The organism is Aquirufa regiilacus, assembly GCF_032470275.1.
Classification (GTDB): Bacteria; Bacteroidota; Bacteroidia; order Cytophagales; family Spirosomataceae; genus Aquirufa; species Aquirufa regiilacus.
The window spans coordinates 173,014-229,296 of record NZ_JAVNWW010000002.1 but is presented as its reverse complement, the minus strand read 5'-3'; the positions used below and the strand labels follow the sequence as shown (position 1 = coordinate 229,296).

At 43.4% G+C, this 56,283-nt stretch carries 62 protein-coding genes and 1 tRNA gene (2 of these 63 cut by a window edge); 21 read left to right on the top strand and 42 right to left on the bottom strand.

Going from position 1 to position 56,283, the window contains the following annotated elements; all coding sequences use genetic code 11:
* The 18 genes from rpsE to rplC form a co-directional block, all read right to left on the bottom strand.
* Positions 1-142: the beginning of a 30S ribosomal protein S5 gene (gene rpsE / locus PQG45_RS06940; protein WP_315574856.1), read on the bottom strand. 377 nt of this gene lie to the left of the window's left edge; 142 of the gene's 519 nt are visible here — the first part of the coding sequence; its start codon is at positions 140-142; its stop codon lies beyond the left edge, outside the window.
* Positions 143-148: 6 nt separating this feature from the next.
* Positions 149-496, bottom strand: coding sequence for a 50S ribosomal protein L18 (gene rplR, locus PQG45_RS06935; protein ID WP_315574854.1), 348 nt, complete (start codon positions 494-496; stop codon positions 149-151).
* Between the two features lie 42 nt (positions 497-538).
* Positions 539-1,096, bottom strand: a complete 558-nt coding sequence (rplF, locus tag PQG45_RS06930; RefSeq protein ID WP_315574852.1) for a 50S ribosomal protein L6 — start codon at positions 1,094-1,096, stop codon at positions 539-541.
* A 51-nt stretch (positions 1,097-1,147) separates the two neighbouring features.
* Positions 1,148-1,543 carry a 30S ribosomal protein S8 gene (gene rpsH, locus PQG45_RS06925; protein WP_130895432.1) on the bottom strand — a complete coding sequence of 132 codons (396 nt, stop codon included), beginning with the start codon at positions 1,541-1,543 and terminating at the stop codon, positions 1,148-1,150.
* Positions 1,544-1,619: 76 nt separating this feature from the next.
* Complete coding sequence (rpsN, locus tag PQG45_RS06920) at positions 1,620-1,889, bottom strand: 30S ribosomal protein S14 (RefSeq protein ID WP_315574848.1); 270 nt, start codon at positions 1,887-1,889, stop codon at positions 1,620-1,622.
* Positions 1,890-1,929: 40 nt separating this feature from the next.
* Complete coding sequence (gene rplE, locus PQG45_RS06915; RefSeq protein WP_315574846.1) at positions 1,930-2,484, bottom strand: 50S ribosomal protein L5; 555 nt, start codon at positions 2,482-2,484, stop codon at positions 1,930-1,932.
* 44 nt (positions 2,485-2,528) lie between these two features.
* Positions 2,529-2,864, bottom strand: coding sequence for a 50S ribosomal protein L24 (gene rplX / locus PQG45_RS06910; RefSeq protein WP_315574844.1), 336 nt, complete (start codon positions 2,862-2,864; stop codon positions 2,529-2,531).
* A gap of 42 nt (positions 2,865-2,906) precedes the next feature.
* A complete protein-coding gene (gene rplN / locus PQG45_RS06905) occupies positions 2,907-3,275 on the bottom strand; it encodes a 50S ribosomal protein L14 (protein WP_315574843.1) in 369 nt (122 codons plus the stop codon).
* Positions 3,276-3,318: 43 nt separating this feature from the next.
* Positions 3,319-3,576 (bottom strand): 30S ribosomal protein S17, encoded by a 258-nt coding sequence (gene rpsQ / locus PQG45_RS06900; protein WP_315574841.1) that lies wholly within the window; start codon positions 3,574-3,576, stop codon positions 3,319-3,321.
* A gap of 74 nt (positions 3,577-3,650) precedes the next feature.
* Positions 3,651-3,842 carry a 50S ribosomal protein L29 gene (rpmC, locus tag PQG45_RS06895; RefSeq protein ID WP_315574839.1) on the bottom strand — a complete coding sequence of 64 codons (192 nt, stop codon included), beginning with the start codon at positions 3,840-3,842 and terminating at the stop codon, positions 3,651-3,653.
* Positions 3,843-3,882: 40 nt separating this feature from the next.
* Positions 3,883-4,302: a 50S ribosomal protein L16 gene (gene rplP, locus PQG45_RS06890; protein ID WP_315574838.1), complete on the bottom strand. Its 420-nt coding sequence runs from the start codon at positions 4,300-4,302 to the stop codon at positions 3,883-3,885.
* 44 nt (positions 4,303-4,346) lie between these two features.
* On the bottom strand, positions 4,347-5,162 hold the full coding sequence (rpsC, locus tag PQG45_RS06885) for a 30S ribosomal protein S3 (RefSeq protein ID WP_315574836.1): 816 nt from the start codon (positions 5,160-5,162) through the stop codon (positions 4,347-4,349).
* A gap of 23 nt (positions 5,163-5,185) precedes the next feature.
* Entirely contained in the window at positions 5,186-5,560 is a 375-nt protein-coding gene (gene rplV / locus PQG45_RS06880) for a 50S ribosomal protein L22 (RefSeq protein ID WP_315574834.1), read from the bottom strand.
* Between the two features lie 39 nt (positions 5,561-5,599).
* Complete coding sequence (gene rpsS, locus PQG45_RS06875; RefSeq protein WP_315574833.1) at positions 5,600-5,878, bottom strand: 30S ribosomal protein S19; 279 nt, start codon at positions 5,876-5,878, stop codon at positions 5,600-5,602.
* Positions 5,879-5,881: 3 nt separating this feature from the next.
* On the bottom strand, positions 5,882-6,709 hold the full coding sequence (rplB, locus tag PQG45_RS06870) for a 50S ribosomal protein L2 (RefSeq protein WP_315574831.1): 828 nt from the start codon (positions 6,707-6,709) through the stop codon (positions 5,882-5,884).
* 45 nt (positions 6,710-6,754) lie between these two features.
* Positions 6,755-7,042: a 50S ribosomal protein L23 gene (rplW, locus tag PQG45_RS06865; protein WP_315574829.1), complete on the bottom strand. Its 288-nt coding sequence runs from the start codon at positions 7,040-7,042 to the stop codon at positions 6,755-6,757.
* Positions 7,043-7,079: 37 nt separating this feature from the next.
* Positions 7,080-7,709, bottom strand: coding sequence for a 50S ribosomal protein L4 (gene rplD / locus PQG45_RS06860; protein WP_316070553.1), 630 nt, complete (start codon positions 7,707-7,709; stop codon positions 7,080-7,082).
* Between the two features lie 32 nt (positions 7,710-7,741).
* On the bottom strand, positions 7,742-8,359 hold the full coding sequence (gene rplC, locus PQG45_RS06855) for a 50S ribosomal protein L3 (RefSeq protein WP_315574826.1): 618 nt from the start codon (positions 8,357-8,359) through the stop codon (positions 7,742-7,744).
* Positions 8,360-9,702: 1,343 nt separating this feature from the next.
* On the opposite strand from rplC, the gene fbaA reads away from it, so the two are divergent.
* On the top strand, positions 9,703-10,785 hold the full coding sequence (fbaA, locus tag PQG45_RS06850; RefSeq protein WP_315574824.1) for a class II fructose-bisphosphate aldolase: 1,083 nt from the start codon (positions 9,703-9,705) through the stop codon (positions 10,783-10,785).
* A 121-nt stretch (positions 10,786-10,906) separates the two neighbouring features.
* Here the strand turns inward: fbaA and PQG45_RS06845 are convergent, their stop codons facing one another.
* The 7 genes from PQG45_RS06845 to PQG45_RS06815 all read right to left on the bottom strand — a co-directional run bounded on the left by PQG45_RS06845 (position 10,907) and on the right by PQG45_RS06815 (position 16,480).
* Positions 10,907-11,515 (bottom strand): hypothetical protein, encoded by a 609-nt coding sequence (locus PQG45_RS06845; protein WP_316070552.1) that lies wholly within the window; start codon positions 11,513-11,515, stop codon positions 10,907-10,909.
* A 173-nt stretch (positions 11,516-11,688) separates the two neighbouring features.
* Positions 11,689-12,264 (bottom strand): precorrin-2 dehydrogenase/sirohydrochlorin ferrochelatase family protein, encoded by a 576-nt coding sequence (locus tag PQG45_RS06840; protein ID WP_316070551.1) that lies wholly within the window; start codon positions 12,262-12,264, stop codon positions 11,689-11,691.
* Positions 12,265-12,267: 3 nt separating this feature from the next.
* Positions 12,268-13,308: a 23S rRNA (adenine(2503)-C(2))-methyltransferase RlmN gene (gene rlmN, locus PQG45_RS06835; protein ID WP_316070550.1), complete on the bottom strand. Its 1,041-nt coding sequence runs from the start codon at positions 13,306-13,308 to the stop codon at positions 12,268-12,270.
* Entirely contained in the window at positions 13,309-13,761 is a 453-nt protein-coding gene (locus PQG45_RS06830) for a GatB/YqeY domain-containing protein (protein WP_316070549.1), read from the bottom strand. It lies immediately after the preceding gene.
* 1 nt (position 13,762) lies between these two features.
* A complete protein-coding gene (locus PQG45_RS06825; protein WP_316070548.1) occupies positions 13,763-15,283 on the bottom strand; it encodes a GH3 auxin-responsive promoter family protein in 1,521 nt (506 codons plus the stop codon).
* A 2-nt stretch (positions 15,284-15,285) separates the two neighbouring features.
* Positions 15,286-16,149 (bottom strand): glycerophosphodiester phosphodiesterase family protein, encoded by an 864-nt coding sequence (locus tag PQG45_RS06820; RefSeq protein ID WP_316070547.1) that lies wholly within the window; start codon positions 16,147-16,149, stop codon positions 15,286-15,288.
* A 1-nt stretch (position 16,150) separates the two neighbouring features.
* Positions 16,151-16,480, bottom strand: a complete 330-nt coding sequence (locus tag PQG45_RS06815) for a DUF4296 domain-containing protein (protein ID WP_315574804.1) — start codon at positions 16,478-16,480, stop codon at positions 16,151-16,153.
* Positions 16,481-16,586: 106 nt separating this feature from the next.
* Here PQG45_RS06815 and PQG45_RS06810 point away from each other — a divergent pair, with 106 nt between their 5' ends.
* From PQG45_RS06810 to ispE, 4 genes are read left to right on the top strand one after another with little or no spacing between them, the layout of a single operon-like run.
* Positions 16,587-17,450: a DUF58 domain-containing protein gene (locus PQG45_RS06810; RefSeq protein ID WP_315574802.1), complete on the top strand. Its 864-nt coding sequence runs from the start codon at positions 16,587-16,589 to the stop codon at positions 17,448-17,450.
* Positions 17,447-18,316 carry a hypothetical protein gene (locus tag PQG45_RS06805; RefSeq protein WP_316070546.1) on the top strand — a complete coding sequence of 290 codons (870 nt, stop codon included), beginning with the start codon at positions 17,447-17,449 and terminating at the stop codon, positions 18,314-18,316. The genes PQG45_RS06810 and PQG45_RS06805 overlap by 4 nt, the downstream gene beginning before the upstream one ends.
* The gene (locus tag PQG45_RS06800) at positions 18,313-19,305 is read left to right on the top strand and encodes a VWA domain-containing protein (RefSeq protein WP_316070545.1); all 993 of its coding nucleotides are present in this window, start codon (positions 18,313-18,315) and stop codon (positions 19,303-19,305) included. Before PQG45_RS06805 ends, PQG45_RS06800 begins: the two co-directional genes overlap by 4 nt.
* Before the next feature lie 2 nt (positions 19,306-19,307).
* Positions 19,308-20,117, top strand: a complete 810-nt coding sequence (gene ispE / locus PQG45_RS06795) for a 4-(cytidine 5'-diphospho)-2-C-methyl-D-erythritol kinase (protein ID WP_316070544.1) — start codon at positions 19,308-19,310, stop codon at positions 20,115-20,117.
* Here the strand turns inward: ispE and PQG45_RS06790 are convergent.
* The 3 genes from PQG45_RS06790 to PQG45_RS06780 are packed head-to-tail and all read right to left on the bottom strand — an operon-like array spanning position 20,114 to position 25,951.
* Entirely contained in the window at positions 20,114-21,223 is a 1,110-nt protein-coding gene (locus tag PQG45_RS06790) for an efflux RND transporter periplasmic adaptor subunit (RefSeq protein ID WP_316070543.1), read from the bottom strand. The two genes, ispE and PQG45_RS06790, sit on opposite strands and share 4 nt — an antisense overlap.
* On the bottom strand, positions 21,216-25,529 hold the full coding sequence (locus PQG45_RS06785) for a CusA/CzcA family heavy metal efflux RND transporter (RefSeq protein ID WP_316070542.1): 4,314 nt from the start codon (positions 25,527-25,529) through the stop codon (positions 21,216-21,218). Before PQG45_RS06785 ends, PQG45_RS06790 begins: the two co-directional genes overlap by 8 nt.
* Before the next feature lie 38 nt (positions 25,530-25,567).
* Positions 25,568-25,951, bottom strand: coding sequence for a hypothetical protein (locus PQG45_RS06780; RefSeq protein WP_316070541.1), 384 nt, complete (start codon positions 25,949-25,951; stop codon positions 25,568-25,570).
* A 102-nt stretch (positions 25,952-26,053) separates the two neighbouring features.
* Between PQG45_RS06780 and PQG45_RS06775 the strand changes: the two genes are divergently transcribed.
* Together PQG45_RS06775 and PQG45_RS06770 are read left to right on the top strand one after the other, a co-directional pair.
* Positions 26,054-26,671, top strand: a complete 618-nt coding sequence (locus tag PQG45_RS06775; RefSeq protein WP_315574789.1) for a DedA family protein — start codon at positions 26,054-26,056, stop codon at positions 26,669-26,671.
* A complete protein-coding gene (locus PQG45_RS06770; protein WP_315574787.1) occupies positions 26,668-27,120 on the top strand; it encodes an NADH-quinone oxidoreductase subunit A in 453 nt (150 codons plus the stop codon). The genes PQG45_RS06775 and PQG45_RS06770 overlap by 4 nt, the downstream gene beginning before the upstream one ends.
* Here PQG45_RS06770 and PQG45_RS06765 read toward each other — a convergent pair.
* Positions 27,117-28,232, bottom strand: a complete 1,116-nt coding sequence (locus PQG45_RS06765) for a PorP/SprF family type IX secretion system membrane protein (RefSeq protein WP_316070540.1) — start codon at positions 28,230-28,232, stop codon at positions 27,117-27,119. The two genes, PQG45_RS06770 and PQG45_RS06765, sit on opposite strands and share 4 nt — an antisense overlap.
* A gap of 106 nt (positions 28,233-28,338) precedes the next feature.
* Between PQG45_RS06765 and bshC the strand changes: the two genes are divergently transcribed.
* The 4 genes from bshC to cysM are packed head-to-tail and all read left to right on the top strand — an operon-like array spanning position 28,339 to position 32,608.
* Positions 28,339-29,892 (top strand): bacillithiol biosynthesis cysteine-adding enzyme BshC, encoded by a 1,554-nt coding sequence (gene bshC / locus PQG45_RS06760; protein ID WP_316070539.1) that lies wholly within the window; start codon positions 28,339-28,341, stop codon positions 29,890-29,892.
* The gene (gene mnmH / locus PQG45_RS06755) at positions 29,885-30,922 is read left to right on the top strand and encodes a tRNA 2-selenouridine(34) synthase MnmH (protein ID WP_316070538.1); all 1,038 of its coding nucleotides are present in this window, start codon (positions 29,885-29,887) and stop codon (positions 30,920-30,922) included. Before bshC ends, mnmH begins: the two co-directional genes overlap by 8 nt.
* A gap of 5 nt (positions 30,923-30,927) precedes the next feature.
* A complete protein-coding gene (locus tag PQG45_RS06750; protein WP_315574780.1) occupies positions 30,928-31,731 on the top strand; it encodes a serine O-acetyltransferase in 804 nt (267 codons plus the stop codon).
* 1 nt (position 31,732) lies between these two features.
* Complete coding sequence (gene cysM / locus PQG45_RS06745) at positions 31,733-32,608, top strand: cysteine synthase CysM (RefSeq protein ID WP_315574779.1); 876 nt, start codon at positions 31,733-31,735, stop codon at positions 32,606-32,608.
* Here the strand turns inward: cysM and PQG45_RS06740 are convergent.
* The 5 genes from PQG45_RS06740 to PQG45_RS06720 all read right to left on the bottom strand — a co-directional run bounded on the left by PQG45_RS06740 (position 32,594) and on the right by PQG45_RS06720 (position 37,391).
* A complete protein-coding gene (locus PQG45_RS06740; RefSeq protein WP_316070537.1) occupies positions 32,594-33,148 on the bottom strand; it encodes a hypothetical protein in 555 nt (184 codons plus the stop codon). The genes cysM and PQG45_RS06740 overlap by 15 nt on opposite strands.
* Before the next feature lie 55 nt (positions 33,149-33,203).
* Positions 33,204-33,410: a helix-turn-helix domain-containing protein gene (locus PQG45_RS06735; protein WP_315574776.1), complete on the bottom strand. Its 207-nt coding sequence runs from the start codon at positions 33,408-33,410 to the stop codon at positions 33,204-33,206.
* A 224-nt stretch (positions 33,411-33,634) separates the two neighbouring features.
* Entirely contained in the window at positions 33,635-35,350 is a 1,716-nt protein-coding gene (locus PQG45_RS06730; protein WP_316070536.1) for a GMC family oxidoreductase, read from the bottom strand.
* An 18-nt stretch (positions 35,351-35,368) separates the two neighbouring features.
* Entirely contained in the window at positions 35,369-35,974 is a 606-nt protein-coding gene (locus PQG45_RS06725; RefSeq protein ID WP_315574772.1) for a gluconate 2-dehydrogenase subunit 3 family protein, read from the bottom strand.
* A 91-nt stretch (positions 35,975-36,065) separates the two neighbouring features.
* Complete coding sequence (locus PQG45_RS06720) at positions 36,066-37,391, bottom strand: alpha-L-fucosidase (RefSeq protein ID WP_315574770.1); 1,326 nt, start codon at positions 37,389-37,391, stop codon at positions 36,066-36,068.
* 144 nt (positions 37,392-37,535) lie between these two features.
* Here PQG45_RS06720 and PQG45_RS06715 point away from each other — a divergent pair, with 144 nt between their 5' ends.
* Positions 37,536-38,906 carry an MFS transporter gene (locus PQG45_RS06715; protein ID WP_315574768.1) on the top strand — a complete coding sequence of 457 codons (1,371 nt, stop codon included), beginning with the start codon at positions 37,536-37,538 and terminating at the stop codon, positions 38,904-38,906.
* Positions 38,907-38,977: 71 nt separating this feature from the next.
* On the opposite strand, the gene PQG45_RS06710 is transcribed toward PQG45_RS06715, so the two are convergent.
* From PQG45_RS06710 to PQG45_RS06675, 8 genes are all read right to left on the bottom strand, one after another.
* Entirely contained in the window at positions 38,978-40,159 is a 1,182-nt protein-coding gene (locus tag PQG45_RS06710; RefSeq protein ID WP_315574766.1) for an MFS transporter, read from the bottom strand.
* Positions 40,160-40,167: 8 nt separating this feature from the next.
* Positions 40,168-41,136 carry a zinc-dependent alcohol dehydrogenase gene (locus PQG45_RS06705; RefSeq protein WP_315574764.1) on the bottom strand — a complete coding sequence of 323 codons (969 nt, stop codon included), beginning with the start codon at positions 41,134-41,136 and terminating at the stop codon, positions 40,168-40,170.
* The gene (locus tag PQG45_RS06700; RefSeq protein ID WP_315574762.1) at positions 41,136-41,555 is read right to left on the bottom strand and encodes a VOC family protein; all 420 of its coding nucleotides are present in this window, start codon (positions 41,553-41,555) and stop codon (positions 41,136-41,138) included. Before PQG45_RS06700 ends, PQG45_RS06705 begins: the two co-directional genes overlap by 1 nt.
* A 35-nt stretch (positions 41,556-41,590) precedes the next feature.
* The gene (locus PQG45_RS06695) at positions 41,591-42,208 is read right to left on the bottom strand and encodes a flavin reductase family protein (protein ID WP_315574760.1); all 618 of its coding nucleotides are present in this window, start codon (positions 42,206-42,208) and stop codon (positions 41,591-41,593) included.
* Between the two features lie 30 nt (positions 42,209-42,238).
* Positions 42,239-43,456 carry an acyltransferase family protein gene (locus PQG45_RS06690; protein WP_316070535.1) on the bottom strand — a complete coding sequence of 406 codons (1,218 nt, stop codon included), beginning with the start codon at positions 43,454-43,456 and terminating at the stop codon, positions 42,239-42,241.
* Between the two features lie 9 nt (positions 43,457-43,465).
* Positions 43,466-45,820: a glycoside hydrolase family 95 protein gene (locus PQG45_RS06685; RefSeq protein ID WP_316070534.1), complete on the bottom strand. Its 2,355-nt coding sequence runs from the start codon at positions 45,818-45,820 to the stop codon at positions 43,466-43,468.
* An 85-nt stretch (positions 45,821-45,905) separates the two neighbouring features.
* Entirely contained in the window at positions 45,906-46,817 is a 912-nt protein-coding gene (locus PQG45_RS06680) for a sugar phosphate isomerase/epimerase family protein (RefSeq protein WP_316070533.1), read from the bottom strand.
* A gap of 118 nt (positions 46,818-46,935) precedes the next feature.
* Positions 46,936-47,011, bottom strand: a tRNA-Phe gene (locus PQG45_RS06675).
* A 185-nt stretch (positions 47,012-47,196) separates the two neighbouring features.
* Here PQG45_RS06675 and lptB point away from each other — a divergent pair.
* From lptB to PQG45_RS06630, 9 genes are all read left to right on the top strand, one after another.
* The gene (gene lptB / locus PQG45_RS06670) at positions 47,197-47,925 is read left to right on the top strand and encodes an LPS export ABC transporter ATP-binding protein (protein ID WP_315574754.1); all 729 of its coding nucleotides are present in this window, start codon (positions 47,197-47,199) and stop codon (positions 47,923-47,925) included.
* Between the two features lie 2 nt (positions 47,926-47,927).
* Positions 47,928-49,055, top strand: coding sequence for a trans-sulfuration enzyme family protein (locus tag PQG45_RS06665; RefSeq protein ID WP_316070532.1), 1,128 nt, complete (start codon positions 47,928-47,930; stop codon positions 49,053-49,055).
* Positions 49,052-49,612: a sugar transferase gene (locus PQG45_RS06660; RefSeq protein ID WP_316070531.1), complete on the top strand. Its 561-nt coding sequence runs from the start codon at positions 49,052-49,054 to the stop codon at positions 49,610-49,612. Before PQG45_RS06665 ends, PQG45_RS06660 begins: the two co-directional genes overlap by 4 nt.
* Positions 49,613-49,756: 144 nt before the next feature.
* Positions 49,757-51,493: a single-stranded-DNA-specific exonuclease RecJ gene (gene recJ / locus PQG45_RS06655; protein WP_316070530.1), complete on the top strand. Its 1,737-nt coding sequence runs from the start codon at positions 49,757-49,759 to the stop codon at positions 51,491-51,493.
* A gap of 50 nt (positions 51,494-51,543) precedes the next feature.
* On the top strand, positions 51,544-52,596 hold the full coding sequence (locus tag PQG45_RS06650; RefSeq protein WP_315574749.1) for an NAD-dependent epimerase/dehydratase family protein: 1,053 nt from the start codon (positions 51,544-51,546) through the stop codon (positions 52,594-52,596).
* Entirely contained in the window at positions 52,593-53,657 is a 1,065-nt protein-coding gene (locus PQG45_RS06645) for an NAD-dependent epimerase/dehydratase family protein (RefSeq protein ID WP_316070529.1), read from the top strand. The genes PQG45_RS06650 and PQG45_RS06645 overlap by 4 nt, the downstream gene beginning before the upstream one ends.
* Entirely contained in the window at positions 53,657-54,397 is a 741-nt protein-coding gene (locus PQG45_RS06640; protein ID WP_315574746.1) for a glycosyltransferase family 2 protein, read from the top strand. The genes PQG45_RS06645 and PQG45_RS06640 overlap by 1 nt, the downstream gene beginning before the upstream one ends.
* Before the next feature lies 1 nt (position 54,398).
* Positions 54,399-55,964: a hypothetical protein gene (locus PQG45_RS06635; RefSeq protein ID WP_316070528.1), complete on the top strand. Its 1,566-nt coding sequence runs from the start codon at positions 54,399-54,401 to the stop codon at positions 55,962-55,964.
* Between the two features lie 59 nt (positions 55,965-56,023).
* Positions 56,024-56,283 carry the 5' portion of a hypothetical protein gene (locus tag PQG45_RS06630; protein ID WP_316070527.1) on the top strand. 103 nt of this gene lie beyond the right edge of the window, so the window shows 260 of its 363 coding nt (coding positions 1-260); its start codon is at positions 56,024-56,026; the stop codon falls past the right edge of the window.

The following is a 56,283-nucleotide window of genomic DNA, read 5'->3' as shown; positions in this document are numbered from 1 at the left end:
TACCATCTCCTACTACTACGATAGCAGAAAAACTAAAACGACGACCCCCTTTTACCACTTTGGCAACACGGTTGATGGCTACTACCTTCTCCTTCAACTCACCCTCGTTAACCTTAATTGGTTTTGCTTGTAAATGCGACATATCTTATTAAAATTGTAAGCCACCCTCGCGAGCGCCTTCAGCTAATGATTTAATTCTTCCGTGATATAAATAACCGTTACGATCGAAAACTACTTTCGTAATTCCAGCAGCAGCTGCCGCTTTCGCGATTGCCAAACCTACTGTTTTCGCAGCTTCGATGTTATTGTTTACTTTGTCCTTCTTGTAAGAAGTCGCAGAGAACAATGTTTTACCAGCCAAATCGTCTACTAACTGCGCATAAACTGCTGTGTTAGAACGATAAACTGTTAAGCGAGGACGCTCAGCTGATCCAGCTATCTTAGCACGAATCGCACGCTTAATGCGGGTTCTGCGTAATTCTTTTGTTGTTGCCATTGTTTAACTTGTTTGTGTGGATTTCCGGCCCACGCTTATAATTTATTTCTTACCGCCTGCTTTACCAGCTTTACGACGTACTTGCTCACCCAAGAAACGAACACCTTTACCTTTGTATGGCTCAACTGGACGTAATGATTTGATTTTAGCAGCTACTTGACCGATCAATTGCTTGTCGATACCTTCTAAAACAACCATTGGGTTTTTACCTTTTTCCATCGCCGTTGCTACCTTAATTTCAGCAGGGATCGACATGAAAATAGCGTGAGAATATCCCAAGCTTAATTCCAAAATATTTCCTTGATTAGCGGCTTTGTAACCAACCCCGATAATCTCTAAATCTTTCTTATAGCCTTCACTTACACCTACAACCATGTTGTTGATTAATGAACGATATAAACCGTGCATTGCTTTGTGACGCTTTTGCTCAGTTGGACGAGCTACTGTCAACACACCATCCTCAATATTAACGATGATATCTTGATCAATTTGTTGTGACAAAGTTCCTTTAGGACCTTTCACTGTTACCAAATTACCAGCACTAACTTCTACTGAAACTCCAGCAGGTAATGTGATAATCTTCTTTCCAATTCTAGACATAAAATAAATATTAGCTTAAATTACGAGTTGCCCCCTTTCAGCGTGAAACAATTAATATACGTAGCAAAGTACTTCTCCACCTACGTGAAGTGTACGAGCTTCCTTATCTGTAATTACTCCTTTTGAAGTAGATAAGATAGCGATACCTAAGCCGTTCAATACGCGTGGCAACTCTTCAGCACCATTGTATTTACGAAGACCTGGTTTCGAGATACGAGTCAAGTTAACGATAGCGGGTTGCTTCGTTACTGAGTTGTATTTCAAAGCAATCTTGATTGTTCCTTGTACGGAAGAATCATCGAACTTATAGTTTGAAATGTATCCTTTATCAAAAAGCACTTTCGTGATTTCCTTTTTAATGTTGGAAGCAGGAATTTCAACTACCCTATGGCGTGCCTTAAGCGCGTTTCTCAATCGGGTTAAATAGTCTGCTATTGGATCTGTCATTGTTTTTAAATTTGCCGCACTCCGAAAAACCGGGATGCAAAATTACAGAAATGAATTTAATTAATCAAATTTTATCTTACCAGCTTGACTTAGTCACACCTGGAATCAATCCGTTTGAAGCCATTTCACGGAACGTAACACGGCTAATTCCGAACTTACGCATGTATCCACGAGGACGACCTGTTAGTTTACAACGGTTGTGTAAACGCACTGGAGAAGCATTTTTAGGCAATTTATCTAAACCTAAGTAATCTCCAGCTGCTTTCAAAGCGGCACGCTTAGCTGCATATTTCGCAACTGCTGCTTCGCGTTTTCTTTCTCTTGCTTTTACTGACTCTTTAGCCATTTTGTAAAAATTTTAAAGGGGTTATGAAGCCTTGCGGCAATTATTTTTTAATATTTGAAAAAGGCATTCCAATTGCTGCTAGTAAAGCGTAAGCCTCTTCGTCCGTTGGTGCAGTCGTCACAAACGTGATATCCATACCGGAGATTTTAGAAACTTTATCAATTGAAATCTCAGGGAAGATGATTTGTTCCTTTACACCTAAAGTATAATTACCACGGCCATCGAAACCTTTCTCTGAAACACCTTTGAAGTCACGTACACGAGCCAAAGAAACCGTAGTTAAACGATCCAAGAACTCATACATACGATCACCACGTAACGTTACTTTCACACCGATAGGCATGTTCTCACGCAATTTAAAGTTGGAGATCGCTTTCTTAGAGATTGTCGCAACCGCTTTTTGACCAGCGATTTGTGTAATTTCTTCCACTGCAACGTCTACTAATTTTTTGTCGGATACTGCCGCTCCAACACCCTTGTTGATTACGATTTTAGTAATCTTAGGAACTTGCATTACTGATTTGTACTCAAACTTAGTTTTCAAGCCAGGTACAACCTCTTTCAGATAACGCTCTTTTAATCTAGGTACTGCCATGTTCTTATATTTTGTGGATTTCCGACCCACGTTTTACATTCTAATTATGCGATAAACTTGCCCGTTGCTTTTGAGTAACGTTGTAATTTACCTTTCTCGTTTAGCTTACGTCCTGTGCGAACTGCCTTTCCATTTTCAACAACCATTAGGTTAGAGATATGGATTGAACCTTCACGCTTCTCGATACCACCTTGAGGATTGCTCGCTGAAGGCTTAACGTGTTTTGTTTGAAGGTTAGCACCTTCCACGATTGCACGTGATTTTTCTGTGATTACTTCTTGGATAACACCCGTTTTACCTTTTGCGTTACCAGCGATAACCATCACTGTATCACCTTTTTTGATGTGCAATTTTGTTTGCTTGATAATTTTCTTTTCCATTGTATGATTCTTTCTATTGGTTAACCCAATATGTCATCGATCTTATAAAACTTCAGGGGCTAAGGAAACGATTTTCATAAAACCTGCCTCACGCAATTCACGAGCAACTGGCCCGAAAATACGAGTTCCTCTTGGCTCATCATTCGCGTTCAATAACACAGCTGCGTTATCTTCAAAACGAATATATGTACCATCCTTACGACGAATTTCTTTTTTCGTGCGAACAACCACCGCACGAGAAACCGTACCTTTTTTCATATTAGATGAAGAAAGAGCTGATTTAACTGAAACGACAATCTTATCGCCAATAGAAGCGTATCTCTTACCAGTACCGCCTAACACGCGAATTACCAAAACTTCTTTTGCTCCAGAATTATCCGCTACACCCAATCTTGATTCCTGCTGTAACATTATCTTTGATCTTTAAATTTTAAAATTGAATAACAAGAGAGCCTTATTTCGCTTTAGCGATAATTTCGACTAATCTCCAACGCTTATTTTTTGAAAGAGGACGTGTTTCCATCACTTTCACTGTATCACCGATACCACAATCATTATTCTCATCATGTGCCATCAATTTTGTAGTCTTCTGTACGAACTTTCCGTACAAGGGGTGTTTTACCTTACGGTCAACAGTTAATGTGATTGACTTATCCATCTTATCACTAACTACTTTCCCAATCCTTACCTTTCTTAGATTTCTCTGTTCCATCGTTGGTTTGTTAACTTGTTAAACAATTGATCGTGAGCCGTATGTGGACACAATCTATTAAAATTAATTTTTACTTATGCGTTTGATGCTTTTGTAAGAGCTGTCTCTAACTTAGCAATCACACGACGAGTTTCGCGAATACGCATTGGATTCTCGATCGGTGAAATAGCGTGCGCTAATTTCAAACGAGTCAAGTTCTCTTGCTCAGCCGCAATGGCTTTCTTCAATTCGTCTACTCCTAATTTATTTATTTCTGCGTTTTTCATAACAATGCTATTTGGATGTTTAAACCATCAGGCCTAAAACCTATTCTGAATAATCTCTACGTACGACAAACTTCGTGCGCATCGGCAATTTTTGAGCTGCCAAACGCAATGCTTCTTGAGCAATTGCTAAAGGTACACCCGCCGATTCAAACAAAATAGTTCCTGGACGAACGTTAGCTACCCAATACTCTGGAGCTCCCTTTCCCTTACCCATACGAACCTCTGCAGGTTTTTTCGTAATTACTTTGTCAGGGAAAATACGGATCCAAACTTGGCCTTCACGCTTCATAGCACGAGTAACCGAAATACGAGCAGCCTCAATCTGACGTGCTGTAACACGACCTGGCTCTAACGATTTAATAGCGAATGATCCAAAATCAATTTCGTGCCCACGTGTGGCAACACCTCTTACGCGGCCTTTTTGGGACTTACGAAATTTGGTTCTTTTTGGTTGTAACATCTTCTTAAAAGTCTAATATCTATTTCTTGATTTATTTTAGGCAATTAGCGTTTTCCACCACGTCCACGACCACCGGCACCTGGACCACCTGCCTTGTTACGATCTCCACCTTGATCACCATCTGGACGACGTCCGCGACCACCACGGTCACCTGGACGACCACCACGGTCACCTGGGCGAGAATCTGCTGCTGTAGACTGCAAGCCCATGTTCGCGTTTGGCGACAAATCTGGCTTACCGAAAACCTCACCACGGAATACCCATACCTTAATACCGATCTTTCCGTAAACAGTTAACGCTTCAGAGATTGCATAATCTACATCCGCACGAAGCGTATGAAGCGGAATACGACCCTCCTTGTATCCTTCAGAACGTGCCATCTCAGCACCACCTAAACGACCTGATAATTTTAATTTGATTCCTTGTGCACCCACACGCATTGCCGAAGCAATAGCTTGTTTCATCGCACGACGGAATGAAATACGAGCTTGTAATTGTTGAGCAATGGCTTCACCGATTAATTTAGCATCAATCTCAGGACGCTTAATTTCAAAGATGTTGATTTGAACATCCTTACCAGTGATGGCTTTTAACTCTTCTTTTACCTTGTCTACCTCAGCACCTTGCTTTCCAATAACAACACCAGCACGAGCCGTATTGATTGTTAACGTGATGCGCTTTAAGGTACGCTCAATAATAACTTTAGAGATAGATCCTTTTGGAATACGAGCAGCTACATATTTTCTGATTTTCTCGTCTTCAACTAGTTTATCAGCAAAGGTTTTGCCGCCGTACCAGTTAGAATCCCAACCTCTTACGATACCTAATCTTAATCCAACGGGGTTAATTTTTTGTCCCATTTCTTGTTTTATCTAATAGTTAATTATTCTGCTGTTGTTTCTTCCAAGATAGGAGCTGCCGAAGAAGCTACTACGAGGGTAATGTGATTTGAACGCTTCAAGATGCGGTGACCACGTCCTTGCGGAGCTGGACGTAAACGCTTGATTGAAGCACCTCCATCGACGAAGATCGTCTTGATGAACAAGTCAGCCTCCTCAATTTTAGCATCCACATGCTTGTTTTGCCAGTTAGAAACGGCTGAGAGCAACAATTTCTCAATAGCCTTCGCACCAACTTTGGGCTCAAATTTCAAGATACCCAATGCTTTGGATACTTTCTGTCCACGTACCATATCTGCGACAATACGCATCTTCTGAGGTGACGTAGGAACATTTCTTAATTTAGCAATTGCTTCCATTTTACAATATCTGATTACAGGACCCGAAGGTCACCCTTTTTACTTTTTACCTTTGTCTTTCTTCGCAATGTGACCACGGAAGTTACGCGTTGGTGAAAATTCACCCAACTTGTGACCTACCATGTTCTCAGTTACATAAACCGGAATAAACTTATTCCCATTGTGAACCGCGAATGTGTGACCAACGAAATCTGGAGAAATCATTGAACGTCTTGACCAAGTTTTGATTACTGACTTCTTGCCAGAATCATTCATAACTTGAACCTTGTTATCAAGGCGGTAATCAATGTAAGGACCTTTTTTTAGTGAACGTGCCATCTACTATTTTTTTCTTCTACTGATGATAAGACGATTAGTGTTTTTCTTTGGATTACGAGTTTTCTTACCCTTAGCCAATAAACCAGTACGTGAACGTGGGTGACCTCCTGAAGAACGACCCTCACCACCACCCATTGGGTGATCAACTGGGTTCATAACAACACCACGAACACGTGGACGACGACCCAACCAACGATGACGACCTGCTTTTCCTAAGTTCACGTTCATGTGATCCGAGTTTGATACCGTTCCGATTGTCGCAAGACAACGAGCCAATACCATACGCATCTCACCTGAAGGTAACTTCAACGTAGCATATTTTCCATCACGCGCTAATAACTGAGCATATGTACCTGCAGAACGAACCATTTCAGCTCCTCTACCTGGTTGCAACTCAATCGCGTGAACTAATGTACCCAAAGGGATATTTGCCAAAGGCAATGTATTACCTACTTCCGGAGCTACTGAATCACCTGAAATAACCGTTTGACCTACTTGAATACCAGCTGGAGCTAAGATATATGTCTTTACACCATCTGTATATTCGATCAAAGCGATACGTGACGTACGGTTTGGATCGTACTCAACTGTTAATACAGTTGCAGGTACATCAAACTTTTGACGAGCGAAATCAATCACACGGTAACGACGCTTGTGACCACCACCGATGTAACGCATCGAGCGACGACCATCAGCATTACGACCACCGGTACGCTTGATAGGCTCCAAAAGGGGCTTATACGGTTTGTCCGTAGTAATCTCCTCGAACGTCGGCGCAATGCGATGACGCTGTCCTGGAGTTGTTGGTTTAATTTTTTTAATTGCTGCCATTTAATTAGTTCAATTTATCGGGATGAACCCCCTTAATTATTTTTATTAAATTCCTTGGTAGAAGTCAATTACCTCTCCCGCTGCTACTGTAACGATCGCCTTCTTGTAAGTTGACGTGCGCCCTGAAGTAACCTTTGTACGTGTGCTCTTGGACTTAACTTTTCCAATTTGACGCATTGTTTGTACATCTTGTACATCAACTCCGTACATTTTTTTAACCTCCTTGGCAATTTCAATCTTGTTTGCTGTCAATTCAACTACAAACACGTATTTGCCTTTTTCTTGCATGGCTTGCGACTTTTCAGTCAAGGCCGGACGTTTAATAATGCCCATTGTTTATTTCGTTTACACAGAACCGAAGTCCCGTAAATTATTTACTAAATGTTGACTCAATTTTTTGGATCGCATCCACTGTAATTAACAATTTCGATGCATTAACCAAATCATATGTATTTATATCTGACGCATTCGATACCTTTGTTCTCGGTACGTTACGGCCCGACAATACAACGTTCTTGTCTACTTCATTCGTGATCAACAACGATTTTGTCGTATCCAAAGAAAGAGCTTTCAACATAGCTAAATATGCCTTTGTTTTTGGTGCATCAAATGATACAGTATCCAAAACAGCGATATCGCCAGATTGTGCTTTAGCTGCTAATGCCGACTGGCGAGCCAAAGATTTAACTTTCTTATTCAATTTGAAATGGTAATCACGTGGACGTGGACCGAAAATACGACCCCCACCTTTCATCAACGGCGATTTCATAGAACCCGCACGTGCGCCACCTGTACCCTTTTGTTTCTTAATCTTACGCGTCGAACGCGAAACTTCTGCACGTTCCTTCGCTTTGTGAGTTCCTTGACGTTGGTTAGCTAAATATTGCTTCACATCTAAGTAAACCACATGCTCGTTTGGAACAATTCCAAAGACCTCGTCAGAAAGGGTTACTTTCTTTCCGGTATCTTTTCCTGCGATGTTATATACTGATAATTCCATACTTCAGAATGTCTATAGGCTATGCCCGAATTTTAATTTTCAATGATTACGTATGAGTTCTTTGCTCCTGGTACCGATCCCGATACAACCAAAAGGTTTTTCTCTGGATAAACTTTCAAAACCTGTAAGTTTTGAACCTTTACACGATTACCACCTGTACGACCTGCCATACGCAAACCTTTGAATACACGAGATGGGAATGAACACGCACCGATCGAACCTGGGTGACGACCACGGTTATGTTGACCGTGTGTTTGTCCACCTACTCCGGCAAATCCGTGACGCTTTACAACACCTTGGAAACCCTTACCTTTAGAAGTACCTACAACGTCAACAAACGATTCTACCTCTAACATCTCAACCGTTAAAACATCCCCTAATGATAAAGGCTGCTCAAACGTGCGAAACTCAACAAGTTTTTTCTTAGGAGTGGTGTTAGCTTTTTTGAAGTGACCCAACAAAGATTTTGTTGTGTGCTTATCCTTCTTCTCACCATAACCGATTTGAACGGCATTATAGCCTTCTTTCTCAACGGTTTTTACCTGCGTTACCACGCAAGGTCCGGCTTCAATCAGCGTACATGCGACAGATCTTCCGTCTTCCATGTATAGGCTGGTCATTCCGATTTTTTTACCAATAATTCCAGACATAGTATTTTATATTTATTAAAAAATATGCTTACAAGGCGATCGAGGCTTGTTGTAAGACTTTTATTCAAAATCGTTTCGCAACGATATAGGAACCACATTAAATAAAAAGCAGAATTGGTACAAGGCGACAAAGTGGAGTCACTGTGGATAACAGTGAAAATCACTCTGTGTAGCTTAATATTCAATTAATACGTTGGGCATTCAACTTGTACTAACCAATACCAGTTCTGACACAAAAATCGAGCTTACCTCAATTTAAACCCTGTTTCGACCCGCATTTTTGTGTTTAAAATAAATTCGAGAAGTTCTGCCAACCTCTTTCGGAATTGAAAACTGCGTTTGTCGAACGGGAGTGCAAAGGTACAGAAAAAAATAATACGTGCAAGAGGTTGAGTAAAAATATTTTGAAAATCAGGGAATTAGGTGAAAGTCGCTAGTCACTAGTCGGCAGTCCGAAGGGAAATAGTCCGAAGTCTGGAGGGAGTTCGGTACCCAAAAGAGCTGACAACTATTAAACATTATATATAAGTTTCGTCGCAAAAGACCCCGTACAATTTCCTTCTGACTAACCACGGGCTTAGGACTACTGATTCAGAACTATCTCACTTCTGACTCCGGACTAACTACTGATCACTGGCAACTGACGACGGACTATCTCCCTTCGGACTCCGGACTAACTACTGATCGCTGGCAACTGACGACGGACTATCTCCCTTCGGACTCCGGACTAACTACTGATCACTAGCAACTGACGGACTATCTCCCTTCCGACTCCGGACTAACTACTGATCACTGGCAACTGACGACGGACTATCTCCCTTCGGACTTCGGACTAACTACTGATCACTGGCAACTGACGACAGACTATCTCCCATCCGACTCCGGACTAACTACTGATCACTAGCAACTGACGACAGACTATCTCCCTTCGGACTCCGGACTGACTACTGATCACTGGCATCTGACGACGGACTATCTCCCTTCGGACTTCGGACTAACTACTGATCACTAGCAACTGACGACAGACTATCTCCCTTCGGACTCCGGACTAACTACTGATCACTAGCAACTGACGACAGACTATCTCCCTTCGGACTCCGGACTGACTACTGATCACTGGCATCTGACGACAGACTATCTCCCTTCGGACTCCGGACTGACTACTGATCACTGGCATCTGACGACGGACGACTAGCGACTAGTGACTAGCGACTAGTGACTAGCGACTAAAATTGTATTTTTCTCATTTTTATGCCTTGAAATTGAACTTATTTTAGTATTTTTGGCTGTTACTTGCTGAAAATCAGGTACTTTATATTTATTTCCCAAGAAAAAAAATCATTATGTCAAGTTTATCCACTCAAAAAGGTGTATTGCATGGAGACGCGGTTCAAGAGCTATTTGAAATCGCTAAAGCAAATCAATTTGCTCTTCCAGCAGTAAACGTTACCGGTACAGATACAGTAAATGCTGTTTTAGAAGCTGCTAAAGCTGTTAACTCTCCAGTAATCATTCAATTTTCAAATGGTGGCGGTATTTTCTACGCAGGAAAAACCCTTTCAAATGAAAATCAAGCTGCAGCAATCGCGGGTTCAATCTCAGGTGCTTACCACGTTCACCAAATGGCAAAAGCCTATGGCGTTCAAGTTGTATTACACACGGACCACTGTGCTAAAAAACTTTTACCTTGGATCGACGGTCTATTAGACGCAGGTGAAAAATTCTTCGCGGAAACTGGCCAACCATTATTCTCTTCTCACATGATTGATTTGTCGGAAGAGCCTTTGGAAGAAAACTTAGAAATCTGTGCTAAGTACCTTGAGCGCATGTCTAAAATGGGCATGACACTTGAAATCGAATTAGGTGTTACAGGTGGTGAAGAAGACGGTGTTGATAACTCAGACGTTGACTCATCTAAATTATATACGCAACCCGAAGAAGTTGCTTATGCTTATGAAGTATTGAGCAAAATCTCACATCGTTTCACGATTGCTGCTGCCTTCGGAAACGTACACGGTGTTTACAAGCCAGGTAACGTAAAATTACAACCTGTTATCTTGAAAAACTCTCAAGAATTCATCAAAGAAAAATATAGCCTTACGGCAGAAAAACCTATCAACTTCGTATTCCACGGTGGCTCAGGTTCTTCTCGTGAGGAAATTCGCGAAGCTTTATCTTACGGTGCCATCAAAATGAACATCGATACAGATACACAATGGGCATTCTGGGAAGGTATCTTAGGATTCTACAAAGCAAACGAGGCTTACTTGCAAGGTCAAATCGGAAACCCTACAGGCGACGATTCTCCAAACAAGAAGTATTATGACCCACGTGTTTGGTTACGTAAAGGCGAAGAAACATTGGTAGCTCGTTTAAAAACAGCTTTCGAAGATTTGAACGCAACAAACGCGAATCAATACTTATAGTCTCCAATGATACTATTTTGAAAAGGCTGCTTTTGCAGCCTTTTTTTTGTTCCCCCACCCTCCTTAACCTTTGGCAATCCTCCTCAGGTTTGCCAAAGGTAGTTGGGCAAAAATAAAATTGTTATTCGTCATCCGACAACATAGGAGAAATATCAACTTCTTGATTATCTATTGAATGAAACAAAACAAATTCCTTGATCCCACCAAACCACTCCAAGACAAACTTGCGATCAACAATAGATTTCCTGGGCGATAATATAAACTTATAGGAACTCCAATCCCAAGTCCTAAAATCCAATACTAGATTATTCTTCTCCGGATTGACATGGATGTATTGAACTAAATAAGACAAATTCCGACTGTCCTCTACCAAAACCCGTTTATAAGGGCCATCAAATAAAGATCCAGTTCGCCCATGATTTCGATTGAAGGCAAGCGCATACGTCCGAAACAACATCTTTAAACGATTCGCAACGAGTTCATGTTCGGTCTTATCACCCAATTGAGACGCTTCAAAATGCCGCACACGAACCAGAAAATGAAAATGATTGGCATTTAGGCTATAAGATATAACATCCAAATAGCCCTCCATATAGCGCTGCCAAAGGCGCATAAAATATAAATGATTTGACCGAGTCCTATAAATCAGTTTTCGATCAACACCCCGATTGTAAATGTGATAGTAGTTCCCCGACTGAAATCGAGTCAAATAATGAGCTAGATGTGACATATGTATAGTGATTAGATTTTCGCTAATCTAGACACAGTTCACTATTAAATAAAAGAATAAATGCAGATTATCAGAGAATTGATAATCTACGCGAGATCAATCGAATTGTCGAATCCTCCCACTACCTTTGGCAAACCTGAGGAGGATTGCCAAAGGTTAAGAGAGCGAAAAAGCTACTTTCGAAAAACTAAATCCTTCGTCAGCTCATTCAACGCCTTAATCTTCGCCTGAAAGTCTCCTTTCAAAGTTTTGCGAACGGCTTCCATCCCCTCCAGACCCTCTTGTATCTCCTCCGGAATCACATCTTCCAAAAATGCCCGAATTCGCTTCGCCAAGGTGGGCGACTTCCCATTCGTCGATATCGCAATCTTCAAATCGCCCTTCTGAACAATCGATCCCAAATAAAAATCACATAAGTCAGGCGTATCCGCTACGTTACACAATAAATGACGTTCCGCACATACCTCCTTAATGCCCACATGCAATTCCCGATTATCCGTAGCGCAGATTACTAAATCCCTTCCTTCTAAATCCGAAAATTCAAAACCCCGCTCACACAAAATAACCTGCGGAAAATCCTTTAAATAAACAAGCGTATCCTCACGGAACATCGGCGCCACCAAAGTCAAACTTGCTCCAGGTGAATTACGCAACAATGCCGACGCCTTTTCCAAGGCTACGTTCCCGCCCCCCACGACAAGCGTGTTCAAGCGGTCCAACTTTAAAAATATGGGAAAAAGCTCATTCATGGCTTATTTTTTGCCGGCCAACTGTCCGCAGGCCGCATCGATATCCTTGCCTCTTGAACGACGAACATTCACGATCATCTTCTTACTCTCCAAAAACGCCGTAAACTTCGCCAAAGCATCCGCCTCCGCATTCACAAAATCGGCCTGCTTGATCGGATTGTATTCAATGATATTAATCTTACAAGGCAATTGACGCGCGAATTCATATAATTCCTTCGCATCCTCCACCGAATCATTGAACTTATTAAACATGATATACTCTAACGTAATATCATTCTCCGTCTTCTCGTAAAAATACCGCAACGCTTCCGAAAGCGCCTCCAAGGTATTCGACTCATTAATCGGCATGATGCGATTACGCTTCTCATCATTTGCCGCATGCAAGGACAAAGCCAAATTAAATTTCACCTGATCATCGCCCAACTTCTTGATCATCTTGGCAATGCCGGCCGTTGAAACCGTGATCCGACGAGATGCCATTCCCAATCCTTCCGGAGAAGTAATCATTTCAATCGACTGCAATACATTGGCATAATTCAACAAAGGTTCCCCCATCCCCATATAAACGATATTGGTCAAAGGTATCCCGTATTTCTCCTGTGCCTGATCACGAATCAACACGACCTGATCGTAAATCTCAAAGGCCTCCAAATTCCGTTTGCGATCCATGTAACCTGTCGCACAAAAACTACAGGTCAACGAACATCCTACCTGCGATGAAACGCAAGCCGTCATGCGCTCACGCGTCGGGATTAAAACTCCCTCAATCAAATGCGCATCATGCAAGGCGAAGCTGGACTTAATCGTCCGATCCGTACTTACCTGCATCTCCGCAGTGGTCACACATTGTAAATCAAACTCCGTTTCCAACCATTCACGCGTGGTTTTTGGAATGTTCGCCATGGCTTCAAACGAACGCACCGACTTCTTCCAAATCCACTCATAAACCTGTTTGGCACGAAACGCAGGCTCCCCATGTTGAACCATTTCCTGCTTCAACGCTTCCAAACTCAAATTCCGTATCGCCCGTTTCGTCAATTCCATCTATTTTTTCAATAATTCACCTACCTTAACCGAAATCGCCTTTCCATCTGCCAAACCCGCTAATTGCTTCGAAGCAGCACCCATCACCTTACCCATATCGGCAGGACTTGTGGCACCCACGGCTGCAATGATTTCAGCAATACGTGTCGTTAATTCCTCCTCAGACAATTGCTTTGGCAAAAACTCCTCGATAATCAACAACTCCGCCTGCTCCTTTTCTGCTAAATCCGGACGGTTTTGCGTCACATACACATCCAACGAATCTTTTCGTTGCTTGGCAGCCTTCATCAATATCTTCATTTCCGCATCTGCCGAAAGTCCATCTGCATTTGAGCCCGAAGTCTCTTCCAATAATATCATCGATTTGATCGCACGTAAAGCACGTAAACGATCCGCATCTTTTGCACGCATAGCATCTTTGATGCCTGCCTCAATTGTTTCTTTTAAAGCCATGTTATTGATTTATATGAGCCAAAACTCCTTCCAAAAATTCGCGATGATTACTCAATCGCGGTACTTTATGCTGTCCCCCTAATTTCCCTCGACTCCGCATCCAGCCATAAAATGTATCCGCTGGCGCTTCATGTATCTTTGGGGGACCCAAAACCAAATCATACGAACGCTTCGCATCATAATCCGAATTATTCGAACGAAGGGTTTCGTCCAACACAGTTGCAAAGGTACGTAAATCTTTTGGCGCACGCGAAAATTCAATCACCCATTCGTGACTTCCTCGTTTACCTCCATCCATATAGGCCGGTGCCGCCGTATAATCCTTGATTTCAGCATCCGTCGCCCGACAAGCAGCCGCGACAGCTTGTTCCGCATTTTCGATAATCAACTCCTCGCCAAACGCATTAATAAAATGTTTTGTCCTGCCCGAAATTTTCACGCGATAAGGACTCAAGGAAGTAAATCGAACCGTATCCCCAATCTTATACCTCCATAGGCCCGAATTAGTTGAAATCACCACCGCATAATTCACGCATAACTCAACCTGTTCCAGTGGCACAATCGAATCATGCTCCTCCCCCTTTTCGCCCATCGGAATGAACTCATAAAAAATACCGTAATCCAACATCAACAGCATCTCGTCCGGGCGATTCAAATCATCTTGTATCCCGAAAAATCCCTCTGAAGCATTATATATTTCTAAAAAACGAACCTCCGAAGACGGAAATATATGCGTTTGAAACAATTCCCGATAGGGGCCAAAGGCCACCGCTCCATGTACCAAAAATTCAAAATTCGGCCAAACCTCTAGAATGGATTGCTTACCCGTCAATTCCAATATTTTTTCAATCAACACCAAGGTCCACGTAGGAACGCCCAATATACTTGTCACATTTTCCTGGGACGTCTCCAAAGCCATCTTCTCAATCTTCTGATCCCAGTCACCCATCAACGCTACATCCAAGGATGGCGTCCGGATCATTTGCGCCCAAATAGGCAAATTCTTCATCACCACGGCAGAAACATCGCCCATCAACATACTCGAATTCATCGAATGAGATGTTAAACTTCCGCCAATCGACAAGCCTTTCCCCTCAAATACCTTCGTTTCAGGCTTATTTTGAATCAACAACGTAATCATGTCCTTGCCACCCATCATGTGGCATTCTTCAAGCGACTCCTTAGAAACCGGAATAAACTTGCTACGAGCATTCGTTGTTCCCGACGATTTGGAAAACCAATTAATCGGCGAAGGCCATAGCACCTGTTGTTCCCCTTGCATCATCCGTTCGATGTAAGGAAACAACTCCTCATAGGTCGAAATGGGAACACGCTCACGATAGGTAGCATAGGAGCTAAAATCCGCATAGCCATATTTTTTACCCCACTCTGTGTCCCGTGCATCCGTAATTAATCGAGTCAGTCCCTCGTATTGCAAATCCAATGGTCGCTCATAAATGGCCTCTATCCGCGGCATGCGCCGCTTCATAAACCACAATAAAGTCTCATTGAACAAGGACATAATTAATGAATCTTGGGCGCGCGATTTGGATAATCTGTGATGATGCCATCAACCCCCAAAGCGATAAATTGCTTCATTTGGGCTGTGGTATTAATCGTCCATGGAATCACCCGCATCCCATTCGAATGACAAAATTGAACCATTTCAGCTGTCAAATATTGATAACTCGAACTAAAAATAGCCGGCGTAAATCCTAATGTTTCCAGCACGTAAACGGGCGATTCTTTTTCGACTAAGGCCGACAAAATGACGCATCCCCAGACCTGATGCCAGTACTTCAAAACCGCAAAATCAAAACTCTGCAATATAACAAAAGGCCATTCCACCTGCTTATCGATCACGGCATAAACCGCCTTCGAAAACTCGGCGACATCAGCAGGCTGAGACTTGCCATATTCCGCTGGCTCCGACTTAATCTCAATGTTATAATATACCGCCTCACCCGTTCGCTTACGAAAAGCTTCGCCTAGCGCAAGAACTTCGGCTAGCAAAGGCTTATAAGTAGGTACCGCTTTCTGTTCCAGAAACAAGCTATTCCCGCGCTTCCCCACGTCAAAACGTTTGATTTCCGCATAAGACATTTGGTATAGGTTCAACGACGACTCTTCGGATCTAACGACAGCCTCCCCAGCAGGATGACTGGCATAACGCGCATTCATGTAAGGTTCATGGCTCACCACCACTTGACCATCCGCCGATAATACGACATCCATTTCCAATACGCGAACACCCAATTCCAAGGCATGTTCGAAAGCAGGTAATGAATTCTCGGGATATAAGCCCCGACAACCGCGGTGACCTTGAATAAAGGGTGTTTGGGCCATAATGGATGTACTAAGTAAAAATAAACAGAGTAAACTTTTCATCTTATTTCTTCAACAGCTGTTTTTTTGCTAAAGCCGCATTAACGCGTTTATATAAATCAATAAAATCCTGAGGCTCTTGAACATAAGAAGCAAAGCTTTTTGCAAAGCTTGTAGAATCAACACCGTGCCGCTTCAGGGTGGCACGCTCCAGCTGGTTATAGAGAATAACAGAGGTATCTGCACTGACAATATTCAATGCGCTAATTTTCCCCTCATCCAAATGAATATCCGCCAAAATTTCGGCCATTTGGTTCTCTGGAAGTCGATTCGAAGGCTTCGAATCCGAGCATGCCCAACAGGCCAATAAGAGAATAATGATATAAAATCGCATAAACCAAATTTGATACAAATTAGAAAGCTTTTCTCGCTTTTCATCCAAAGTGCTCAAAAAATCGGTAATTTAGCAAGATTCTAAGGCTAAATTTCAGCAAAAAGAAGTGGATATTCGATCATTCCTTTCTCATATTGTGCAATTGGAAATTCGCATTCGTAAGGCGATAAACACCCAAATGCACGGCAACTTTTCCTCTATTTTCAAGGGGTCAGGATTGGAATTTAGTGACCTTAGGCAATACCATTATGGAGATGACGTTCGCCACATCGACTGGAACACGACCGCGAAAGGACACGGAACCTTCGTCAAGCTTTTTAAAGAAGAAAAAGAACAAACTGTATTCTTTTTATTGGACGTCAGCGCCTCCCAGCTAGTCGGCAAACGAAATAAGAGCAAGCTAACAACCTTAAAAGAAGTTGCTGGAGTACTCGCATTCTCCGCCATGCAAGAAGCAGGCCACATCGGGTTTTGTGCATATTCAGATCAAAACGAAAAATTCATTGCACCCGGGGCAGGCAAAAAACATGGATACAAAACGATTTCCGAAATTTTCAGATTAGACCCTGAGGGTTCAGGGACCGATTTAAAAGCAGGACTAAAATTTACGCTACAAGCCTTAAAACGCAAAAGTCTCGTATTTGTCCTATCAGACTTTATTGATGATCATTACCAAGATTTATTGCGGGCATTAGCGCAGAAACACGATTTAGTTGTGGTTCATCTGCAAGACAACATGGAATCTGCATTGCCTAAAATGGGCATTATCCCTGTTTATGATCCGGAGCGCCGACAAACTACTTGGGTGAATACCTCTGCAAGCTCATTCCGCGAGCAATTGCTTGATAATGCTAAGGAATACGCAGCATTAAAAAACCAGTGCAAGCAATGGCAGGCCGACTATGTAAGTATCCCGGCAGGGGAAGACTTTGTTCCGGCCCTGGTGAAACTTTTTAATGTTCGAAAATGATGCGACAGGAACAAGAAATTCGTGTATTCGGACGTTTTTTGGAGGATTCAGCCAAAATTGGGCAGGACATTCATTATGTGTTGCGCGTATCACATACTCCCCAACAAGAAATCTTTTTCCCTAGCATCAATCAAGCATACGGCGTATTTAAACCAATCAAAAAAGATTATTTCCCTACGAAAACAGATGGGAATAATGTAAGCATAGATTCGGCAGTCTACACATTCAGGCAGTTTTCGATTCAGGATTTTCAAACGTTACGAATCCCCGTTGCGATTCAAACCGAATTAGATTGCACTGTCGTTTCTCCTACCCAAGACACCGTTTACCTGAAACGATTGATGCCCCATGCAAAGGATGTAAAAATCGATTCATTGATTCAATCCATTCCCGTCAGTCCATTGAAGCCAAAACCTGATTTAAGAAATTTGACTTTAGGAGCTGTCAGCGTGCTTATCGTACTTGGGCTGGTGTATTGGTTGTTAGGTAATCGGATTCGCCAAGGGCTAAGGCTTTACCTGCTTTGGCGTAAAAATTTAGAATTCAAACGCGCGTATCAACGGCTGATGCGTAATATTTCAAATTCACCTAAGGGCTTACAAAACCTAGAGAACGCAGCAGCTTTATGGAAAAACTATCTAGAACGCCTTACCAACATCCCGTTTGCCACGTTCACCACCACAGAAATGGTGGACAATTTACCTGATAAACGCCTGGAAAAAACATTACAAGAGGTGGATTCCGCCATCTATGGGGGAAACTTTTCCACACGGACGCTTGAAGCTATTAAAGTATTACTCGAAATTGCCGAAACTGTTTATTTACAAGAACGAGCGAAAATTAATCAAGAAGTCAAGCGATCATGAAATTCAACATCTTCTATTCTTGGCATCAAGTAAAATCCATTTTTTCTTATTCCTGGGAAAATTCGCTGTTTCTATACCTTATTCCCTTACCCATTATCATTATTCTGATTCGTCTTCTTGTGAAAAGAAAGAATCAATCACGTGTTGTATTATCCTTCAAAACTCCATTTAAACAACATAAGTTAACGCGTATATTAACATTTTTGCCAGATACCGTTCTAAGTCTTTGCATGATTTCACTCATCGTCGCATTGGCAGATCCCTATAAATCGGCATTCCACACCCGGGTACAGCAAGAAGGTGTCGATATTGCCTTGGGGCTTGATGTGTCATCATCTATGTTGAGCAAAGATGTCCGGCCATCCCGTTTAGCCATCGCAAAACAAACAGCACAAGCCTTTATCGCGGGCCGAAAATTTGATCAAATAGCCCTTGTGGCCTTTGCCGGAGCACCCTATCTGGCCAGCCCAATTACCTCAGATAGTAGCTTTTTGTCATTTTCACTTCGTTCTTTATCTCAGCAACAAGTCACTGAGGAGGGTACTGCTTTAGGTGATGCATTAGGCATGTGCATCAACCAGATTCGCGAAGAAGCAAATCCTAAAAAAATTATCATCCTCATCAGTGATGGGAATAATACCGCTGGAAATTTAGATCCATTAACCTCTGCCGAATTAGCTAAGACTTTCAAAATAAACGTATATACCATTGCCGTTGGCAGTCCAAAGGCCAGCCTTGACCCCGTTGACGAGAGCACCTTGCGCATGATTGCAGAACATTCGAATGGTCGATTCTATCGTGCCACCGACAAGCAAACCCTTCAGGCTATCTTTAAAGAAATTGATGTCATGGAGAAATCCCGAAAATTATTCATTCGGGAAGTGGAACATAAATCAGCCGCACCCGTATTTTTCCAATTGGCTTTTTTCCTTTTCTTCATCAACCTGCTGCTAAAAATCCTTGGAATCAGTAACACCTTAGAAGACTAAACATGATCTTATTTCCAAACGCCAAAATAAACTTGGGTCTTTACATTACCGAAAAAAGATCGGATGGATTTCACAATCTATCTACGTGTTTCTATCCCGTTCCCTGGTCGGATATCTTAGAAATTACCCCGCATGATACTTTCGAATTTAGCACTTCAGGACTCGCGATTTCAGGCGCCTTGGAAACTAATTTATGTTACCGCGCATTTATGTTGTTAAAGGAGGCTTTCAATATAGCCCCGGTTCATATCCATCTTCATAAAGTCATCCCTATGGGAGCAGGCTTAGGAGGTGGGTCATCTGATGCGGCATACACGCTCATGGGATTGCGCGACATGTTCAAATTACCCTTGACAAATGAAGATTTGATTCCTTTCGCCCAAAAGCTAGGAAGCGATTGTGCATTTTTCCTTTTCAACCAAGCACAAATAGGAACAGAAAAAGGTGACGTGTTAACTCCATTGGACCTTTCGTTAACAGGCAAATTCTTGGTCATGGTATATCCTAATTTTGGTATATCAACACAAGAAGCCTATGCGGGAGTAAAGCCGAAAAAAGCACGTAAAAACTGGGAAAAGCAATTTGCAAAACCCCTAGAAACATGGAAAGAGACCATTTCCAATGATTTTGAAAATAGCCTCTTCCCTGCTTACCCGCAATTAGCGGAAATTAAAAATGAACTTTATGCTATGGGTGCACAATATGCAGCCATGAGCGGTTCCGGCTCGACGATTTTTGGGCTATTTGACCAAGAAGTCAAATTACCGGAAAGCTGGAAAGCATTTCAAACCTGGTCGGGCCTGTTGCCTTAGTCCTTTGCAAAAATAGCCTCCAAAGCCGAAGCACCACGGATAACAACTTTTCCAGCGGGCATCTCTTTGGTTGGTCGAATCCCCACCCACTCCATGTCGGCACTGCGAACCTCCACCGGAATTTGTGCCATAGAACCATCCGCTTTCTCCACGTAGATATAACCACCCTTCCCTACGCGCGCTAAACCTGCTTGTGGAATACTTAACACTTTTTGCTCACCCACTTGGATACTTGCATTAATGAATTGCCCTACGGTAAATTTTTTCTCATCCGCTTCAATACTAAAATGACCATGAATAGGGGTTAACCGCGTTTCCATATCCACCTGTTGCCCCACTAAAAACACCTTTCCTTGAGACTTGTTGCCATCTCCCTCAAAATGTATCGTTTGACCTATCTTTAATTTGGCTAAATCCCGCTCGAAAACTTTCAGTTCAACATGCTTGTGCGCGACACCTACTACTTTAACAAGCACGTCCGTTGGGGTGATGTATTTCCCAATCGCCAACGATTGATCCTGAATAAAACCATCAATCGGTGATTTCAACGACAAGGTAGCACTCATGTTCCCCTCCGCTAAGGACTTCATATTACAACCTAAAATTTCCAATTTCATGGCTAAAGCGCGCGAAACCGCTTGTAGATTACCTAACTCCGCCTCCGCTTGTTGAAACTTCTTCTTTGAACCCACTTCCTCTTGTTGTAATACTTGTTGGCGTGAACGCTCATTCGTCAACAAACTCATTTGACTTTGGGCTTGCAAATATTCTTGCTGCATTTGAATAAACTCCATGCTCGTAATCGTTGCTAACACCTGCCCTTTTGAAACCTGTTTTCCAGGCAATATTTCCATCGTCGATTTGATGTATCCAGCGATGGGCATCGAAACAGAAGCCATGGAAATAGGCGGAACATCAACTAATCCCGTACAGAAAACACTTTCTGCCATCGATTTCTCCTCCAAATTCCCGAATTCAATTCCTGCGTTTTTCTTTTGTTCTGCCGTCAGTTTGATTTCTGATTGAATAACAGCCGTTTCTGTCCTGGTTTCTTTTCCACAGCTAGCCAATAAAATGGCTATCGATAATATGATTAACTTATTCATTTCCTAAAATGGTTTCAATTTGTACGATTGACTGATTATAAGCCAATACCTCTTGTAAATATTGTTCGCGAATTTGCCAAGCCTGTTGCGTATTCTGCAACATCTCCACATATTCAATTTCTCCTTGCTGATAACTCTTCAAGGCTGTTAATTCCAACCAGGCTGCCTGTGCCAATCCGGTTTGTTGGTAATAATTAATCCCGTTCAAATGCTTTTCTAATAGCGCAAATTGACTTGACAATTCGGCACTGAGCTGTGCAATCCCTTGTTCTTTTTGACTCGCTAAGAACAATTCATTGCTTTCGGCAGCTTTAATCCGCGCCTTTTGTGCTTTGGCAAAGATCGGAATGGAAATCCCTGCTTGGATAAAATTTTGGCCTGTATTGTTTTCAATACTCTGCGTCACGGCACCTACCCGAATGTCGGGCAATAGCTTTTGTCGTTCCACATCGGTCAATAATTTACCATGTTGGATTTGTTCATCAAACAATTGAATGGCAGGCATCGAGGCGATATCCTTGCCCTTTTGAAGATTCATCGTGATTGCCTCATCGCCTTGAATTTCAAAAGGCGTGGGATGATTCGTCCAATACGAAAGCTGCGCATACGTGGCCTTGATGTCCAAACTCAATGCCGCTTGCTTTTGCTGAAATTCACGCAAACGCGCCTCCGCAGCAACAAATTCAAGTTTCCCGGTCTCCCCTTCCTTGTATTTCAAGCTAGCTGCGCGCCGCATTTGGACGTATAAACTATCTTGCTGCTTTAAAAAAGTGGCCTGTTTTTGTTGGACCAACAATTGATAATAGTACCACTTAACACTCGCTGCCACAAGACTTTTGGTCATGGCTAAGCGTTTTTCAGCGAGCATTTTCTGAGAACTCAAGGCTTTCACTTGGGCTTTCAACAAGGTCGGCCAAGGAATACTTTGATTCGCCATGATGGTATAATCCTGACTAAAGTAGGTTTGGGTTTTCCCATATTGAAAATCGAGCGTCCCTTTCGGTAATTCACGTCCGGTTGCAATAAGAGCGTCTGCCGTTTGTATTTCCAAGCCGCCCGAACGGATTAAACTATTCTTTTGAAGCGCCTCAGCAACACATTGATTCAAACTTAATTTAGGAGTTTGGGCTTGAACACTTGTCAAACCTAGACCCAAAATAAGTAAAATCAGTAAGGCATTTTTGCCCGCCTTTCTTTCTTTTCTACTCATCAAAATCGAATAAACAACAGGAATCACAACCAAGGTCAAGAAGGTAGCTGTTATCAATCCTCCGATGACAACCGTTGCCAAAGGTCTTTGTACCTCAGCCCCCGGCGAAGTGCTTAATGCCATGGGCAAGAAACCTAAAGAGGCAACAGCCGCTGTCATGATAACGGGCCTAAAACGCAAGGCTAAGCCTTTTTGTAGTCGTTCCTCTACAGAAAGTCCCTCATTGGCCAATTGCTTAAAGAACGACAGTAACACAATTCCATTCAATACCGCGACACCAAACAAGGCAATAAAACCAATCCCGGCGGAAACCGAGAACGGCATTCCACGCAACCACAAGGCCCAAATTCCACCAATCGCCGACAACGGAATTGCCAAGTAAATGATGGACGCCTCCAAGAAGGATTGGAAAGTGAAAAAGAGTAAAACAAAAATCAACACTAAGGCAATCGGTACAACCAGCGCAAGCCGAGATTTTGCCGCCTGTAAATTTTCAAATGTACCTCCGTAGCTTACATAATAACCCGCAGGCAAAACCACTTTTTCTTTCATCACTTTTTGTATATCCGCTACGACACTTTCGACATCTCGATTTCGCACATTGATTCCGATCGTAATTCTGCGATGTGTATCATCCCGCGAAACTTCCACCGGCGCATTTTCGAAATCAACTTCAGCCACTTCCTGCAATGGAATTTGCCCCCCATTAGGTAATTCAATGTACAATTCACGTAAATTCTGAATGTCTTGTCGGTGCAATGAATCCATGCGGACAACCAAATCGAAGCGCTTTTCACCTTCCATGACGATTCCTGCGGTTTCCCCTGCAAATGTCGTTTTAACCAATTGGTTTATGGCCTGAACGTTTAGTCCATATTGAGCCAATTTAGCCCGATTGAATTTCACAACCAGTTGAGGGATTCCATCGATTTGTTGGACTTTAATATCCCCCACACCTTCCACCTTGCGAATATGACGTGCCGCATCCGTCGCATGCTCAAATAACAAACCTAAGTCTTCCCCAAAAATCTTGATGGCGATATCCGATTTAACCCCTGCAATTAATTCATTGAATCGCATTTGAATCGGTTGGGTAAACTCGAAATTAACTTCTGGAAATGCGTTCAATGCCTCATCCATTTGGGACTCCAGATCTTCCATGCTGTCCGCTTTTTTCCAATCCTTCGGTTCTTTCAGAATGATTAACAAATCACAAGCATTAATCCCCATGGGATCTGTGGGAATCTCCGAAGCACCAATCCGAGAGACGACTTGCTTGATTTCATCCGGAAATTGCTTCATCAAAAGCTTTTGCGCTTCGGTGTTCACGTGAATACTTTGGCTCAACGAGGCATTGGTTGGAAGTACAACCTCCACTGCAAAATCTCCTTCATTCAATTCTGGAATAAATTCGCCACCCAAGGTGGTAAAAAGGCCTACACTCCCCACCAATAATAGGGATGAGGCGATGATCACAACCTTAGGCTTACGAAATGCCCAATCCACCATCGGTTTATAGCGGCTAAACATCGTATTCATGATTCGATCAGCGATGGTTACCTTGTGGTCTATTTTCTTGCTCAAAAATAACGCAGAGGCCATCGGAACATAGGTCAAGGAAAGAATCAAGGCGCCCACGATAGCAAAACTCACAGTTTGAGCCATGGGACGGAACATTTTCCCTTCGATCCCACCAAGTGCCATGATTGGGAAATATACGATCAAGATGATGATGACTCCGAATGCTGCCGACTGAAATATCGCTTTGGCAGAAATTCCTACCTCTTCATCCATTTCATGTTGGGAAAGGACTTCCCCTTTTTTATGCGCATGGAGTCGATGAATAATGGACTCGACGATAATGACGGCGCCGTCCACAATCAATCCAAAATCAATGGCTCCCAAGCTCATCAAGTTGGCAGAAACACCGAAAATATGCATCATCGCAAAGGCGAATAATAAACATAAAGGGATCACGGATGCGACAATTAGCCCTGCCCGGAGATTCCCCAAAAGCAACACAAGAATGAATACGACGATTAAGCCCCCTTCGATTAGATTCTTCTCAACGGTGGAGATTGCCTTGCCGATCAATACACTTCGATCCAAGAAAGGAACAATTTTAATCCCTTGCGGCATCGTTTTTTGAATTTCCTCCATGCGAAGCTTGACGTCTTGAACAACTTCGTTCGCACTTGCCCCCTTGAGCAATAACATCACCGCTCCTACAACCTCTCCTTCGCCGTTCCGCGTCATGGCTCCATAACGTACGGCCTTACCAAACTGGACGGTCGCAACATCCTTTACAAGGATAGGAGTTCCCGAAGGACCTCGCTGGTCAACGACAACGTTTTCCACATCCGATAGACTCGAGAGCATCCCTTCCGTCCGAATGAAATAGACATCGGTTCCCTTTTCTAAGTAACTACCACCAGAATTTGAGTTATTGTTTTCCAGTGCCGTAAAAATCTGATTCACTGTCACGTGCATTGCACGAAGCCGCTCAGGATTTACCGCTACTTCATATTCTTTTAAATGCCCCCCAAAGGACGACACCTCAACAACACCCGGAATTCCCAATAATTGGCGTTTTACAATCCAATCTTGGTAGGTGCGTAAATCCGCCAGGGAATATTGGTCTTTGAATGCGGGATCAACCTCCAGCGTATATTGAAAAAACTCTCCGAGTCCCGTGGTAATGGGTGCCATCTCAGGAACGCCTGCACCACGCAAAAGATAGGGCTCAGCCCCTTTGAGTTTCTCAGAAACTTGTTGGCGTGCCACATCCATCGCGACAGCATCATCAAAAACGACCGTGATAATGGAAAGTCCCATCCTCGAAACGGACCGGATTCCTTTGACATTCGGAATGGTTCGCAACGATATCTCCAAGGGGTAGGTGATAAATTTCTCTACCTCGGAAGCGGCAAGCGCTGGAGATTGCGTGATGACTTGTACCTGATTCGAAGTAATATCAGGAAGGGCGTCAATAGGCAGTTTGCTTAGGGAATATCCTCCCCAAAAAACGAGTCCTAAGACAAATAATCCTACAACTAATTTGTTGCGGATACTGAATGAAATAATGGAATTAATCATAGTATGTAATTACGTAAGAAAATTGAATGACAATCTTCTTAAGCCCGGGGCGGCGCAATTAATACACGTTCCAATGAAAATTGGTACTGATTTTCCCAAAACGTTCGTAAGCGACGAAGCATCAAAAACGTTATCGGGATTAATAAGAGTAATTGAAACACGGGAAGCACGAATCCGGCAACGCCAGAGAAATCAAAATGAGGCAAACTTGGGTGCTTAGTGGTTTTGGTATGTTTTGAATCAGCCGCATAATGCAACCAAAGAAAGTCAACAAAGCGGAATGTTGCACCAGCGATTTTTTTGTGATCTTGAAAATGCTTGAGCAACTCATTCGCTTTAAATGATTGTTCCAATCCAACTTTAGGAATAAGGCTCCCAGAGAAGAAAAGCATGAACAAGAAAAAAGCGATTACATTTTTCATCTCCCAAATGTAGAAAAAATTCGAAATTTATTGGATATTTATGGGCTCAATTTATTTAAACTTTGAGAATAAGGCCAAACCCTTCAATGAAGGGAAAAAATTATGGATGAAATAAATCTTTTGTGGCATCAATTAACTGATTCAGAAACAATCATCCGCTCCGGCCTTTTTGTTATCACCTGCATCGTATTCGCTGAAAACGGCTTGTTTTTTGCCTTTTTCTTACCCGGCGACTATCTCTTATTTCTTACTGGCGTTTTTGGGGGAACTGGGGTTTTGAAAGAACCATTAACCACCATTTTACTAAGTATATTCCTAGCCGCAGTCCTCGGGTCTTTGCTCGGATATCTCGTTGGGAGATTCTTTGGAAAATCCTTGCAACGAAGGCCCGATAGCTTATTTTTCAAAAAGAAACACCTGGATTCTACGCGTGAATTTTTCGAAAAATACGGTTTTATGGCATTGGTCATCAGCCGATTTTTACCCGTCGTACGCACATTCACGCCCATATTAGCGGGTATAAGCCACATGACATGGTATAGCTTTATTTTATTGAATATCGTAGGAGGCGCTATGTGGGTAGGCATTTTAGTTGCCGGTGGTTACTACATGGGCCAGTATTTCCCGTGGATTATCAATTACGTGCAATACATCATTATATTTTTCCTTGGGATTACGACATTTACCCTCATTAAGGGTTATTTGAAATTACGCAAATGATCGAACAATTTGGATATGTTGCAGCTTTCCTTTTAGCAGGTATCGCCTTTTTAGGTTTGATACTAACGATTGCTCGTTTCATACGACCTAATCGTCCCAATGAGGAAAAACTGAGTACATACGAATCCGGAGAAGAGCCGATTGGGAATGCCAATACCCGCTTTAACCCTCGTTTTTATGTAGTTGCATTACTATTTGTGTTATTCGAGGTCGAATTAGTTTTCCTATTTCCTTGGGCAGTAGTTTTTAGCCAAAAGTCATTACGAGCGATTCCCGCATGGTCCACCTATGCCTTGTGGGAGATGTTTTTGTTTGTTGGGATTCTAAGCTTAGGACTTGCATTTGCTTGGAGAAGAGGATACCTCAACTGGGAAAAACCGGTTCAAGAATTGAAGGACATCGAAAGTCCTGTTCCGGAAAGTGCTTATCAGCGCTACAAAAAGAATTAATAGGCAGGATCTACGCTGTAAACCTTATTTCTGAACTTCAAGGCTAACACTAATTCATGTGAACCCAATGATGCTTGCATAGGCCCATTTATATGCGTTTCGTAGGAATAGGTTAAGTTGATCTGCTGACTCAAGTGCATACCAAACATGAATCCAATTGCCTCTTTATGTCGGTAAGTTGCCCCCGTCCAAATCGCTTCATTGAATGTTACACGCATATTTGCTTCTGCCCCCCACGATACACCCTTCATGTATTTGATTAAAAGGGATGGCGAATAAGTCCAAAATTCGCCCGACTTAAATTCCATTCCCGTTTGCAAGAAGATATTGGGGCTGGTCGTTCCTAACAAAAGCGCTTGATTAAAGACCTTGTAGGCATCCGCATCGTCAGGGTAAAATGTTTTACGCGTCAGTGTGTCTGAACCATTGCTTGTTCGCAGATAACTGAAGCTATCAAATATCAACTGGTTAGCAGATAGACCAATATAAAAATTTCGATTGTAAAATAACGCCCCTACATTGACCAAGGATTGTCCTCCTGACACTTGACCGCTCGGGGTCAAAGAAGGCAAGTTTTGATCTTGGTACATAATAAATGGGTCACCGGGATCTTTGACGTTGAAACCCGACATGTTAAGTGTTCGGAAATAATAACCCGCTGTGGCACCCACAGCAACCTTATTTTCACCGCCCACCGAAAGGTGATAGGCATAGGTTCCTGCAATGGAATTACTCGTTAATCCACCTATTTGATCCGAATAAGCTTGAATTCCAATGCCCTGATGAAAACCACTCCGCTTAGTTTTTTGACGAATGTAGGTGGGAGAAAAGTTCCGGCGAATCGTTTTCGACATGAAAGGAGTACGGCCATTGGACGTCCGATCCGATTTATCCAAAGCCAAATTTGCGGTTAGGTAAGCGGTTCTATTCGAAGTATTTATACCGGTCCATTGCGTACGAAACCCCGATTTGATGTCAACATAATCTTCAAAACCCGCAAAGGCAGGATTATAAACATATTTATTCATCATAAACTGCGTAAACTGAGGCGTTTGCTGCGCAAAGCCTACAAAACTGCCCATGAAGAATAAAAGGGGAATTAAAAATCTCATTCGATTGGTATAGAACCACAAATTTCGCTTAAATATATTTAATTTCGTTCGAACTTTCCGGAAATCTATTGGGTTTTTACTGAATGGTGTCCAACATATAAGGCCAATGCAAACAAAAACATATCCGCTCGATCAAATAAATGGCTTCGGCAAACTACTAAAAAACTATTTAGCAGGTGATCAGGCATTAAAACCCTTGTATGGCAACGCGCCGAACATCACTTCCTTTCAGGCACAAATCGATTCGAAAAAATCAGTTAATAGAACTTTGCTTGTTGAGGTTTTACAAGATCAATATCAAGGATTTGACGATGCGCCACAAATTGCAAGTTTAGCGGAACCCAACACATTTACGGTCACCACGGGCCATCAGCTCAACTTATTTACAGGGCCTTTGTATGTGATTTTTAAGATTGTTTCAACGATTAATTTGGCGAGACAACTGAAAAAAGCCTATCCGGCCTATCATTTTGTTCCGGTCTATTGGATGGCATCAGAGGACCATGACTGGGATGAAATCAATCATTTCCACTTATTTGGCAAGAAAATACAATGGGATACGGATCAAAAAGGACCCGTTGGACGCTTTGATATCGCAGGATTGAGTAGCATTTGGGCGGAATTACCCAGTGACATCCCTGTTTTCAAAGAATGTTACGCAGGAGCCAAAAACCTTTCAGCAGCTGTTCGTTCGTACATGCATACCCTTTTTGGGCAGGAAGGCTTAGTTTGTTTGGATGCCGATGATGCCCGCCTAAAAAGAAGCTTCATCCCGGTGATGCAGGCTGATTTGCTAGAAAATAAGCATCTTGCCTGTGTAAATGCCAGTAATGATATTTTAACAAATTTGGGTTACAGTCCACAAATTTACGCACGTGAAATCAATTTCTTCTACATGCTCGATGGTGTGCGGGAGCGCATCGAGAAACAAGGTGATGTATATAAAGTACTCAATCAAGCTATCCGATTTAGTGAAGAAGAATTAAAGGCAGAAATCGTAGCGCATCCCGAGCGATTTAGCCCGAATGTAGCCATACGACCCATCTACCAGGAAACAATCCTACCCAATTTAGCCTATTTAGGCGGTGCGGCGGAAGTGGCCTATTGGTTTCAATTAAAAGGAATTTTCGATTTACACCAAGTCCCATTCCCTATTTTGCTTCCGCGTAATTTCGGGGTGATGATTCCTCCCTTGGAGGCTGCTAAACTTGAAAAATTGGAATTAAGCATTCCAGATATTTTCCAAGATGAGCGGGTGCTTCGCCAACAATTTGTTGATAAAAACACCAAACATGCTTTAGATCTAGGCAATGAACAAGAGCGCCTCTCAACATTAATGTCTAAAATTGCCCAAAAAGCACAGGCGATAGACGAAACCCTAGAGGCTTCCGTGTTGGCAGAAGAAACGCGCTGGCAAAAAGGGCTTGAGCGCTTGACCAAGAAGATGCGTAAAGCAGAAGAACGTAACCAAGCGGTAGGACTAGGTCAAATTCAAGCGATCAAACAGAAACTTTTCCCAGATGGGAATTGGCAAGAGCGGCATACCAACTTCCTCGAATTCTTGTTGAATTATCCAACATTACTCGCAGATTTGCTTGCAGAATTAGACCCGCTTACATTCGAATTATTTGTCATGTATTTACCCGAAAAAGATGCCTGAAAAACTAAGTCCTGAGGCATTTTTAGATGCTGCGACCCATTATCCCATCTTGGATGTTCGCTCGCCGGGAGAATACCTACGGGCACATATTCCTGGAGCAGTAAGTTTTCCCATTTTTGATGATGCGGAACGCGCCCGGGTCGGAACCACATATAAGCAAATCGGGAAAGACGAAGCGATTGAATTAGGTCTTGAGATCGTAGGCCCCAAACTTGCCGCATGGGTGAAAATGGCAAAGAAGTTGGCCGTGGACAACACGGTACTTGTACATTGCTGGCGAGGCGGTATGCGTTCCGGTAGCATGTCCTGGTTATTTGAAACAGCAGGTTTGCAAGTCAAAATATTAGTAGGAGGATACAAAGCCTACCGTAATTATGTGTTGGCTGAGTTCGACCGAAAAATACCCTTTGTGGTTTTGGGTGGCAAAACAGGCAGTGGTAAGACGGATATATTACTTGAAATGCAGAAAAGAGGTGCGCAGGTAATTGACTTGGAGGGTGTAGCGCACCACCGAGGATCCGTTTTCGGACATTTTGGTTTAGCCCCACAGCCTACGAGCGAACATTTTGAAAATGAAGTGGTTGCGCAACTTCGAGGGATGGACTACAGCAAGCCCATTTGGATTGAAGATGAAAGTAGGCACATCGGGCAAGTATATATGCCCCTGGGATTGTATTCGCAGCTTCGTGCCGCGCCGATTTTATTCTTAGACATTGCGGCGGAATATCGATTGCCCCATTTGGTTGAGGTTTATGCCCATTATCCCAAAGAGGCGCTCGCACATGCCGTAGGAAAAATCAAAAAACGCTTAGGCGGAGATTTATACAAAAATGCGTTAGACGCGTTAGAAATAGACGATTTTACACAAGTGGCCGCGATTACCTTGCATTATTATGACAAGGCCTATGTGCATGGCTTGCAAAAAAGATTACCTGAACAAATACAAGAAATTGTCATCAATACATTGGAAACTAGCTTACAAACGGATGTTGTCATGGCGCATCCCCTTTGTCAAACCCAATTTTCATAATGCCTATGTTACCTGAAAAATTCTTATCGGAACTACTAGACCGCCACGTGAACACCGAAGCATTTCCGGCAACCTCCGACATAAAAAAACTCTTCACAAAAATCGTGCTGACGCTTTTCCCTGAGCAGGCAAGGAAACAAATTGTCCAGCTAGACGACTTGCGCTTAGTTTGGGAATCGATTGAAAATGGGCTAGAAAGTTTATTGCATGACATGGCCGACAAATTAGTCGACACGCCGCAAAACATTACATCGAGGTACATGGATAGAATTCCCGGTATATATCAATTACTCCTAACGGATGTAGAAGCCATGGTCAATGGAGACCCGGCTGCAACGACGGATTATGAAGTCATTCGAACCTATCCTGGATTTTACGCCTTAGCATTCTATCGGTTGGCACATGGTCTGCATGCAGAAAATGTACCGCTAATTCCCCGCATATTAACTGAATATGCCCATTCCAAAACGGGGATTGATATTCATCCAGGAGCACAGATTGACCAATATTTTTTCATGGACCATGGAACAGGTATTGTGATTGGCGAAACTTGTGTGATTGGGAAACGAGTAAAAATCTATCAAGGTGTTACGCTAGGAGCACTTTCGGTGGATAAATCGATGGCGTCGACAAAACGGCATCCAAGCATCGAAGATGGCGTTGTCATTTATTCGGGAGCGACCATTCTCGGTGGCGACACGATTGTAGGCGCAAATTCCACGATTGGTGGGAATGTCTGGTTGACACGCAGTGTGGCACCCAACACAAAAATCTATCATCAAGAAAATCAAAAAATCATTCAAGAATAAGATGGCTGCTTTATTGGATTTAGTGGGCAATACGCCCCTCGTTGATTTAAATAAACTACACAACAACCCAAAGGTTCGAATTTTGGGTAAGTTGGAAGGCAATAACCCCGGTGGGTCTGTCAAAGATCGTGCAGCCAAAAACATGATTGAGTCGGCCTTGCAACGTGGCGATATAAAACCGGGCATGAAATTAATCGAGGCGACTTCGGGTAATACCGGGATTGCTTTGGCGATGATTGCCCGCCTATATGATTTAGAAATCGAATTAGCGATGCCATCGAACTCTACGAGAGAGCGTGTGTTGACGATGGAAGCGTTTGGGGCCAAAGTAACCCTAACGGAAAGTATTGAATCCGCGCGTGATTACGTGGTGGAAAAAGCTGCATCGGGTCAATTTGTTTTGTTAAATCAATTTGAAAACCCCGATAATTATTTGGCGCATTACAAAACGACTGGGCCCGAAATTTACCGGGATACGGAAGGGAAAGTCACTCATTTTGTCAGCTCAATGGGTACAACGGGAACCATCATGGGGACTTCCATGTACTTGAAAGAGCAAAATCCAGCAATCCAGATTGTGGGCTGTCAACCTACGGAGGGCTCTAAAATTCCCGGAATTCGGAGATGGCCGGAAGCTTACCGACCGAAAATCTACCAACCCGAACGCGTCGATCGCATCATGGATATTTCGGAGGAAGAGGCGACGGAAATGACTCGTCGGATGGCGAAAGTAGAAGGTGTTTTTGGAGGAATGAGTAGCGGCGGCGGTGTGGCGGCGAGTGTCCGACTAGCGCACGAAATAGAAGAAGGACTCATTGTCTGCATCATTTGCGACCGCGGGGATCGCTATTTATCCAGTGGCTTATTTGGGGAGTAAAACGCCCATGAGTGAATAATGCGTGGGTGACATCCAGCGCATTTGTTGGGATCCCTCGATCGAATAGGTCTGAACGCGCCCATCGGCAAAATTCATGTGCAATTTCTTATGCGTTTCGAAAAGGAAATTCTTTTCCTCAATTTCTATTTCAACTTTGGCAGGTCGATCCAAGGCATCCAATTGAATGTACAATTTCTTCACAGGTAAGCTTTCATTCGCCTTCAACGAATACCAAACAAATCCATCCTCGGATAGATTATCATAACTTGTCGCAGCTGCAGGCTTGTTCAAGTCGGCATGCAAAAACATCGCCCATTCCTGCTTCCAATCCATCTCTTTTAGTTGTTTTTCCTCTTTTTTACCAGCTAACAAAATGGTTTTATGAACAGCCTCTGGATGTTTGGCCAGTGAATCAATCTGTGCGGTGAGGTATTTTTCCCAGGGATAAAAGACCGGTTTTACACGTTCTTCGACACTAGGTTTGCATGCAACAAGTAAGCAGCTAGCAATCAAGAAAAAATGGATGCGGGAAATCAACATAGCTTAAAGGTAAAAAAAATCCTTGACGCTGGAAAACGTCAAGGATTTAGCGAGCTTAGACACCAATCATTTCGTCGATTGGAATACTCAGCACACGGGTTAGATTGTATAGTTTTTGTGCATTTGGATAATGTTTCCCGGATTCCCAATAGTTGTAAGCACTTTGACTAACTCCCACGGCAGAAGCAACTTGCTGTTGCGTCATACGTTTAGATTGTCGGGACTTAATCAGGAGGACTGAAAAAAGGTGTTTTGTTTTCATGATGATTAGGGTTAGGTGAATTTTTCATGCAGGAATATTTAAAATTGAAAGAACATTTGCAATGCTTTCGCTCAGATATTTCTTGAATTATCATTTTTGCGAATCATTTTGGCTTGAAAATGCACATTATTTGACAAATTAGAAATGAAATTTCTTTTGGAGAAAGTTTGACAAACAAAAAAGCCCGAGGTTTTCCTCGGGCTTTGAAGCAATAATGAATAATCTTATAGATTTCCTTTTTTCAATTCACGCACGGCGAAGTCGGCAGCACGAGCTGTCATGGCCATATACGTTAAGGAAGGATTCACACAAGAAGCAGATGCCATCACAGCACCGTCCGTCATGAATACGTTTTTCACTTCGTGAACTTGGTTATGCTTGTTAACGATGGAGTTCTTTACAGAAGTTCCCATGCGAGCAGTACCCATTTCGTGAATACCTAAACCGATATGCGTTGTTTGACTGTTGTACGCATTGATGTTTTTGAAACCTGATGCCTCTAACATTTCAGCTGCATCGTTCATCATATCTTGACGCATTTTCATTTCATTCTCTCCGAAATTCGCTTCGAATGAAAGTACTGGTAAGCCCCACTTATCTTTCTGATCACTTAACGTGAATCGGTTATTTGGATCTGGTAAAATCTCACCAAAACCACCGAATCCAACAGTCCATTGACCTGGATGTGTTAAGCTTTCTTTGAATTGAGCGCCGAAGCCATCTTGACCAACACCACGACCCCAACCTTCGCGGCTTGCACCACCTTGGTAACCGAAACCACGTGTGTAACCACGCTTATCTTTACCCCAGTTGCGGTAACGCGGAATGTATAAACCGTTCGGCCGATTTCCGAACATATAATCTTTTTCGAAACCTTCTACCGTTGCCGAAGCACCTACCCCTAAATGGTGGTCCATGATGTTACGGCCTAATTGATCGGAATCATTACCCAAACCATTTTGGTAACGGTTTGATTTCGAGTTCATCATAATCGAAGTCGATCCAATCGCACCTGCGTTCACAAAAATGATCTTCGCAAAATATTCTTTGGACTCCATGGTATTTTGATCAATCACGCGAACACCTTTGGCTTTTTGTGATTTCTCATCGTAGATGATCTCCGCAACAATTGCATTGTGAATCATCGTCAAACGATTTGTCCGTTGCGCTGCCGGCAAGGTTGCCGACAATGAGCTAAAATAAGCTCCATATGGACATCCACGCATACATTTATTGCGATAATTACAAGAAGAACGACCTAAGTCAGTATGTTGTTTTCCTGGTTTTGTCAAGTGCGCTACGCGACCCACTGTCACCGGACGACCTAATTTCTTATCTACGGCATTTTTGAAGTGAACCTCCGGAGCAGTCATTTGCATGGCTGGTAAGAAGTCCGAATCAGGCAATACATCTAATCCTTCCGCTTGACCTGAGATACCCGCAAATTTCTCTACGTATGAATACCAAGGAGCCAAATCATCGTAGCCGATTGGCCAAGGCGTTCCGATACCTTCTTTTTCATTCGCTAAGAAATCTTCGCGATTCCAACGGTAGGTTTGACGACCCCATAATAACGATTTACCTCCCGTATGGTAAGCACGAATCCAGTCGAATCCACCTTTTTTCTCAATGTAAGGGTTTTGCTTGTCGTTTTCGAACAAGTAGCGATGCTCTTCAGCAGGCGTATAACCTGTGCGCATTCCTGCCCAATATTCTTCAGCAGCCATGTTTGTTGGCCGACCGCGGTGGTCGAATTCCCATGGATTTTTCATCGCTGTTTCGTAACCTTCGATGTGTTTGATCTCACGACCACGTTCCATCACGGCAACTTTCAAGCCTTTTTCAGTTAATTCTTTTGCAGCCCAACCACCCGAAATACCGGATCCAATGACGATAGCGTCAAACGTTTGGCTCTTGATTGCATCTATATTAAGATTCATTTCTCGTATGATTTGGGATTAATAAACAAATGATTTTTGGTCAGGCTTCATGTTCGAAATTACTTCAAACTTACCTGGAACGGGATGGTACTCGAAAGAACCTTCGATGCCTTTTTCAGATGTATAGTATCCTAACAAAGTCAATTCCTTCATGACACGCCAGAATGGAACGCCACCAGCACCTTCTAATACATCTTTATCTACGTTATCTCCCACTTTCACTTTGCTAGCAGAATACGATTTCATTAACTCTTTCGTATCGGCTTCTAACAAAGTCAACATCGCAACTTGCCCATCATGCGATTGATCTAAAAACTTCGCTTTGGCCAAATTATCGACACCCTTTTTGAAACTAACATGCTCCGGTTTTTTATAGCAATCGTTCAACATCATTTCGATGAAAGGAGGAACTCCTGCTTCAATCGCTCCCGCTGTTGAGGTTTTTGGAATAATGTGTTCAGCCACAGCTGCAACGATTTTGCGCTGGCTTTCTGTCAACGTGAAGGTACCCGCTTCCGCGACAATACCTGCTTTTTTTGCCTCCATAGCAAACAAGGTAGGGGCACTAAAAACACCTCCAACGAGCATCGCTATTCTCGAGACAGCATCTCTTCTGTTAAGCATAGTTTTATTGTTAAATTGTTCAGGTCGGCTGCCCAAATTTCTCATTTTAGGCAAGTCACAAAATTAATCAGAATCTTCGTTTTTCAAGGAATTATTTGGCTTTTTCTAACTTTAAAACCAAATCTATGCGATAGGGAGGTAGATTTTTGACATCGATGTGGACGCCATTTTTTTCTACGCTACCTACCAAGGTCTGGGTTTCCCCTAACATTCCCACGGGACCTTTTTTATAACTACCTGGTATATAAATTGTTTCATCCTGTGGACGCTTTAATAAATGCACATACACATGGGTATCGGTTTGGGTCGTTACGCCCCAGGTTTGTGGACTCAAGGGTCCACCGCGCGTACCGTATACAGATTCGCCGTGCCCTTTCAGCCAGCGACCGGCTACTGCCAAAGAATCCGTAAACTCCGGTTGAATTTCCCCCGTGGGCATCGGACCTACGTTTAATAATAAGTTTGCGTTACGTCCAGCTGCGCCGACTAACAAATGAATAATTTGCTTGGGTGTTTTAAATTTACGGTCTGTGATGTTATATCCCCAGGCTCCATTGATGGTTTCACACGTTTCTAAAGGCAATGCAGAAGCCTGCTGGAAACTTAGTCCCGAATGATTCTCTCCAGGCAAATCGCGCTCAAACATTTGGAAGTCCTCCCCAGGAATTGGATCCAAATGGTGGTTATTCCCAATTAAACAAGCGGGCTGCAATTGATGAATCAAGCTGTAAATTTCATCGTATTTCCAGTCGATGCGCGATTTACGATCGGCACTTCCTTCAGTATTTGTTTGATCCCAATGTCCATCAAACCAAATGTTATGAATCTCCCCATAATTGGTCAACAATTCCGTTAATTGAGCCTTCATAAACTTCAGGTAGGAAGCGTAATCTCCTTTACCCTTGCGACCGCTTTTTTGGCCGGTACGACCTGTCTCAAAAGGATAATCATCGCGGTACCAGTCTAGGGTAGAATAATAGAGTCCCAATTTCATATCCTGTTTTTTGCAGGCTTCCGCTAACTCTTTGAGCGCATCGCGGTGAAATGGGGTATTCGTAATTTTCCAATCGGCTTGTTGAGTATCCCAATTCGAAAAACTATCGTGGTGGCGCGTAATGAAGATGATGTATTTCATTCCGGCATTTTTAGCGATACTAACCCAAGCATCTGCGTTGAATTTGCTTGGATCAAAAGCAGGCATTAAGCGGCCATAATCATTTTTAGAAATGCCTTTGTTATTCATCACCCACTCGCCATCGCCTAGGATACTGGACAATCCCCAGTGAATGAACATGCCATATTTCCGATCTTGAAAAGCTTGGCGTTCGGCTAAATTCGCTTCTGAGGGAGTGTATTGTTGTTGGCCTATCGCCTGAAAACTGGCAAAAAGGGCGAGTAATAGGGTAATTTTCTTCATAAGTGTAGGTTTAGAATCAGCAAATTATCATTTTTTTGAATAGGTTTATCAGGAAGTAGATAGGATTTTTGGGAGATTTTTTTGTTTTTTGTACCGCTACTGCAGGTTTATATACCCCGGCAGCCTATCAGCTAAAAATTACTCATGCAAGACGCTTCTCCTATTTTCGACAACAATAAAATCCCAGTAAAGAAACTTTGGCAAGTCATCATTGCCTCCTCCGTGGGGACGGTCATCGAATGGTATGACTTCTACATTTTCGGGAGTTTATCAGCCATCATTTCGCTTTCATTTTTTCCAAAAGACGACCCTACGGCTGCTTTTCTATCCACATTGGCGGCATTCGGCGCCGGCTTTGTAGCGCGCCCTTTTGGCGGAATATTGTTTGGTAGATTAGGTGATAAAATTGGTCGCAAGTATACCTTTTTATTAACCTTGCTCCTGATGGGTGGCTCTACTTTTGCCATTGCTTTAATTCCATCCTACAGTGAAATTGGCCTCGTTGCTCCAGCCATTTTATTGCTTTTACGTATCATTCAAGGGCTCGCATTAGGGGGTGAATATGGGGGTGCCGCTACCTACGTAGCCGAATATGCACCGGATGCCCAGCGTGGGAAATACACCGCTTACATACAAACGACTGCAACGCTTGGATTTTTTGTCTCCATTGTCGTGATTTTGGTTTGCCAAAACCTGATGGGCGATGCTGTTTTCAAAGATTGGGGCTGGCGTGTGCCCTTTGCTTTATCTGGAATTCTTGTCATCGTTTCCTACTTCATTCGAAGAAACATGCATGAGTCACCGCTTTTCTCAAAATTAAAGCAAGAAGGCCGACTATCCGAAAACCCCTTAAAAGAGGCTTTTGCTTCGAAAGCAAATCGCCGATTGATGTTGATCGCAATGTTTGGAGCGATTGTGGGGCAAGGGGTTGTGTGGCACACGGGACAGTTTTATGCACAAATATTTATCAACAAGATTCTCAAGGTTGATTTTACAACGACCAATTTGATCATAGCCGCGTCCTTGGTCGTGGGAACGCCTTTATTCGTCGTTTTTGGTAGCTTATCGGATCGTGTGGGTCGCAAGAAAATCATGTTGGGCGGCATGGCCCTCGCTGCCATTTTCTATTATCCGCTGTTTGCGTGGATGTCGGAGATCGTCGATCAAGAAGGAACTTTGGTGAATGACGCATACCAATTAACGATGAAAGGGAAAGTTGAGTTAGCCTTCATTTGTACTTGTTTGGTAACCTTTGCATCTATGGCCTACGGCCCCATCGCGGCGTTTTTAGTGGAATTATTCCCGACCAAAATTCGCTATACTTCGCTGTCTGTTCCCTATCACTTTGCCAATGGTATCTTTGGCGGATGCGCACCCTTTGTGGCGACTTGGCTCGGCGCCGTGACCCATTCGAATTTCTCAGGAATCTTCTATCCGATTGCGCTTTCAGCCTTGACGGTGATTATCGGGATGATTTATTTACCGGAGACCAAAGGGCGGGCATTGATGGATTAATTTTGGACGTTGGACGCGAGAGTTATTCGCAGGCTGAGGTCTGGGAGTCCGCCCCAAGAAGTATCGCATCTCTACAACAAATTCGGGGATTTAATCCGATTGATAAATAAGGCAGCCAATACGATTGGCAGCGAGAAGATCACAAAACGCATCGAGATTGAAGCGCCCGAATCAGCCATTAAACCGAAAAGACTCGGCCCTAAAATAGCGCCAAAGCGCCCCATACCCATCGCTAATCCCACGCCTGTGGAGCGAATTTCTGAAGGGTAAATTCTTGTCGAAGCAGGGTACATGGAATTGAATCCCCCCTGCACAAAAAAGCCAATGCCGAAGGTCAAAGCAAACTTGAGCAAGAAATCCTGATCAAGGTTTCCATATAAATTCAGCAAAACAAACGCGAGTAAAACATAAATCAAAATCACACGTTTAATGCCAATCCGACCAATCAAAAGACCCATGACAAATACACCGGTGAAGGCGCCTAAATTCATGGCAGTACCAATGTACGTAGCTAATTCAAAGGGCATACCCGTTTGTTTGGCGAGGATGGGGACCCAGCTCAACACCGTATACAAGGTAATAAACCCAAAGAAAGTGGCCAGCCATAAATAAATAGTGGATTGTCGGAATTCAGGCACAAACAAGTCGCGCCAGGATGAACGCTTGACGAGCAATTTATCCCGATTTAAATAGGCCGGCGATTCAGGAAGGACGAAATATACGCCCACCAACATGGTGAAAGAGAAAATCCCTGCAGCTAAATAGGCAAATCGCCAACCCAATTCAGGCACAATCCAAGCACTAGCAAACCCAGTCAATATCGCGCCTAATGGCCAGCCACCTTGCACGATGCCGACATTGAAATCGCGTGTTTTATCCGTGGAAAATTCCGATGCTACTGTTGCTAGATTAGGCAAAATACCACCGATTCCGAGTCCCGTTAGGGCACGAAAAACCAGTAATAAACCATAACTCGTAGCGAAATATACCGATAACATGCCAGCGCTAATGAGCAATAAGGAAATTAAGAAAATCTTCCTTCGCCCAACTCGGTCCCCAAAAGGAGCTAATACAAAACATCCGGCCGTCATACCGCCTAAGCCGGAACTAAAAATATAGCCTAATTCCGCATTGGAAAGACCAAATTCCTTCATGATTTCAGCGCCTGTAAAGGACACGAGTAGCACATCGATGCCATCATTGAAATTGAGCAAAAAACATAAAGCTACTACTCCGATTTGGAGCCAAGACATCGAATTTTTCATTGGATTTGAACAACAATTTTTCCCGGATGACCACTCGAAGCAGCAATTAAACCCGCTTCCAAATCCGATAAAGGAATATATTTGGAAATGATTTGGCCAGGATTGATTTGCCCATTGGCGATCATTTGAATCACCGATTGAAAATCTTCCGGATGATCATAAATCAATGAACCGCGGATGGAGATACCCCGACGAACCAAATCCAAGGGAGTAAAGCTTGCCTGCTTTTCCGACAAACCCAATAAAACGATACTGGCGCCCCTTGGAACATCCGCACACAAGGCTGTGGTTGCCGCCGCGGAACCGGTGCATTCAAAGGCCACGCGAATATCTGCCAACAGCCAGTCACCCGTACGGGCTCCCATGGAAACTGCTTTCTCTAAGAGCGTCGCATTCAATTCGCCTACATAAACGATGATGCCCCGACGAATCGCTAAATGGGTAATCAACATGCCGATGGCCCCTAGGCCTAAGACATAAATCGCATCTCCAGCTTGCAAGGAGGCATGTTTGAGCGCATGAAAAGCAACAGCCGTAGGTTCAATCGTCACAGCATCCGCGGCAGAAATTGACTCAGGTAGCGTGTGTGCAAAATCAGCCGGAATCAGAACATACTCCGCAAAACAACCCGGCGCATTTAATCCAATGGTTCGTTTATTCGGACAAACTGTAGCTTGGCCGCGTTCGCAATAGATGCACTTTCCACAAGGTGCGTTGGGATCCACCACTACTCGATCACCAATTACCCGCTGAACTCCTTCACCTACAGCATCGATGTAGCCCCAGCCTTCATGGCCGATAATCGTTGGGCCCGACAAAGGTCGATGCCCACCAAAATAATGCACGTCTGAACCGCAAATCCCTACTTCCATTAAACGGATGCGTAACTCGCCCGGACCAGGCGCTGGAATTGCCTCCTCGCGAAAGTCGATGACTTTGGGCCCCGTTAAATAAGCTGCCCGCATTATAGGATTTGATTAAATTCGATGATTTCGCCCGATGGGCCCTTTACGTTGAAAAAACGGGTTCCATTTTTCCAAAATTGCAATAAGGTTGGTGTAGATTCGAGGATCTCGAAACCTGCTTTTTTCAAGGTCTCAAACGCATGATCCACATCGGCGACATCGATCGCAAAATGATCCACATGCCCGTTCGACCGCGATTTAATTTCGGCTAATTGCTTCGCAGGCATTTGGTATAATTCCACAATAACCTCGTGATTTTTCATCATGACACAGGTGCCATAACCGCCATCAAATTCAAATGGGGCCTCCATCACATTCTCAAATCCAAGCCGCTCATAAAAGGGAATCGATACTTCTAGGTCGTGCGCCGGGATACCAATGTGCTGGATCCGATGAATAAAATCAATTTTCATTTCCATATTATGCTAGGTTCAAGAACCTAAAATAGGAAATTTTAAACGGTTGGGCGCGCATAACCTAATTTTTGTACGAATTTCGGTTGGTAATAACCTTGTAAGCCCAAGGTCGATAAGGAACCCGCCTCCGCCAAATCGATAAAGCCATCTGCAGCCACATTCGATTTTTCTAAAAAGGCACAAACTAATTCTCCAATCACCAAATAGGTTCCATTGTGCTTAATGGGCATAATATCAACTAATTTCATGCCCAATTGGACAGGACTTCCATCTACAAATGGAATCGTAAATTCAGGTCTTACAAGCTCATTCAGTTCCACATGGTCGAATTCAGATACGCCATCCGGATATTTGGCACTGGTTTGATGCGCCGCCTCGATTTGACCCATTGCGACATGATTCATCGTGAAAAAACCGGTTGACTCAATATTCTTCAAGGTATGCGGAGTGGCCTCTTTGGGGCGATTAATAAACCCAATTAACGTTGGATCAGCCCCCAAATGCACAATATTCGTAAAAAGAGCCACATTCGACAAGCCAGCTGGATCTTGCGTAACGATCAAGGTCGATGGCTTAAATCCACTTAGGCAGTTGACAAAATTAGCGCGATGGTATCGGTCCATCGCTTGCAAATCCAAAGGCGTGTAACATTTCATAAATGAGTAACCTAGAAAATAAAAGATTGTTTAAACCTTAAAAACCCGACCGCTCTGGTAAAAGAACTGCAATATCACATACCAAATCAGTAAATAGCAGAGCGCCCCTGCTAAAGAAGCCAGATAAGGATCCGAAATTCTCGAGGCAAACAGAAAGTCCTGTAGAAAAGCTGATAGCCCAGTTCCTTCAATTTCGACCATGTTCAACGCGCGTGGAATGATGCCTGAAAAGAAGAAGACCAACATGGGGTTTACGCCAAAAATAACGAAGGGTTTCGTCCAAGCCTTAAATTGTTGGACATCGACAAGCCAATATAATAGACATAACAAAACGATGGCCCAACCGGCGGTATATAATACAAAAGAGCTCGTCCAAAGTGCTTTATTGATTGGGAAGTAAAGGTCCCACACAGCACCTAAAACAATACAAAAAAGCCCTGCCATCGCTAGTAGTCGTGTTTGCGAACGAAAATACAGTCCTGCCAACATACCCATGATACCCGTAGCAAAAGCAGGAATCGTACTTAAAATTCCTTCGGGATCCCAGGTTTTGGTTACCGACCATAAATGTCCCGGCAGCAAATAGTTATCGACATAAGCCGCCAAATTCGTTCCCTCATGTAAGTTCGCAGCGCCGATACCGGGAACAGGAACATAGTTCATAATGGCCCAATAGCTAATCAAAAAGAGCAAGGATATGAATACCAATCCACGTGCGGCAACTCGACCTTGAAGGCTCGCCAATACCGCATAAACAAGCGCAATGCGAGGAAGCACTCCGGGCAATCGAACATTTGCGAAATCGTCAAATCCACCAAAAGCAAGAACTAATGCCAGGATGAAAAGCGCAAACAGGACATATAATTTACGTGCATAATCCGTGAAGAAAATTACCGCAACGAGACCTGTGGCCGCTAAACGAACGATCAACAAGGACACACCGGTACAATCCCCCACATGTATTTTAGCGAAAAAACTTAAAAACCAACCCAGTAGTAAAAGACTCAAGGTCCGTGAAATAATTTTAGTCACAGGAACGATTTGTCCGGCATTTAGCGAAACAGACACACCCACGATGAACAAAAAGAACGGAAAAACAAGGTCTGTTGGCGTACAACCATTCCACGCTGCATGTTCTAGCGGCGCATAAATATGGCCCCAATCGCCCGGATTGTTGACAATCGTCATCATCATGACCGTGATTCCCCGAAAGACATCGAGTGATAGAATTCGATTATTAGTATCCATTTATAAATTTTACTGGACGCTCACCTTTTTCCACACGCCATTGATATACACATCAACAGTTCCGCCGCCTTGTTTCACGAGTGTATAGTTTTGCACTTTCCCTTTCGACCAAGTCATGTTGAGCGTGTAGCCTCCGCGCGTTTTCAAACCTTTGACTTCTCCTGAATCCCAAGCTTTCGGTAATGCAGGAAGCAAGTAAATTTTGGTAGCGGTAGATTGTACGAGCATTTCAGCCACAGCCGCAGCACCCCCGAAATTGCCATCAATTTGGAAAGGAGGATGCGCGTCAAATAAATTTGGATAGGTCCCGCCTCCGCGCTGATAATTGACTTTCACGCCATCGGGTTCAACGTATTTCAACAATTCGCGGTACATTTTATAGGCATGATCTCCATCCTTGAGGCGTGCCCATAAGTTGATTCGCCACCCTTTGGACCAACCGGTCGTTTCATCCCCTTTGATCTCCAAGGTTTTCTTCGCGGCATTCGTCAATGTAGGCGTTTCCTCGACGGTCAAATGGTTACCTGGGAATAGTCCATACAAATGACTTTGGTGGCGGTGCTTGGGATCTTGATCCGGCCAATCGTGGTACCATTCTTGTAAATTACCTTCTTTCCCTACTTGGTAAGGGTATAATTTTGCAAGCGCATCTTTTACTTGAGCCGTGAAAGCTGGATCATTTTTCAATACGTCTTGTGCCGCAAGAATATCCAAAAACAATTCACGAATCATCGCCAAATCTGCGGTTCCACCGTATAACGTTGATCCAATATAACCTGTCGGGGTAATAAACTTATTTTCTGGCGAAGTAGATGGCGAGGTAATTAAATTACCTTTTTGATCTTTAATCATAAAGGCCAAACAAAACTCCGCTGCCCCTTTCATCAGTGGATAGGCCTTGTCTTTCAAGAATGCCTTGTCTTGCGTAAACTGATAATGTTCCCAAAGATGCGTAGATGCCCAGGTTGCACCCATAGGCCAGTTGGCCCAACTCGGCTCTCCATTCCCGAAATCGCCCACGGGATTCGTCATGGCCCAGATGTCGGAATTGTGATGCGTGACCCAGCCGGGAGCATTATAAAAGGTTTGTGCACTGATACGACCTGTTTTTTCCAGGTTTTCGAGGAAGCCTAGGAAAGGTTGATGCATTTCGGAGAGGTTGGTGTTTTCGGCCAACCAGTAATTCTCCTCGGCATTGATGTTCATGGTATAATTACTGCTCCAAGGCGGTCGGATGTGTGGATTCCACAGCCCTTGAAGGTTCGCGGGAACACGCGAAGTTCGCGAGCTGCTGATTAATAAATAGCGGCCATACTGAAAATAAAGTGCCTCCAAATAAGGGTCAGACTCTCCCATCGCATAACGACGTAAACGCTCGTCGGTAGGCAATTCAGGGGCATTTTTCCCGCCCAAAGTCAGCGAAACCCGTTGGTAGAATTTCTGATAATCTTTCAAATGGTGCGCATAAAGCGATTTTAGTGGGATCAGACTAGCGTCTTGCAATTGTTTTTGAGCGAGCGAATCGTCGTTTTTACCTTCACGAGATGGGCTTTTGTCGAAGCCATTAAAACTGGTTGCCATGGATACGAGGATGACAGCCTCGGTTCCGTTTGTCAAGACAATGGATGAGTCGGTACGCGTAACTTTCCCATCTGTGGATTGCAGTAAAATATCGGTGGAAAAGCGCGTGCCTTTATCAGCCAAAAACATAATGGGATTTCCTTCTTTCCTGACATAATTCGGATCAGCACGAACGGGTGCTGTTCCCTGCATATGTAAATGATTGGTCGTGGAGTGTACTTGGAATTTCAATTTAGAATCCATCCGAATCGCAAAGGACAAAGCGCCTTTTTGTTCGCTGCTGATGTGGATGGCAAATACTTTATCAGGATGCGAAACCAAATACTGTCGTTTAATGAGATTGCCGTCCGCGCGATATTGGACTTTGGCGATGGCTTGATTGAGGTCAAGTTCGCGGTAATATTGGCTAATGTTTTTCTCGGGGAAGTCGATGTACATCGTCCCGAGCGGCGCATAGGATTCGGAAAATTTCCCTTGAATTTTTTTGACGAGGGAATCAGCGGCTTTGTAATTTTCTGCCTTGAGGGCTTCGCGTACGCTAGGGAGGTGTTTATACGCTTCGGGATTCATGCGCGGGTTCATCGGTTCCCCAGACCAAAGGGTAAGATCGTTCAAATAAATTTGATCGGTTTTCGTTCCGCCAAAGACCGTTGCGCCTTGGATACCATTTCCCAGGACGAGTGTTTCTTCGAAATAGGTTGCGGGTTTATCGTACCAAAGTTTGAGGTTTTGCTGCGCGAACAAAGGGGAGCTAAAAAGAATCAAGAAGCAGATATTTTTCATCAGTTTTTTACTAGGTTTTGCTGTGAATTTTTTATTTTTTTATAACCCTGCCGGGGTCGTTGACCCCGGCAGGGTCACCACCCACCTACAACAATATACGTTGCATTTTTGCCAGGCCATTTTTGGCTACGATCAGCGGATCTTGGGTATAGAATGTTTTATTAAATAATTCCAATGAAATTACCTCAGGTTGTAAGGTCTTCAAGATTTGGGCGATAGGAGCTTCTCCGTCCCCGGCATAAATGCGATCACCATCGGTAATTTGTCCAGGGGCAATCGACTTCACATAATCATTCACGTGAAATACTTCAACGGCATCAGGCCCAACAACATGCAGGGAATCGACAGAGGATTCGCCTTTATAAATATGAAAAACATCGAGTAATAATCGGGCATCAGGATGTCCCGATTCGGCGGCAACGAAAAGCACCTCGGAAACCTTGCTAAGGTTTTTCGAATGGCCCCACATTTCAAGAATAGGTTTGACGCCCATTTGTGCCCCTAATTCAAGAATGACCCGGTAGCGTTCAGCGGCTTTGTGCAAATCCAATCCCGCTTCTTTGGTTGCGCCCATCGGAGGAGCCGCGGTGCGGGGGCAGCCTAATTGGGCCAACATATCCATTTCGCGCTTCATTTGTTCGAGTCCTTGGGCACGAACTTTTTCATCGTCCACAATCCATTGGGCAAAACCGATGCAATTTTGGATTTTCATGCCTAAATCATCCGCGCGTTTACGCGCATCTTTCAGTGTTCCTCCCGTTTTTAGATACGCTTCTAAGGTAGGCATCCAAATTTCGCATGAACGAAAGCCGGCAGCTGCAGCGATTTCAATTTCTTTGATATACCCTAGTTTCTGACCCATGATGGTACTCATGTTCAGGGAAAGTTCGGGTTTGTAGGATTTTTTTGCGGCTACGGTACTATCAAGTGAAAGTGAAGACATTCCCGCGGCAATACCGGATGCTTTGAGCAGCGTTCTGCGACTTAGTTGACTCATTTTAATAGGTTTAGGCATGTAATTTAGCAGAAAACCAACTAAAAACTATCAGGGAATATACGTTTGAGACCAAAACAAAAAAAAGCCCTTCAAAAAGAAGGGCTTTTAATTTCTAACGTGGTGGTAGATCCCGGACTCGAACCGGGGACACACGGATTTTCAGTCCGATGCTCTACCAACTGAGCTAATCCACCTCGTTGATCCCATGGATATGGGACTGCAAAAATAGGAAAGTTTTTTTTTAATCCCAATTTGGCCCTAAAAATATTTCAAATAAGGTATGTGCCCACATCGGCCGAACGAAATATGGTCTTACTTCTACTATTATCCGTGGGATTTTGTAATTTTAAAATCAGCCTAAGATTGCAGGCCTCTATATATGATCTTACGAACCGAAAATCTGGTTAAAAAATACGGCCAACGTGTGGTTAATGACCATATTTCCTACCAGGTAGCCCAGGGGGAAATTGTTGGATTATTAGGCCCCAATGGTGCCGGAAAAACAACTTCTTTTTACATCGCCACAGGCCTCGTAAAGCCCAATGAAGGCAAAGTGTTTTTAGATGACCTCGATGTGACCGATTTACCTATGTACAAGCGCGCGCGCCTGGGAGTCGGTTATTTAGCGCAGGAAGCATCCGTATTTCGTACGTTGACCGTAGAAGAAAATATATTAGCCGTTCTCGAATTGACGGATTTATCCAAAGCCGAACAAAAAGAAAAAACGGAAAGCCTTTTGGAAGAATTTTCGTTGACACATGTTCGCAAAAGCCTAGGCCAAGTCCTGTCAGGCGGAGAGCGCCGACGGACCGAAATCGCACGTGCGCTAGCCGTGGACCCCAAATTTATTCTATTGGATGAACCCTTCGCGGGTGTCGATCCTATTGCGGTCGAAGAAATACAAAGTATAGTTGCCAAATTAAAATACCGCAACATCGGTATCTTAATCACCGATCACAATGTAGATGAAACCTTGTCCATTACGGATCGCGCCTATTTGCTTTTTGAGGGTAAGATTTTGAAAGCGGGAACTCCTCAGGAACTTGCGGATGACGAACAAGTGCGTCGTTTGTATTTGGGCAAGAACTTCGAGTTAAAAAAGAAATAAGCATGAGAAAAGAAACCTTAGCGATTCATGCAACCCATTTGCAGGATGAGACGGCCGCATCGATTGCGCCTCCGGTATTTTTGACTACGACGTTTGAACGTTCTGAAGATGGTTCTTATCCCAAAGGGCATATGTATTCTCGTAATTCAAATCCGAATCGGGATGTATTAGAAAAAGGCCTCGCCCAATTAGAGGGTGGGGAAGTTGCCTTTGTTTTCGGCTCGGGGTTGGCAGCGGTTTCAGCTGTTTTCCAATGCATGAAATCTGGCGATCATGTGTTAATGCCAACGGTTGGATATTACGCCAGCTATAAATTAGCGGAAGAAATCATGGGCCCTTGGGGTTTACAGGTTTCACAAGTGGACATGACCGACTTAGCCGCGGTTGAAGCAGCTATCCGACCGGAAACGAAATTGATCTGGGTCGAAACGCCCGCAAACCCTTTATTGACACTAAGTGATATCGAGGCCATTTGCAAGATTGCACATGCACACAATATATTGGTAGGCGTAGATAACACACTGACAAGCCCCATTTTACAGAATCCCATTCAATTGGGGGCGGATATCGTCATGCATGCCACGACAAAATACATCGGTGGACACTCGGATGTCTTAGGCGGGGCGGTTATTTTTAAAGAAGCTTCTGCTTGGTCGGAGCGCGTCAAGCGTGTCCAAATTCTGATGGGTGCGACGCAGAATCCGTTGGATTGTTATTTATTAGCCCGAGGCCTCAAAACCTTGCCTCTGCGCATGCGCGAGCACAGCAAAAATGCGCTGGAATTAGCGACTCGTTTGGAAAATCATGCAGGTATTGAACAAGTTCACTACCCGGGTTTGCCCTCAAATCCCAATTATGCTTTAGCCATCAAACAAATGCCAAATGGCCAAAGTGGAATGATTGCTATTCAGATCAAAGGTGATGAAGCAAAGGCAAGAAAGGTGGCGAATCGATTACAATTATTCCAACAAGCAACTAGTCTAGGTGGTGTGGAAAGTTTGGTTGAGCATCGCAAGTCGATCGAAGGTCCTGGAAGTACCACACCGGGTAATTTATTGCGTTTATCCATCGGGTTGGAACATGTAGAAGATTTGTGGGAAGATTTAAATCAGGCTATTCTGGGTGCATGAAAAGACTTTTCGATCTAATCGTTGTCATCGTTGCGGGTTTCCTTTTTGCAATTCCCATGTTGCTCGTCGCCATGGCTGTTTGGTTCAGCTCAAAAGGCCCCATTGTATATTGGTCAAAACGTGTCGGTCAGCATAATGCATTATTCAATATGCCAAAGTTTCGGACCATGCAAGTCGAAACACCCACGCTCCCCACGCATTTATTGGGGAATCCGGATGCTTATTTAACACCCATCGGCTCATTTTTACGTAAAAGCAGCTTAGATGAATTGCCACAATTGTGGTGTATTCTGCGTGGAGATATGTCGGTGGTAGGTCCCCGGCCCGCCTTGTCGAACCAAGAAGATTTAATCGAGGCTCGTACCGAAAAAGGAATTCATGCATTAAAACCCGGTCTTACGGGTTGGGCCCAAGTAAACGGTCGGGATGAAATAGAACTTTCAAAAAAGGTGCAACTAGATTATGAATATCTTGATAAAAAATCGCTCATTTTCGACGTTTACGTCGTGCTATTGACCTTTTATAAGGTGGCGAAGCGTGAAGGGATTAAGCATTGAGCGGAGTGACGCTGCCGGGGTCTGCGACCCCGGCAGCGTCTACCCCCACGCAAGTTCCCATTTTGTCCTAAAAGTTTCCTGATAATCTTTTAAACCCCTTGCATAAGCACCTTAGCGAATGCAAATTGCCAATAAAAAACCAACATGCTGCAAGCGAAAAAAAACTGGATATATGTACCTGAGCCGAATCCCCAAGCCGTAAGCGCCCTGGGAGAAGAATTCCAAGCCAACATCAACCCCTACTTTTTGCGTTTGCTCGTTTCCCGCAACCTCAAAACCGTATCCGCCGCCAAAACATTCATGGTTCCTACCTGGGAACAATTGTATGATCCGTTCTTAATGAAAGACATGGATAAGGCGGTAGCCCGACTGAATCAGGCGCTGGAATTTGGCGAAAAAATCTTAATCTATGGCGATTATGATGTTGACGGAACAACTTCCGTCGCACTCGTCTACAGTTACTTAACCCTGGAATTGGGTGCGGATTGCGATTATTACATTCCCGATCGCTACGCAGAGGGTTACGGAGTCTCTCAAGCCGGGGTTCAATATGCGGCCGACAATGGATATACCTTAATTATTTCCTTAGACTGCGGAATCAAGGCACATGAACGTGTTCTTTGGTGCAACGAAAACGGCATCGACTTCATCGTTTGTGATCACCACCTTCCGGAAGCAACCCTACCCGAAGCCTATGCGGTGCTTGACCCGAAACGCAAAGATTGTGCTTACCCATTCAAAGAACTTACCGGCTGTGGGGTTGGGTTCAAATTATTACAAGGTTTCATCCAAGAAAATGATTTGGACATGGAACCGCTCATGGATCGCATCGATTTGTTGGCAGCCTCTATAGCGGCCGACATGGTTCCCATCATCGATGAAAACCGCGTATTAGCTTATTTTGGTTTACAAAAACTCGGTACAAATCCAAGTCCGGGCTTAGGCTATCTCCTTCAAAAAGCAGGCAAAAAAGCGCCGATTCAAATATCCGATATCGTATTTTCCATCTCCCCCATCATCAATGCCGCGGGACGCATGGATCATGCACATGGTGCCGTTAAATTGCTTTTAGCGGTTGATGAAACCGAAGCGGGCATGATGGCGGAAGCGGTTATCCAACAAAATTTGGATCGCCGAGTGGTGGAAAAAGAGATTGTCCAACAAGCCTTGCAATTATTTGAGGGAAATGATTTTCTACAAAACGCGAATAGTACGGTCCTTTTTCAGCCCGGTTGGCATAAAGGTGTCGTCGGCATTGTTGCGAGTAAAATTCAGGAATTCTATTACCGCCCTACGATTATTCTCACCGAATCACACGGCCAGGTGGTTGGGTCTGCACGTTCGGTGAAGGGTTTTGACATACATCATGCCTTGGAACAATGTGCGGATTTATTGACGCAGTTTGGAGGCCATACCCATGCCGCAGGCTTGCATTTGACGAAAGAGGATTTACCTGCATTCATCGAACGATTCGAGGGCTTAGTGAAAGCGGGAACACCAGAGGGGGAACAAAAGGCCGACTTGACTGTCGACATGGAAATTCCCTTGCAAGCATTGAGTTTACCCTTTTACGATAAAATGCTTTGTCGCCTATCGCCCTACGGGCCGGCGAACATGCTACCTAATTTCTTGAGTTCAAGTGTCTACCTGTGCAAGGCACCCTTGATCATGAAGGAGGAACATTTGAAAATTGTCATTTCAGATCAACCTAATGGTCTTGCTTGGGAGGCTGTCGGATTCGGAATTCGGGCAGACTATTACGAAGGATTGGTAGATGCCTATGAAAAGCAATTGCCCGTGAAAATCGTTTATCATTTGGACATTAACGAATTCCGAGGTGACCGAAAACTGCAATTGCGCATATTAGATATGGCACAATAGATGGTAAAAATTGACATTTTTGTTACCTTTGTCTTTTAAATCAATTTGAGATGTCAAAAAAATTAATCGTAACAGGTTCGATGGGTCTTATAGGCTCAGAAGTAAGTGAATATTTCTTAGAAAAAGGATGGGAAGTACACGGGATTGACAACAACCAGCGTGCTATATTCTTTGGATTACAAGGGGATAATTCTTCCAACAAAGATCGATTGGCAAAATATGGCAGTCAATACAAATTGTACACGAACATTGACATTCGTGATCGCCAAGCCATTTTAGACATTATTCCTCAAATCAAACCCGATGCAATCGTTCATACGGCAGCTCAGCCTAGCCATGACCGTGCCGCTTCGATTCCCTTTGAAGATTTTGATACCAATGCCGTAGGGACATTCAATTTATTAGAATCCCTTCGTCGTTATTCGACAGAAGTACCTTTCGTACATTTGTCGACCAATAAAGTATACGGCGATGCTCCTAACAACATCAAAATGAAGGAGTTAGAGACTCGCTTTGATTATGATGATGCAGCATACGAACATGGAATCGCTGAGCATTTCAGCATTGACCAATCGAAGCACTCGTTGTTTGGCGCATCCAAAGTATCCGCAGATATTTCCGTTCAGGAATACGGTCGTTACTTCAATATGCCTACCGCTTGTTTGCGTGGGGGATGTTTAACAGGACCGAATCACGCAGGCGTGGAATTGCACGGATTCTTGAGTTACTTGATTAAATGTAACATTGAAGAACGCGAATACAGCGTTTTTGGATACAAAGGCAAGCAAGTTCGCGACAACATTCACTCATACGATGTAGCGCGTTTCATCGAGGAATTCATCAAAGCGCCTCGCGTTGCTGAGGTGTACAACATTGGAGGTGGAAAAGACAATTCTGTTTCGATTTTAGAGGCATTTGACTTGATCGCAAAGATTTCAGGCAAGCCAATGAAATATAAATATGTGGACCAAAACCGTATCGGTGACCACATTTGCTACTACAGTGATTTGCGCAAAATGAAGGCGCATTACCCAAATTGGGACATCACGAAATCATTGGAAGATGTTTTTGTTGACATCTACAACCGTTACATGGAAGCATGAAAATATTAATAACAGGAGGTTGTGGCTTCGTAGGATCAAACCTAGCCGTATTATTCAAACAATACTACACGGATTCCGAAGTGTATTGTTTAGATAACTTATCACGAAGAGGCTCGGAAGTTAACTTACAAAAGGTGCTTGCAGCGGGTGGACAATTTGTGCACGGTGATGTCCGCGTGAAGACGGATTTCGACCGCATTCCAGCCGTAGACATTGTTATTGATGCCGCAGCGGAACCTTCCGTATTAGCTGGAAAAGTGCCAGGCGAGTTGGAAAACTTAATTGACACCAACTTAAACGGGACAATCAACACGCTCTATTTTGCCAAAAAGCATCAAGCTGCGATCATTTTCCTATCGACATCCCGCGTTTATCCCTACGATACGCTTGCTGAAGCAAAATTAGTCGCATCTCCGAAGCGCTTTAATCTTTCCAATGATCAAGCATTGAAAGGCTTGTCGGAGCAAGGTATTGCGGAAAACTATCCCTTGGAAGGCTTACGTTCTTTATACGGAGCGACCAAATTAGCATCCGAATATTTCATTCAAGAATTTGCCCATAATTTCGGCTTGCCAGCTGTTATTAACCGTTGTGGTGTATTAAGTGGCCCCTACCAAATGGGTAAAATTGACCAAGGTGTCATCGTGCTTTGGATGGCTAAACATTTCTGGAAAGGCCGATTAGGGTATATTGGTTATGGCGGATTAGGCCAACAAGCGCGCGACGTATTGCATGTACGTGATTTATTCCGTTTGGTTCAATGGCAAATTGCGAATTTGGGACTTCAAAAAGGTCAAATTTTCAACGTAGGTGGAGGACTTGAAAACACTGTTTCATTAGCTGAATTGACCGATTTATGTACGCAAATCACGGGGAATACAATTGAAATGGGTTCTTCGCTGGAAAATAGACCTGGAGATTTACCTATCTATATTACAGATAACAGCAAAATTACAGAGTTCAGTGGTTGGAAACCTGAAATCACGGTTCCTACCCTACTTCAAGAAGTCCATGACTGGTTCATTGCTGATGAAGCCTCTCTAAAAGCCATATTAGCCTAATGAAATTAAGCATCGTTCTACCTGCCTATAATGAAGAAGGATCCATCGAGGAAACCTTACGGACACTTTATGCCAAATTACAGGAAGAACAAATTGACCACGAAATCGTCGTAGTCAACGATAATTCAAAGGATAATACACTCGGCTTACTGACAACAATTCAAGAAACCATCCCGACCTTAGTTGTGCACACCAATCAGGGTCCGAACGGTTTTGGCTATGCCATTCGTTATGGATTAGAGCGTTTTCAAGGCGATTGTGTGGCCATTATGATGTCCGATTTATCGGATGACCCCGCTGATTTAGTTGCCTTCTACCGGAAAATGGTTGCGGAAAATTTAGACTGCGTTTTCGGTTCGCGATTCATTCGTGGCGGAGCAACGTATGATTATCCCAAACACAAATATTTGATTAATCGATTTGCGAATACTTTGATTCGACTATTGCTTGGCATGTCGTATAACGACTCGACGAACGCGTTCAAATTATACAAAAAAACGACTATTCAAGGCTTAAAACCCTTCCTTTCCGCACATTTCAACTTAACCATTGAGCTACCGCTGAAAGCCATCATTCGCGGATTTTCATATGGCGTATTGCCAAACTCATGGCGAAATCGGAAGGCTGGCGAATCGAATCTCAAGATTAAAGAAATGGGTAGCCGTTATCTTTTCATCTTACTCTATGTCATTATCGAAAAGTATTTATCGCGTAATGATTATTTGAAAAGGGAGGCCTAACATGAACCGATCGAGGATCAATTTATTCCTTTGTTTCGCTGCAATTCCCATTGTTTTACATTTCTATTTATTGAATCAGACAATCGTCAATTTCCCATCCTGGGGTGATGATTTTCTTTTTTTTGAATTGATTGAACATGCACAAAAGGACTCTTGGACCCAAATGCTTGCCTTTCTTTTCAAACCACACAATCAAATACATCTCCTATTTTTCGGAAAAGTATTTGCCTTGTTGAGCTACTGGGTGATCGGAAGCCTTCAGATTAAATACACCATAGTCGCTGCGAATTTGGTTTTATTAGGAGGAATCAGTTTTCTATTCTTCAAGTATCTCAAAAATCAACTTCATGGAATCTGGCATTTTGCGGGAATCATGTGTATCCTTTTTGCCCCTTCCGCGAGTATTGATAATTACCAATTAATTGGAGTATTGCAGCATTCCGGTTCATTGCTATTTTTAACCTTTATCGCTTACGCAACCGCTACTCGAAAACACCCCAAGACACTACTTTTAGCCGTAGCATTTTACCCCCTGGTTTCGACAGAAGGCTGGGCGATGTTGCCTATTTTGGCCGTGTATATGTTGCTAACGAAACATCCGTTAAGAAAGATTGTGGCTTTTATGGCTGTCCTTGGCTTAGGTATTTTTGCATATTTCCTTGCGCAACATCCCCAACCTGGAGCATCTAATTCGATTTTAAATATCCTTTTTCAAGCACCCATTGCTCTATTGACTTTTCTAGGGAATGCGGCATGGCCCATTTCCGACAGTTTCAAAATCCAAATAAATGCACTCGTAGGGGCCCTGTTATTCGTGCTTAGCATCATTTTTGTCCGGAAAAACAAGCATTTGGAAATGCCCATCATCCTTTGGCTACACGTGTTAGCAACGGGGGCCATGATCTGCGTCGGTCGGAGTCAAGGCTCTTCCATTTCCACCCTCATTTTATCTGAACGTTTTCATAGCTATTCAAGTTTTGCCCTAATAGGCACTTATCTATTGGGTATACCGCTCTTTAATAAATCAAGCGTCCGCCGTAAGCTCATTGGATTGACCATTTGCCTATATTTCACGGGTTCCTTTTACTATTTTACCAAAGGCCAAGATGCTTTTCACAATCGACTTCGCGCCGACTTGACGAATGCCTACCAACACGCAAGCCTATTGAGTTATCCGGCTGCCTCCAATCAAATTAGCGCGCTGATGCACGCCAATTATTTCAAGGTTGATTCGTCAGACTTGCTGCCATGCAAACTAGCTATTCCGTTGGAATACAAAGCCCTTAAAGACTATTCCATCGAAAACAGAAACGGTCAAATAACACTGAAATTCAATGCGTTACCCGAAAAAAAATCCAAAGAAGATCAGCGCTGGTTATCTATTCAATCCATAACACATCCGGATTCGACGCTTCTCATTGCATTCGTAAGAGATCAAGAAAATAAACCTCGCTTGGTACATATTAACTCGCTTCAACTCACAAACCTCACGCAAAAAAACCTCTGGCTTTTTACGCAACAGGCTAATGGCAAGAGCGTAACAGCTTACTTGGGAAGCATTAAATAAATTGGAATTCTAAAAAGATTATCCTTATTTCGAAAAATTAAACCAAAAAACTCAAACACATGAAACTACTTAAACACGTACCAGCCGTTTTACTCGGCCTACTCTTCATAGCAGGTGGAGTTACCTATTTTTTACATGTTGGTGCAGATCAACCCATGCCAGGCAGAGCCCCTGAATTCATGAGTTTATTCGGAGGAACCGGCTATTTAGCAGTAATTAAAGTTTTAGAAATCATTGGAGGTGCGTTGATTTTATTCCCTGCGCACCGTGCAAAAGCCCTACTAATCCTAGCTCCTATCGCTGTGAATATCTTATTGTT

What these genes read in the sequence shown, in the direction of transcription:
- rplR (WP_315574854.1), bottom strand. Translation starts at nt 496, where the DNA reads ATGGCAACAACAAAAGAATTACGCAGAACCCGCATTAAGCGTGCGATT.
- rplF (WP_315574852.1), bottom strand. Translation starts at nt 1,096, where the DNA reads ATGTCTAGAATTGGAAAGAAGATTATCACATTACCTGCTGGAGTTTCA.
- rpsH (WP_130895432.1), bottom strand. Translation starts at nt 1,543, where the DNA reads ATGACAGATCCAATAGCAGACTATTTAACCCGATTGAGAAACGCGCTT.
- rpsN (WP_315574848.1), bottom strand. Translation starts at nt 1,889, where the DNA reads ATGGCTAAAGAGTCAGTAAAAGCAAGAGAAAGAAAACGCGAAGCAGCA.
- rplE (WP_315574846.1), bottom strand. Translation starts at nt 2,484, where the DNA reads ATGGCAGTACCTAGATTAAAAGAGCGTTATCTGAAAGAGGTTGTACCT.
- rplX (WP_315574844.1), bottom strand. Translation starts at nt 2,864, where the DNA reads ATGGAAAAGAAAATTATCAAGCAAACAAAATTGCACATCAAAAAAGGT.
- rplN (WP_315574843.1), bottom strand. Translation starts at nt 3,275, where the DNA reads ATGTTACAGCAGGAATCAAGATTGGGTGTAGCGGATAATTCTGGAGCA.
- rpsQ (WP_315574841.1), bottom strand. Translation starts at nt 3,576, where the DNA reads ATGGAACAGAGAAATCTAAGAAAGGTAAGGATTGGGAAAGTAGTTAGT.
- rpmC (WP_315574839.1), bottom strand. Translation starts at nt 3,842, where the DNA reads ATGAAAAACGCAGAAATAAATAAATTAGGAGTAGACGAATTGAAGAAA.
- rplP (WP_315574838.1), bottom strand. Translation starts at nt 4,302, where the DNA reads ATGTTACAACCAAAAAGAACCAAATTTCGTAAGTCCCAAAAAGGCCGC.
- rpsC (WP_315574836.1), bottom strand. Translation starts at nt 5,162, where the DNA reads ATGGGACAAAAAATTAACCCCGTTGGATTAAGATTAGGTATCGTAAGA.
- rplV (WP_315574834.1), bottom strand. Translation starts at nt 5,560, where the DNA reads ATGGAAGCAATTGCTAAATTAAGAAATGTTCCTACGTCACCTCAGAAG.
- rpsS (WP_315574833.1), bottom strand. Translation starts at nt 5,878, where the DNA reads ATGGCACGTTCACTAAAAAAAGGTCCTTACATTGATTACCGCCTTGAT.
- rplB (WP_315574831.1), bottom strand. Translation starts at nt 6,709, where the DNA reads ATGGCAGCAATTAAAAAAATTAAACCAACAACTCCAGGACAGCGTCAT.
- rplW (WP_315574829.1), bottom strand. Translation starts at nt 7,042, where the DNA reads ATGGGCATTATTAAACGTCCGGCCTTGACTGAAAAGTCGCAAGCCATG.
- rplD (WP_316070553.1), bottom strand. Translation starts at nt 7,709, where the DNA reads ATGGAATTATCAGTATATAACATCGCAGGAAAAGATACCGGAAAGAAA.
- rplC (WP_315574826.1), bottom strand. Translation starts at nt 8,359, where the DNA reads ATGTCTGGAATTATTGGTAAAAAAATCGGAATGACCAGCCTATACATG.
- fbaA (WP_315574824.1), top strand. Translation starts at nt 9,703, where the DNA reads ATGTCAAGTTTATCCACTCAAAAAGGTGTATTGCATGGAGACGCGGTT.
- PQG45_RS06845 (WP_316070552.1), bottom strand. Translation starts at nt 11,515, where the DNA reads ATGTCACATCTAGCTCATTATTTGACTCGATTTCAGTCGGGGAACTAC.
- PQG45_RS06840 (WP_316070551.1), bottom strand. Translation starts at nt 12,264, where the DNA reads ATGAATGAGCTTTTTCCCATATTTTTAAAGTTGGACCGCTTGAACACG.
- rlmN (WP_316070550.1), bottom strand. Translation starts at nt 13,308, where the DNA reads ATGGAATTGACGAAACGGGCGATACGGAATTTGAGTTTGGAAGCGTTG.
- PQG45_RS06830 (WP_316070549.1), bottom strand. Translation starts at nt 13,761, where the DNA reads ATGGCTTTAAAAGAAACAATTGAGGCAGGCATCAAAGATGCTATGCGT.
- PQG45_RS06825 (WP_316070548.1), bottom strand. Translation starts at nt 15,283, where the DNA reads ATGTCCTTGTTCAATGAGACTTTATTGTGGTTTATGAAGCGGCGCATG.
- PQG45_RS06820 (WP_316070547.1), bottom strand. Translation starts at nt 16,149, where the DNA reads ATGAAAAGTTTACTCTGTTTATTTTTACTTAGTACATCCATTATGGCC.
- PQG45_RS06815 (WP_315574804.1), bottom strand. Translation starts at nt 16,480, where the DNA reads ATGCGATTTTATATCATTATTCTCTTATTGGCCTGTTGGGCATGCTCG.
- PQG45_RS06805 (WP_316070546.1), top strand. Translation starts at nt 17,447, where the DNA reads ATGATGCGACAGGAACAAGAAATTCGTGTATTCGGACGTTTTTTGGAG.
- PQG45_RS06800 (WP_316070545.1), top strand. Translation starts at nt 18,313, where the DNA reads ATGAAATTCAACATCTTCTATTCTTGGCATCAAGTAAAATCCATTTTT.
- ispE (WP_316070544.1), top strand. Translation starts at nt 19,308, where the DNA reads ATGATCTTATTTCCAAACGCCAAAATAAACTTGGGTCTTTACATTACC.
- PQG45_RS06790 (WP_316070543.1), bottom strand. Translation starts at nt 21,223, where the DNA reads ATGAATAAGTTAATCATATTATCGATAGCCATTTTATTGGCTAGCTGT.
- PQG45_RS06785 (WP_316070542.1), bottom strand. Translation starts at nt 25,529, where the DNA reads ATGATTAATTCCATTATTTCATTCAGTATCCGCAACAAATTAGTTGTA.
- PQG45_RS06780 (WP_316070541.1), bottom strand. Translation starts at nt 25,951, where the DNA reads ATGAAAAATGTAATCGCTTTTTTCTTGTTCATGCTTTTCTTCTCTGGG.
- PQG45_RS06775 (WP_315574789.1), top strand. Translation starts at nt 26,054, where the DNA reads ATGGATGAAATAAATCTTTTGTGGCATCAATTAACTGATTCAGAAACA.
- PQG45_RS06770 (WP_315574787.1), top strand. Translation starts at nt 26,668, where the DNA reads ATGATCGAACAATTTGGATATGTTGCAGCTTTCCTTTTAGCAGGTATC.
- PQG45_RS06765 (WP_316070540.1), bottom strand. Translation starts at nt 28,232, where the DNA reads ATGAGATTTTTAATTCCCCTTTTATTCTTCATGGGCAGTTTTGTAGGC.
- bshC (WP_316070539.1), top strand. Translation starts at nt 28,339, where the DNA reads ATGCAAACAAAAACATATCCGCTCGATCAAATAAATGGCTTCGGCAAA.
- mnmH (WP_316070538.1), top strand. Translation starts at nt 29,885, where the DNA reads ATGCCTGAAAAACTAAGTCCTGAGGCATTTTTAGATGCTGCGACCCAT.
- PQG45_RS06750 (WP_315574780.1), top strand. Translation starts at nt 30,928, where the DNA reads ATGTTACCTGAAAAATTCTTATCGGAACTACTAGACCGCCACGTGAAC.
- cysM (WP_315574779.1), top strand. Translation starts at nt 31,733, where the DNA reads ATGGCTGCTTTATTGGATTTAGTGGGCAATACGCCCCTCGTTGATTTA.
- PQG45_RS06740 (WP_316070537.1), bottom strand. Translation starts at nt 33,148, where the DNA reads ATGTTGATTTCCCGCATCCATTTTTTCTTGATTGCTAGCTGCTTACTT.
- PQG45_RS06735 (WP_315574776.1), bottom strand. Translation starts at nt 33,410, where the DNA reads ATGAAAACAAAACACCTTTTTTCAGTCCTCCTGATTAAGTCCCGACAA.
- PQG45_RS06730 (WP_316070536.1), bottom strand. Translation starts at nt 35,350, where the DNA reads ATGAATCTTAATATAGATGCAATCAAGAGCCAAACGTTTGACGCTATC.
- PQG45_RS06725 (WP_315574772.1), bottom strand. Translation starts at nt 35,974, where the DNA reads ATGCTTAACAGAAGAGATGCTGTCTCGAGAATAGCGATGCTCGTTGGA.
- PQG45_RS06720 (WP_315574770.1), bottom strand. Translation starts at nt 37,391, where the DNA reads ATGAAGAAAATTACCCTATTACTCGCCCTTTTTGCCAGTTTTCAGGCG.
- PQG45_RS06715 (WP_315574768.1), top strand. Translation starts at nt 37,536, where the DNA reads ATGCAAGACGCTTCTCCTATTTTCGACAACAATAAAATCCCAGTAAAG.
- PQG45_RS06710 (WP_315574766.1), bottom strand. Translation starts at nt 40,159, where the DNA reads ATGTCTTGGCTCCAAATCGGAGTAGTAGCTTTATGTTTTTTGCTCAAT.
- PQG45_RS06705 (WP_315574764.1), bottom strand. Translation starts at nt 41,136, where the DNA reads ATGCGGGCAGCTTATTTAACGGGGCCCAAAGTCATCGACTTTCGCGAG.
- PQG45_RS06700 (WP_315574762.1), bottom strand. Translation starts at nt 41,555, where the DNA reads ATGGAAATGAAAATTGATTTTATTCATCGGATCCAGCACATTGGTATC.
- PQG45_RS06695 (WP_315574760.1), bottom strand. Translation starts at nt 42,208, where the DNA reads ATGAAATGTTACACGCCTTTGGATTTGCAAGCGATGGACCGATACCAT.
- PQG45_RS06690 (WP_316070535.1), bottom strand. Translation starts at nt 43,456, where the DNA reads ATGGATACTAATAATCGAATTCTATCACTCGATGTCTTTCGGGGAATC.
- PQG45_RS06685 (WP_316070534.1), bottom strand. Translation starts at nt 45,820, where the DNA reads ATGAAAAATATCTGCTTCTTGATTCTTTTTAGCTCCCCTTTGTTCGCG.
- PQG45_RS06680 (WP_316070533.1), bottom strand. Translation starts at nt 46,817, where the DNA reads ATGAGTCAACTAAGTCGCAGAACGCTGCTCAAAGCATCCGGTATTGCC.
- lptB (WP_315574754.1), top strand. Translation starts at nt 47,197, where the DNA reads ATGATCTTACGAACCGAAAATCTGGTTAAAAAATACGGCCAACGTGTG.
- PQG45_RS06665 (WP_316070532.1), top strand. Translation starts at nt 47,928, where the DNA reads ATGAGAAAAGAAACCTTAGCGATTCATGCAACCCATTTGCAGGATGAG.
- PQG45_RS06660 (WP_316070531.1), top strand. Translation starts at nt 49,052, where the DNA reads ATGAAAAGACTTTTCGATCTAATCGTTGTCATCGTTGCGGGTTTCCTT.
- recJ (WP_316070530.1), top strand. Translation starts at nt 49,757, where the DNA reads ATGCTGCAAGCGAAAAAAAACTGGATATATGTACCTGAGCCGAATCCC.
- PQG45_RS06650 (WP_315574749.1), top strand. Translation starts at nt 51,544, where the DNA reads ATGTCAAAAAAATTAATCGTAACAGGTTCGATGGGTCTTATAGGCTCA.
- PQG45_RS06645 (WP_316070529.1), top strand. Translation starts at nt 52,593, where the DNA reads ATGAAAATATTAATAACAGGAGGTTGTGGCTTCGTAGGATCAAACCTA.
- PQG45_RS06640 (WP_315574746.1), top strand. Translation starts at nt 53,657, where the DNA reads ATGAAATTAAGCATCGTTCTACCTGCCTATAATGAAGAAGGATCCATC.
- PQG45_RS06635 (WP_316070528.1), top strand. Translation starts at nt 54,399, where the DNA reads ATGAACCGATCGAGGATCAATTTATTCCTTTGTTTCGCTGCAATTCCC.